At 73.8% G+C, this 45,003-nt stretch carries 41 protein-coding genes and 1 pseudogene; 30 read left to right on the top strand and 12 right to left on the bottom strand.

Annotation, left to right across the window (positions count from 1 at the left end; translation table 11 throughout):
* Positions 1–454, top strand: a 454-nt coding sequence (locus E1284_RS42415) for an alpha/beta fold hydrolase (protein WP_207923649.1), incomplete at its 5' end; no start/stop codon positions are given.
* Positions 455–481: 27 nt separating this feature from the next.
* Here the strand turns inward: E1284_RS42415 and E1284_RS42995 are convergent.
* The 3 genes from E1284_RS42995 to E1284_RS09140 all read right to left on the bottom strand — a co-directional run bounded on the left by E1284_RS42995 (position 482) and on the right by E1284_RS09140 (position 5,562).
* Entirely contained in the window at positions 482–1,999 is a 1,518-nt protein-coding gene (locus E1284_RS42995) for a serine/threonine-protein kinase (RefSeq protein WP_243714356.1), read from the bottom strand.
* Positions 1,996–4,026, bottom strand: a complete 2,031-nt coding sequence (locus tag E1284_RS09145) for a WD40 repeat domain-containing serine/threonine protein kinase (protein WP_165965186.1) — start codon at positions 4,024–4,026, stop codon at positions 1,996–1,998. The genes E1284_RS42995 and E1284_RS09145 overlap by 4 nt, the downstream gene beginning before the upstream one ends.
* A gap of 102 nt (positions 4,027–4,128) precedes the next feature.
* The gene (locus E1284_RS09140; protein WP_131938581.1) at positions 4,129–5,562 is read right to left on the bottom strand and encodes a PucR family transcriptional regulator; all 1,434 of its coding nucleotides are present in this window, start codon (positions 5,560–5,562) and stop codon (positions 4,129–4,131) included.
* Positions 5,563–5,658: 96 nt separating this feature from the next.
* Here E1284_RS09140 and uraD point away from each other — a divergent pair, with 96 nt between their 5' ends.
* The 11 genes from uraD to E1284_RS09085 all read left to right on the top strand — a co-directional run bounded on the left by uraD (position 5,659) and on the right by E1284_RS09085 (position 17,007).
* On the top strand, positions 5,659–6,126 hold the full coding sequence (gene uraD / locus E1284_RS09135) for a 2-oxo-4-hydroxy-4-carboxy-5-ureidoimidazoline decarboxylase (protein ID WP_243714355.1): 468 nt from the start codon (positions 5,659–5,661) through the stop codon (positions 6,124–6,126).
* Entirely contained in the window at positions 6,123–6,452 is a 330-nt protein-coding gene (gene uraH / locus E1284_RS09130; RefSeq protein WP_131938579.1) for a hydroxyisourate hydrolase, read from the top strand. The genes uraD and uraH overlap by 4 nt, the downstream gene beginning before the upstream one ends.
* Positions 6,453–6,457: 5 nt before the next feature.
* Positions 6,458–7,318: a factor-independent urate hydroxylase gene (pucL, locus tag E1284_RS09125; RefSeq protein ID WP_131938578.1), complete on the top strand. Its 861-nt coding sequence runs from the start codon at positions 6,458–6,460 to the stop codon at positions 7,316–7,318.
* A gap of 13 nt (positions 7,319–7,331) precedes the next feature.
* On the top strand, positions 7,332–8,210 hold the full coding sequence (locus E1284_RS09120; RefSeq protein WP_131938577.1) for an FAD binding domain-containing protein: 879 nt from the start codon (positions 7,332–7,334) through the stop codon (positions 8,208–8,210).
* Positions 8,210–8,692 carry a (2Fe-2S)-binding protein gene (locus tag E1284_RS09115; protein ID WP_131938576.1) on the top strand — a complete coding sequence of 161 codons (483 nt, stop codon included), beginning with the start codon at positions 8,210–8,212 and terminating at the stop codon, positions 8,690–8,692. The genes E1284_RS09120 and E1284_RS09115 overlap by 1 nt, the downstream gene beginning before the upstream one ends.
* The gene (locus E1284_RS09110) at positions 8,689–10,032 is read left to right on the top strand and encodes an 8-oxoguanine deaminase (protein ID WP_207923648.1); all 1,344 of its coding nucleotides are present in this window, start codon (positions 8,689–8,691) and stop codon (positions 10,030–10,032) included. The genes E1284_RS09115 and E1284_RS09110 overlap by 4 nt, the downstream gene beginning before the upstream one ends.
* Positions 10,032–12,362 (top strand): molybdopterin cofactor-binding domain-containing protein, encoded by a 2,331-nt coding sequence (locus E1284_RS09105; protein ID WP_207923647.1) that lies wholly within the window; start codon positions 10,032–10,034, stop codon positions 12,360–12,362. The genes E1284_RS09110 and E1284_RS09105 overlap by 1 nt, the downstream gene beginning before the upstream one ends.
* A complete protein-coding gene (locus E1284_RS09100; protein ID WP_131938575.1) occupies positions 12,359–13,162 on the top strand; it encodes a hydroxypyruvate isomerase family protein in 804 nt (267 codons plus the stop codon). Before E1284_RS09105 ends, E1284_RS09100 begins: the two co-directional genes overlap by 4 nt.
* Entirely contained in the window at positions 13,147–14,523 is a 1,377-nt protein-coding gene (locus E1284_RS09095; protein WP_131938574.1) for an amidohydrolase family protein, read from the top strand. The genes E1284_RS09100 and E1284_RS09095 overlap by 16 nt, the downstream gene beginning before the upstream one ends.
* Positions 14,520–15,521 carry an allantoicase gene (gene alc / locus E1284_RS09090; protein ID WP_131938573.1) on the top strand — a complete coding sequence of 334 codons (1,002 nt, stop codon included), beginning with the start codon at positions 14,520–14,522 and terminating at the stop codon, positions 15,519–15,521. Before E1284_RS09095 ends, alc begins: the two co-directional genes overlap by 4 nt.
* 142 nt (positions 15,522–15,663) lie before the next feature.
* Positions 15,664–17,007, top strand: a complete 1,344-nt coding sequence (locus tag E1284_RS09085) for an alpha/beta fold hydrolase (protein ID WP_131938572.1) — start codon at positions 15,664–15,666, stop codon at positions 17,005–17,007.
* 75 nt (positions 17,008–17,082) lie between these two features.
* On the opposite strand, the gene E1284_RS42410 is transcribed toward E1284_RS09085, so the two are convergent.
* Together E1284_RS42410 and E1284_RS09075 are read right to left on the bottom strand one after the other, a co-directional pair.
* Entirely contained in the window at positions 17,083–17,319 is a 237-nt protein-coding gene (locus E1284_RS42410; protein WP_067633630.1) for a DUF397 domain-containing protein, read from the bottom strand.
* Positions 17,320–17,406: 87 nt separating this feature from the next.
* Positions 17,407–18,054: a TetR family transcriptional regulator gene (locus tag E1284_RS09075; protein WP_424923478.1), complete on the bottom strand. Its 648-nt coding sequence runs from the start codon at positions 18,052–18,054 to the stop codon at positions 17,407–17,409.
* Between the two features lie 236 nt (positions 18,055–18,290).
* Between E1284_RS09075 and E1284_RS09070 the strand changes: the two genes are divergently transcribed.
* Genes E1284_RS09070 through E1284_RS09060 form a run of 3 tightly spaced genes read left to right on the top strand, consistent with a single transcriptional unit; the run spans position 18,291 to position 21,005 of the window.
* Positions 18,291–18,725 carry a hypothetical protein gene (locus tag E1284_RS09070; RefSeq protein WP_131938570.1) on the top strand — a complete coding sequence of 145 codons (435 nt, stop codon included), beginning with the start codon at positions 18,291–18,293 and terminating at the stop codon, positions 18,723–18,725.
* Complete coding sequence (locus tag E1284_RS09065) at positions 18,726–19,832, top strand: acyl-CoA dehydrogenase family protein (protein WP_131938569.1); 1,107 nt, start codon at positions 18,726–18,728, stop codon at positions 19,830–19,832.
* Entirely contained in the window at positions 19,833–21,005 is a 1,173-nt protein-coding gene (locus E1284_RS09060) for an acyl-CoA dehydrogenase family protein (RefSeq protein WP_131938568.1), read from the top strand. It begins immediately after the preceding gene.
* Positions 21,006–21,020: 15 nt separating this feature from the next.
* Here the strand turns inward: E1284_RS09060 and gad are convergent, their stop codons facing one another.
* Both gad and E1284_RS09050 read right to left on the bottom strand, forming a co-directional pair.
* The gene (gene gad, locus E1284_RS09055; protein ID WP_131938567.1) at positions 21,021–22,451 is read right to left on the bottom strand and encodes a glutamate decarboxylase; all 1,431 of its coding nucleotides are present in this window, start codon (positions 22,449–22,451) and stop codon (positions 21,021–21,023) included.
* Positions 22,452–22,500: 49 nt separating this feature from the next.
* Complete coding sequence (locus E1284_RS09050; RefSeq protein WP_131938566.1) at positions 22,501–23,181, bottom strand: TetR family transcriptional regulator; 681 nt, start codon at positions 23,179–23,181, stop codon at positions 22,501–22,503.
* Between the two features lie 177 nt (positions 23,182–23,358).
* Here E1284_RS09050 and E1284_RS09045 point away from each other — a divergent pair.
* Positions 23,359–24,967 (top strand): annotated as a pseudogene (locus E1284_RS09045) (MFS transporter); the annotation flags it as partial.
* A gap of 54 nt (positions 24,968–25,021) precedes the next feature.
* Entirely contained in the window at positions 25,022–25,696 is a 675-nt protein-coding gene (locus E1284_RS09040; protein ID WP_131938564.1) for a rhomboid-like protein, read from the top strand.
* A 7-nt stretch (positions 25,697–25,703) separates the two neighbouring features.
* On the opposite strand, the gene E1284_RS09035 is transcribed toward E1284_RS09040, so the two are convergent.
* Positions 25,704–26,954, bottom strand: a complete 1,251-nt coding sequence (locus E1284_RS09035) for an RNA polymerase sigma factor (protein WP_131938563.1) — start codon at positions 26,952–26,954, stop codon at positions 25,704–25,706.
* 273 nt (positions 26,955–27,227) lie between these two features.
* On the opposite strand from E1284_RS09035, the gene egtA reads away from it, so the two are divergent.
* The 4 genes from egtA to egtD are packed head-to-tail and all read left to right on the top strand — an operon-like array spanning position 27,228 to position 31,515.
* The gene (egtA, locus tag E1284_RS09030; RefSeq protein ID WP_131938562.1) at positions 27,228–28,436 is read left to right on the top strand and encodes an ergothioneine biosynthesis glutamate--cysteine ligase EgtA; all 1,209 of its coding nucleotides are present in this window, start codon (positions 27,228–27,230) and stop codon (positions 28,434–28,436) included.
* Positions 28,427–29,782 (top strand): ergothioneine biosynthesis protein EgtB, encoded by a 1,356-nt coding sequence (gene egtB, locus E1284_RS09025; protein ID WP_243714354.1) that lies wholly within the window; start codon positions 28,427–28,429, stop codon positions 29,780–29,782. Before egtA ends, egtB begins: the two co-directional genes overlap by 10 nt.
* Positions 29,783–30,532 carry an ergothioneine biosynthesis protein EgtC gene (egtC, locus tag E1284_RS09020; RefSeq protein WP_131938561.1) on the top strand — a complete coding sequence of 250 codons (750 nt, stop codon included), beginning with the start codon at positions 29,783–29,785 and terminating at the stop codon, positions 30,530–30,532. It abuts the gene before it with no gap.
* A gap of 29 nt (positions 30,533–30,561) precedes the next feature.
* On the top strand, positions 30,562–31,515 hold the full coding sequence (gene egtD, locus E1284_RS09015; RefSeq protein WP_131938560.1) for an L-histidine N(alpha)-methyltransferase: 954 nt from the start codon (positions 30,562–30,564) through the stop codon (positions 31,513–31,515).
* 27 nt (positions 31,516–31,542) lie between these two features.
* Here egtD and E1284_RS09010 read toward each other — a convergent pair whose 3' ends face one another.
* Positions 31,543–32,346 (bottom strand): SGNH/GDSL hydrolase family protein, encoded by an 804-nt coding sequence (locus E1284_RS09010; protein WP_131938559.1) that lies wholly within the window; start codon positions 32,344–32,346, stop codon positions 31,543–31,545.
* A 170-nt stretch (positions 32,347–32,516) separates the two neighbouring features.
* Here E1284_RS09010 and E1284_RS09005 point away from each other — a divergent pair, with 170 nt between their 5' ends.
* Positions 32,517–33,665, top strand: a complete 1,149-nt coding sequence (locus tag E1284_RS09005) for an acyltransferase family protein (protein ID WP_131938558.1) — start codon at positions 32,517–32,519, stop codon at positions 33,663–33,665.
* Positions 33,589–34,764, top strand: coding sequence for a hypothetical protein (locus E1284_RS09000; RefSeq protein WP_131938557.1), 1,176 nt, complete (start codon positions 33,589–33,591; stop codon positions 34,762–34,764). Before E1284_RS09005 ends, E1284_RS09000 begins: the two co-directional genes overlap by 77 nt.
* 160 nt (positions 34,765–34,924) lie before the next feature.
* On the opposite strand, the gene E1284_RS08995 is transcribed toward E1284_RS09000, so the two are convergent.
* The gene (locus tag E1284_RS08995; RefSeq protein WP_243714353.1) at positions 34,925–35,449 is read right to left on the bottom strand and encodes a cysteine dioxygenase; all 525 of its coding nucleotides are present in this window, start codon (positions 35,447–35,449) and stop codon (positions 34,925–34,927) included.
* A 171-nt stretch (positions 35,450–35,620) separates the two neighbouring features.
* Between E1284_RS08995 and E1284_RS08990 the strand changes: the two genes are divergently transcribed.
* On the top strand, positions 35,621–36,628 hold the full coding sequence (locus E1284_RS08990) for a LacI family DNA-binding transcriptional regulator (protein WP_131938555.1): 1,008 nt from the start codon (positions 35,621–35,623) through the stop codon (positions 36,626–36,628).
* 6 nt (positions 36,629–36,634) lie between these two features.
* Here the strand turns inward: E1284_RS08990 and E1284_RS08985 are convergent, their stop codons facing one another.
* Positions 36,635–38,098 carry an aromatic amino acid ammonia-lyase gene (locus E1284_RS08985; RefSeq protein WP_131938554.1) on the bottom strand — a complete coding sequence of 488 codons (1,464 nt, stop codon included), beginning with the start codon at positions 38,096–38,098 and terminating at the stop codon, positions 36,635–36,637.
* A 158-nt stretch (positions 38,099–38,256) separates the two neighbouring features.
* Between E1284_RS08985 and E1284_RS08980 the strand changes: the two genes are divergently transcribed.
* The 4 genes from E1284_RS08980 to E1284_RS08965 are packed head-to-tail and all read left to right on the top strand — an operon-like array spanning position 38,257 to position 41,690.
* Positions 38,257–39,417 carry an ABC transporter ATP-binding protein gene (locus E1284_RS08980; protein WP_131938553.1) on the top strand — a complete coding sequence of 387 codons (1,161 nt, stop codon included), beginning with the start codon at positions 38,257–38,259 and terminating at the stop codon, positions 39,415–39,417.
* On the top strand, positions 39,417–40,067 hold the full coding sequence (locus E1284_RS08975) for an ABC transporter permease (protein ID WP_131938552.1): 651 nt from the start codon (positions 39,417–39,419) through the stop codon (positions 40,065–40,067). The genes E1284_RS08980 and E1284_RS08975 overlap by 1 nt, the downstream gene beginning before the upstream one ends.
* Positions 40,064–40,750 (top strand): ABC transporter permease, encoded by a 687-nt coding sequence (locus E1284_RS08970; protein ID WP_131938551.1) that lies wholly within the window; start codon positions 40,064–40,066, stop codon positions 40,748–40,750. Before E1284_RS08975 ends, E1284_RS08970 begins: the two co-directional genes overlap by 4 nt.
* A 16-nt stretch (positions 40,751–40,766) precedes the next feature.
* Complete coding sequence (locus E1284_RS08965) at positions 40,767–41,690, top strand: ABC transporter substrate-binding protein (protein WP_131938550.1); 924 nt, start codon at positions 40,767–40,769, stop codon at positions 41,688–41,690.
* Between the two features lie 46 nt (positions 41,691–41,736).
* Here the strand turns inward: E1284_RS08965 and E1284_RS08960 are convergent, their stop codons facing one another.
* Positions 41,737–42,687, bottom strand: coding sequence for an Lrp/AsnC family transcriptional regulator (locus E1284_RS08960; protein ID WP_131938549.1), 951 nt, complete (start codon positions 42,685–42,687; stop codon positions 41,737–41,739).
* Between the two features lie 85 nt (positions 42,688–42,772).
* Between E1284_RS08960 and E1284_RS08955 the strand changes: the two genes are divergently transcribed.
* Both E1284_RS08955 and E1284_RS08950 read left to right on the top strand, forming a co-directional pair.
* A complete protein-coding gene (locus E1284_RS08955) occupies positions 42,773–43,648 on the top strand; it encodes a VOC family protein (RefSeq protein ID WP_131938548.1) in 876 nt (291 codons plus the stop codon).
* Positions 43,645–44,988 carry a carboxylesterase family protein gene (locus tag E1284_RS08950; protein WP_131938547.1) on the top strand — a complete coding sequence of 448 codons (1,344 nt, stop codon included), beginning with the start codon at positions 43,645–43,647 and terminating at the stop codon, positions 44,986–44,988. Before E1284_RS08955 ends, E1284_RS08950 begins: the two co-directional genes overlap by 4 nt.
* Positions 44,989–45,003 lie beyond the last annotated feature (15 nt).

The raw sequence follows: 45,003 nt of genomic DNA, 5'->3' as shown, positions 1-45,003 counted from the left end.
CCTCCCCGACCACGCGCCCGAGCTCATGGAGCACTTCATGAGCCCGCCGCGGGTGGACTGGACGGACCGCGAGTCCATCGTCGCGTTCCAGGTGGCCAACGCCCGGCACATGGGCGGCCGGGACTTCGACGAGGAGGAGGCGCGCGCGGACATCGAGCGCGTCCACGACCGCACCCGCCCGAGCGACGGCGCGACCCACCGCGTCGACCAGATGGGCGTCCAGTTCGCCGCCCTGGACTGCGGCCCCCGCTGGCGCGAACGCCTCCCCGCCCTCACCGCCACGACTCTCGTCGTCCACGGCGAGGACGACCCGTTCTTCCCCGTCGGCAATGCCGAGGCCCTGGCCGCCGAGATCCCCAAGGCCGAACTGCTGGTCCTGCCCCGCACGGGCGGCGGGCTTCCGCGCCGCACCTGGGACACGGTCGTCCCGGCCCTGCTCCGCCACACCTCCTGAGCGCGGCCACCGCCGCCGCCCGCCGCGTCACGGCACCTTGGAGGCCACCGATCGGGCCAGTTCCGCCGCCATCCAGCACACATCGGCCGTGCTGCCCGCCCGGCCGGTGGCGATCGTGCTCACCCGGGTGGCCGAGCCCTCGTTCTCCCACGTGACCTGGCAGGCGCTCTCGTCGTCGCTGCCGTACGCCCGCATGCCGGGGAGCCCGGTCAGCTTGTCGTGCTCGGCGTCGGTCAGCTCGGTCTGGAAGAGGCGCACGGGTTCCGGGGAGTACATCAGGGTCAGCCGGAAATCCGCGTCGGCGCCGTACTGGGCGGTCCGCCACTCGCAGGTGTCGACGTTCTCCGCGGCGTTCTCATAGCCGCCCCGCACGCCGGTGGAGATGAGCTGGTTCTCCCGGATGATGCTCTGGTCGATCACGTCGCAGGGGTCCTGCGACGCGCCGCCCGCCGCCGGCGTCCCCCCGGCGGCCCGGGCGCCCGGCTCGTTGTCGCCGGTCAGGGCGATCACTCCCCAGGTGAGGGCGGCGGTGAGGACCACGGTGCCGACGGCGGCGGGCAGGAGCACCCGGGGACGCGCCCACCCGGACGCCCGGGACACGACGGGACGGGTCTCGACGCGCGTGGGGCCGGTGGCCGGGTACGGCGGAGCGGGCGTCCACGGCCCCGGCCGGTCGCCGGACGGCGGCACGGCGGCCTTCCGCTCGGTGATCATCGCGCTGACCCGCTCCGGCAGCCAGTGCCCCTCGTCGGCGGCCGGCGCGAAGCGCGCCAGGACGTCGCCGACCGGGGGACGCGCGGCCGGGTCCTTGGACAGGCACGCGGCGACGACCGGCCGGAGCTGCTCGGGCAGCCGGGACAGGTCCGGCTCCTCGTGGATGATCCGGTAGACGACGACCGCGGGCCGCCCCCGCCCGTAGGGGCCCTCCCCGGTGGCGGCGTAGGCGAGCACGCAGCCGAGCGAGAAGACGTCGGACTCCGGCCCGGCCGCGCGGCCCCGCGCCTGCTCGGGCGACATGAACCCGGGCGTGCCGATCACCGCGGTGGACTTCTGCGCGGCGTCCAGCGCGCGGGCGATGCCGAAGTCGATGACGCGGGGCCCGTCGTCGGCGAGCAGGACGTTGCCGGGTTTGAGGTCGCGGTGCACCAGCCCGGCGCGGTGGACGGCCAGCAGCCCCTCGGCGAGCCCGGACCCGAGGACCTGGACCGCCTGGTACGGCAGCGGCCCGTGCTCGGCGACCGCCTGCTGCAGCGACGGGCCCGGGATGTAGGCGGTGACCAGCCAGGGGCGGTCGGCGCCCGGATCGGCGTCGACGACCTGCGCGGTGTAGAAGCCGCCGACCCTGCTCGCCGCCTCGACCTCCTCGACGAACCGGCGCCGGAAGTCGTCGTCGGACGCGAGGTCGGGGGCCACGACCTTGACGGCGACGAGCCGGCCGCCGGGGGAGCGGCCGAGGAAGACCTCGCCCATGCCGCCGCGGCCGAGCCGGCCGAGCAGCCGGTAGGGGCCGGCCTGCGGGACGTCTCCGGGGCCGAGGGGCTTCACCGGGCGAGCTTCCAGATCTTGACGACGTCGTTCAACTGGGCGTCGTCGGTGGCGGTGGCGATCGTGCGGCCGTCCGGGGCGAAGGCGACGCCGCCCACGCCGGAGCGTCCCATGGACACCGACAGGAGCCGCCGCCCGGAGGGCACGTCCCACACGGTGACCGCGCCGCCGCCCTCGCGGGCGCCGCGTCCTGCGGCCAGGGTCCGCCCGTCCGGGCTGAGGGCCATCGACTGGAAACCGGAGTCGTAGCCGGCGAGGGACGCGGTCGTCTTCTTGGCCGCCACGTCCCAGACACCGACGCCGCCGAAGGACCCGGTGAGGGTTCCGCCGTCCGGGGTGAAGCCGAGACCGGAGACGCCGAAGGCGTCGGCCTTGTCGAGCGGCAGGGTGCCGGCGGGGGAGCGGGACGCGACGTCGAACAGGGCGACGCCGCCGCCGAGGTTCCCGTCCCCGTACCCGGCGGCGAGGGTCTTGCCGTCCGGGCCGAAGGCGACGCTGTGGACGGCGGCGGTGCTGCCGGCCCCGGACGCATCGACGACGAAGGTGTGCAGCAGCTTCTCCGTCCTGACGTCCCACAGGGGCACCTTCCCGGCGCCCTCCCCTTTACCGGACCCGGAGCCCGCCAGGTAGCGGCCGTCGGGGCTGAACGCCAGCCCGTCCATGACGAAGAGGTCGGTGCGCTCGGACGATTTGAACGTGACGTCGGCGACCGTGCGGCCCGACCGCAGGTCCCAGACCTTGGCTCCGCCGCGGCCCGTTTCGAGGCCGTCCGACGTCATCTGCATCGGCACCATGTATCCCATGGCGACCAGGCCGTCCCGGCTGACGGCGACGCTCTTCGGGAGGACGCCCTTGCCCGCGGACAGGGTGGTCACCGGTGCGTGGGTCTTCGCGTCCCACACCCTGAGGTCCTCCCGGAACACGCCCACGAGGTAGGCGCCGTCGGGGCTGTAGACGACGTCCCGCAGGCTCTCCGCGGTGCCCGTCTCGATGCTCGCCACCGGGTCGAGCCGGGCGGCGCTCTTCGGGCCGCCGCCCGCGGCCGCGGCCGGGCCGTCGCCCGAGCCGGACGTGAGCACGACCGCGGTCACCGCCGCGACCGCCACCACGGCCGCCGCGCCGGCGGCCGCCAGCAGGCCCCGGCGCCGCCACGGCCGCGCCCCGCCGCCGGCGGCGAGCGGGTGCTCGCGCTGCTCGGCCATGGCCGCGACGGCGGGCGGGAGCCACGGGCCCGGCGCGGGCGCCGCCCCGAGGAGGGCGGCCGGCGCCGGCCGCGCGGCGGGGTCCTTGGCCAGGCAGGCCCGGATCACGCCGGCGAGCGGCTCGGGGACGCCGCCGAGGTCGGGCTCCCCGTGCGCCATGCGGTGGACGACCTCGTCGGGCGGCCCCGCCCCGAAGGGGTGGCGTCCGGTGGCCGCGTAGGCGAGGACGCAGCCGAGGGAGAACACGTCGGAGGCGGGGACGGGCTCGTCGCCGCGGATCTGCTCCGGCGCGGTGAAGCCGGGGTCGCCGATCCGCACGGACGCCAGGGTGCCGGCGTCCTCGACCGCCCGGGCGATGCCGAAGTCGACGAGGTGCGGGCCGCCGGACGCCAGCAGGACGTTGCCCGGCTTGACGTCGGCGTGCACCAGGCCGGCGCGGTGCACCGCCGACAGCCCCTCGGCGAGCCCGGCGCACAGGGCGTGGACCGTCCCGGCGGGCAGCGGGCCGTGCGCGGACACCGCCTCCCGCAGAGACGGGCCGGGGATGTAGGCGGTGGCCAGCCAGGGCCGGTCGGCGTCGAGATCGGCGTCCACCACCGGGGACGTGTGCAGCCCCTGCACGCGGCGGGCGGCGTCGACCTCCGCGCGGAAGCGGCGCCGGAACGTCTCGTCTGCGGCCGGTCCGGGCAGGACGACCTTGACCGCGACCGGCCGGCCGCCGGGGGAGCGGCCGAGGAACACCTCCCCCACGGTGCCCCGCCCCAGCCGTGCCGTGATCCGGAAGGGCCCGATCTGCCGGGGGTCATCCGCGCCCAAGGGCTCCACGCCGCTCCTCGCCTTCTCGCACCGATCGTGACGGAGAGGTCCGTCTCCGTGCACAGCATTACATAGACATGATCGTGCAGTGGAGAATTCGGCGCGAACCCGTCAGCTTCCGGCCAGGCGGAGCGCGAGGAAGAAGTCGACCCGGTCCTCCAGCCGGGACAGGTCGCGGCCGGTCAGGTCCTCGATGCGCTGGATCCGGTACCGGACGGAGTTGACGTGCAGGTGCAGCTGCTCGGCGCACCGCGTCCAGGAGCCGGAGTTCCGCAGGAACGTCTCCAGGGTGCGGACGAGGCCGGCGCCGTGGATCCTGTCGTAGTCGTGCAGCGGGTCCAGGAGCCGCACCTGGAAGATCCGGCGGACGTCCTCGGGGACGCTCGCCAGCAGGAGCACGTGGGTGGCCAGTTCGTCGTGCCGGACGACGCACACGGGTGCGGGGCGGGTGGCGGCGAGGCGGCGGGCATGGCGGGCCTCTTCGACGGCGCCGCGCAGCTCGGCGCTCTCGGCCGCGTCGCTGACGCCGACCGCGAGACCGCCGTCCGCCAGGCCGGGGGCGAGGAGGCCGAGGGCCTCCTGGAGGTCGGCGGCGACGTCGCGCCCGGCGGCCGGGACGAGCCCGAGCACCTCGTCGTCCAGCAGGGCGTCCACCCGGAGCGGGAGGATCTCGGCGAGGACCGTCCGCACCTCGCCCGGCCGGAGCCCGCCCCGGCCGGACGCCGCCACCGCGACGTGCGGCCGATCGGGCAGGCCGAGCCGCCCGGCGTCCCCGCCGACCAGCAGCCCGGCGTCTGCGGCGGCCGGCGCGTCGCGGCGGGCCCGCTCCAGCGCGACGATCGCGGTGAGCTCGGCGGTGAGCGCGCGGCGCTCGGCGGGCCAGTCGGCGGCGTCGCCCTCGAAGGCGATGAACCAGTCCGCGACGCGGGGCGTGCCGCCGCCGGCGACCGGGAACAGCGACGCGCCGAGCGCGGGCTCGTGGTGCGGCAGCCGGGGCGCGGTGAGGAAGGCGCGGGCGAGGGCGGCCGGATCGGCCGGGGCCGGGCCCGCGACGACGCGCCCGGTCGGGGCGAGCACGTGGCAGTGCCCGACCAGGTCCAGCACGGCGCCGAGCCCGGTGCCCTCGACGAGGCGGCGGTGCCGGTCCAGCACGGCGGCCAGGTCGGCGGCGCGCGCGCCGGACAGGTACCGGACGACCTCCTCGGTGACGGTCGCGAACGCCACGTCCTCCGGCACCTTGAACAGCGGGAGCCGGTGCCGCCGGCAGGCGTCGACGAGGTCGTCCGGGATGGCGCCGAGCGTGAGGTCCCAGGCGGCGAGGCCCGAGACGCCCGCCTCGGCGAGGGCCCGCACGAACGCCTCGGAGTCGGCGGGGCCGGTCCGCCAGACGAGCCCGGTCAGCACGAGCTCCCGTCCGCGCAGGTATCGGCCCGGATCCAGCAGATCGGTCGTGACCACCCAGCGGATCGTGCGGTCCAGCTCGTCCGCGCCGGTCACGACCTCCAGCCGCAGCTCCGGCATCGCGAGCAGGGAACGCAGCCTCATATGGAGAAAGCTACAAAAGGACGTGCGTGACCGGGATCACAGTTCGGACGTCCTGTGGCTCGACCCGCTCGCCGTGGCGTGTGTGTACTGGCAGATGTGGAGCTGAGCGAGGCCGATCTCCTGGCGTGCTGCGCGTCCCGCCGCTGGGCCGCGGCCGTCTCCGGGCACGGCGACCCCGACGCGCTGCGGGCCGCGTCGAGGCGCGTGCTGGACGAACTGGACTGGCCCGACGTCGAGGAGGCGCTCGCGGCGCACCCGCGCATCGGCGAGCGGGCCCGGGGGGAGGGCCGGGAGGCCGGCTGGTCGCGGGGCGAGCAGTCCGGGATGGACGGCGCGGCGACGGAGCTGAGGGACGCGCTCGCCGCGGGCAACCGGGCTTACGGGGAGCGTTTCGGGCATGTGTTCCTGATCTGCGCGTCCGGCCGGTCGGGCCTGGAGATGCTCGCGGATCTTCGGGAGCGGCTGGGGAATGACGTGGAGACCGAACGGGACGTCGTCCGGAGGGAGCTGGCCGCGATCGTCGACCTGCGGCTGGCGAGACTGGCGAGGGAGAACGGCGGATGAGCCTGTCGACGCACGTGCTGGACGCGGCGAAGGGGCTGCCGGCCGCGGGCGTGGCCGTCCGGCTGGACCGGCGCGGCGGCGCCGGAGGCGGGGACGGCGACGGCTGGACGACGCTGGCCGAGGCCCGGACCGACGCCGACGGCCGGATCAGGGAGTGGGGCGCGGAACCCGGAAGGGGCGTGCACCGGCTGACGTTCGAGACGGCCGGCCTGTCGGACTTCTACCCCGAGGTCACCGTGGCCTTCACGATCGACGATCCCGGACGCCACTACCACGTCCCGCTGCTGATCAGCCCGTTCGCGTACTCGACCTACCGGGGGAGCTAGCGGCGATGGCCATCGTGCTCGGACCCAACCGCTACGGGAAGGCGGAGACCCGCGTCGTCCGGGTGACCCGCGACGGCGGCACGCACCGGCTCAAGGACGTCAACGTCAGCGTCTCCCTCTCCGGCGCGATGCACGACGTGCACCTGACCGGCGACAACGCGGCCGTCCTGCCGACCGACAGCCAGAAGAACACCGTGTTCGCGTTCGCCAAGAAGCACGGCATCGGCGCGATCGAGGACTTCGGGCTGCTGCTCGCCCGGCACTTCGTCGCCGCGCAGCCCGCGGTCACCCACGCCCGCGTCGAGATCCACGAGTACGGCTGGAGCCGGATCACGGGCGGGCACTCGTTCGTCCGGGACGGCGGCGAGGTCAGGACGGCGCTGGTCCACGGCGGCGCGGAGGGGGAGACGGTCGTGTCCGGCCTCACCGACCTGGTCGTCCTGAACTCGACCGGCAGCGAGTTCCACGGCTTCGCGCAGGACGAGTACACGACGCTCGAACCGACCGACGACCGCATCCTCGCGACGGCCGTGACCGCTCAATGGCGGCACAGAACGACGGAAGCGCCTTGGGACGACTCGTACCGCGCCGCCCGCGACGCCCTCCTCAGGGCGTTCGCCGAGACGCACAGCCTGTCGCTCCAGCAGACGCTCTTCCAGATGGGACGCCGCGTCCTGGCCGAACGCGGCGAGATCTGCGAGGTCAGGCTGTCGATGCCCAACAAGCACCACTTCCTGGTCGATCTGGAGCCGTTCGGCCTGAAGAACGACGACGAGGTCTACTTCGCGGCGGACCGCCCGTACGGGCTGATCGAGGGCACCGTCCGCACCGACGACGCGCCGGACGCACCGTCCGCCTGGAACTGAGGACTCTGCAGACATGGACTTCCTCCGACCCGCGAGCTGGCAGGACGCGCTCGGCGCCAAGGCGGAGCGGCCGGGCGCGCGGCCCGTCCAGGGCGGCACCGACGTCATGGTCGAGATGAACTTCGACCGGGACCGGCCCGAGGCGCTGCTCGACCTCACCGGGATCGCCGCGCTCGCCGAATGGGACATGGCGGACGGGCGCCTCCGCGTCGGCGCCGGCGTCCCCTACGCGCGCCTCATCACCGAGCTGGGCGAGCAGCTGCCGGGCCTCGCGCAGGCGTCCCGGACGGTCGGCTCGCCGCAGATCCGCAACCGGGGCACGGTCGGCGGCAACCTCGGCGCCGCGTCGCCCGCCGGGGACGCCCACCCGCCGCTGCTGGCCGGGGACGCGGTCATCGAGGCCGAGTCGGCCGCGCGCGGCGTGCGGATGATCCGGGCCGCCGACTTCTTCACCGGCGTCAAGAAGAACGCGCTCGCGCCGGACGAGCTGATCCGCGCGTTCTGGACGGTCCCCGCGACCGGCCCCCAGTACTTCTCCAAGATCGGCACCAGGAACGCGATGGTGATCGCCGTCTGCTCGTTCGCGCTCGCGCTCCACCCGGAGGAGCGCCGCGTCGGCACGGGCCTCGGCTCCGCCGCGCCGACCCCGCGCCGCGCGGCGGAGGCCGAGACGTTCATCTCCCACGAACTCGACTGGGACGGCCGCGGCCCGCTCGCCGACACCGCCGTCCGGCGCTTCGCGGACCTGGTCGGGGAGGCCGCGTCCCCGATCGACGACGTCCGGGGAACGGGCGGCTACCGCAGGCACGCGCTGTCGGTGATGGCGCGCCGCACGCTGGCCTGGGCATGGGACGACTACAGGACCGGAACGTCCGGAAGGAGGGCGTCCTGATGCGCGTGAACGTGACCGTGAACGGTTCCGCCGAAGCCGTGGACGACGTGTGGGAGGGCGAGAGCCTCCTCTACATGCTGCGTGAGCGGATGGGCCTCCCCGGCTCCAAGAACGCCTGCGAACAGGGCGAATGCGGGTCGTGCACCGTCTACCTGGACGGCGTTCCGGTGTGCGCGTGCCTGGTCGCGGCGGGCCAGGCCGAGGGCCGGGACGTCGTCACCGTCGAGGGCCTCGCCGAGGGGCCGCCCGGTGCGGAGCGGCTCGATCCCGTCCAGGAGGCGTTCGTGGAGGCGGGCGCCGTCCAGTGCGGGTTCTGCACGCCCGGCCTGATCGTCCAGTCGCACGACCTGCTCGCCCGGAACCCGGCGCCGGCGGACGCCGAGATCCGCGAGGCGCTCGCCGGCAACCTGTGCCGCTGCACCGGCTACGAGAAGATCCTGGACGCGGTGCGCCTCGCCGCCCGCCGGAGGGCCGCCACATGATCATCGAGAACGCGCACGTCGTCACCGTCGCCGGGGACGAGTACCCCGGCGGCCACATCGTCGTCGACGGCGACCGCATCACGGCCGTCGGCCCCGGCCCCGCCCCCGCGGGCGACCCCGAACGTGTCGACGCCCGCGGCTGCCTCGCGACCCCCGGCCTGGTCAACACCCACCACCACCTGTACCAGTGGGCCAGCCAGGGCATGGTCACCGACGGCACCCTCTTCGAATGGCTGAGCACCCTCTACAAGCCGTGGGCGAAGATGGACGCCGAGGTGGTCGCGGGCGCGGCGACCGCCGGCCTGGGCTGGCTCGCCAAGTCGGGCTGCACGACGTCCACCGACCACCACTACCTGTTCCCGAGCGGGCGCGGCGACCTGTTCGCGGCGGAGATCGAGGCGGCGCGCGAGATCGGCGTCCGCTTCCACCCGTGCCGGGGCTCGATGGACCGCGGCGAGTCGCAGGGCGGCCTCCCGCCGGACGAGGTCGTCGAGGACCTCGACACGATCCTCGCCGCGACCGCGGACGCGATCGACCGGTACCACGACCCCTCGCCCGGCTCGATGCTGCGCGTCGCCGTCGCGCCCTGCTCGCCGTTCTCCGTCACCCGCGACCTGCTGGTGGAGTCGGCGCGGCTGGCGCGCGACAAGGGCGTCCGGCTGCACACCCATCTCGCGGAGACGCTGGACGAGGAGGAGCACACCCGCGAGCAGTTCGGGATGACGCCGGCCGAGTACATGGACTCGATCGGCTGGCTCGGCCCGGACGTGTGGCTCGCGCACTGCGTCCACCTCCACGACACCGACGTCAAGCGGCTGGCCGAGACCCGCACCGGCACCGCGCACTGCCCGAGTTCGAACGCGCGCCTCGGCGCCGGGATCGCCCGCGTGTCGGACCTGCTCGCGGAGGGCGCGCCGGTCGGCCTCGGGGTGGACGGGTCGGCGTCCGCGGAACTCGTCCCGCTCGCCGGGGAGTTGCGGCAGGCCCTCTACATGCAGCGCGCCCGCTACGGCCCGGCGTCGCTCAGCGCCCGGCAGGCGCTGGAGATGGCGACGCTCGGCGGCGCCCGCTGCCTCGGCCGCGAGGACGAGATCGGCTCCCTCGAACCCGGCAAGCTCGCCGACATCGCGCTGTGGCGGATGGACGGCTTCCAGGCGGCGATCGACGACCCCGTCGTCGCGTTCGCGTTCGGCCCGGTGCCGCCGCTGGAGCGCCTCCTCGTCGGCGGGCGCACCGTCGTGGACGGCGACGCGCTCGTCACCGTCCCGCAGGACGAGGCCGCGCGGCGCGGCGCCGCCGCCCACCGCCGCCTCATGCGGCTCGCGGAGGAGGTGCTCTGATGGCAGCGCCGCTGGACCGGGCGTCGCCGGTGAAGAGCCCCGGTCATGTCGCCGCGCCCGGCATCGGCGGGGTCGGGGAGAGCCCGCTGCGCCCGGACGGGACGCTCAAGGTCGCGGGCGAGTTCGCGTACGCGTCCGACCTGTGGATGGACGGGATGCTGTGGGGCGCGACGCTCCGCAGCCCGCACCCCCGGGCGCTGATCCGGTCGATCGACATCGGGCCTGCGCTGGCACTGCCCGGCGTCCGCGCCGTTCTCACCCACGAGGACGTGCCGGGCCGCAAGGTGTTCGGCATCGACCACACCGAGGACCAGCCCGTCCTCGCGATCGACCAGGTCCGGCACCAGGGCGAGCCGGTCGCGCTGGTCGCCGCCGACCACCCGGAGACGGCGCGCCGCGCGATGGAGCGGATCGCCGTCGGCTACGAGGTCCTCGAACCGATCACCGACCCGCGCGCCGTGATCGCCGACCCGGAGCGGCTGAAGGTCCAGGACCGGGGCGGCATCACCCGGTACCAGCCCGTCCGGGTCGGGGACGTGGACGCCGCGAAGGCCGCCGCCGACGTGGTCGTCTCGGGGGAGTACGAGGTCGGCATCCAGGACCAGGCGTTCCTCGGGCCCGAGGCGGGGCTGGCCGTCCCGTCCGAGGACGGCGGCATCGACCTCTACGTCTCGACGCAGTGGATCCACAACGACCTCAAGCAGATCGCGCCCTGCCTGGGCCTCACCGAGGACCGGGTGCACATGACGCTCGCGGGCGTCGGCGGCGCGTTCGGCGGGCGCGAGGACCTGTCGATGCAGATCCACGCGGGCATGCTCGCGCTGCACACCGGCCGGCCGGTGAAGATGTCGTACAACCGGTACGAGTCGTTCTTCGGGCACGTCCACCGGCATCCCGCCCAGATGCGGTACGAGTACGGCGCCACGTCGGACGGCCGCCTCCTCTACGCCGACGTCGAGATCATCCTGGACGGCGGCGCGTACACCTCGTCCACCATGAACGTGGTCGGCAACGCGGCGTCGCTCGGCGTCGGGCCGTACGAGATCCCCAACATCAGGATCGACGGGTACGGCGTCTACACCAACAACCCGCCGTGCGGGGCGATGCGCGGGTTCGGCGCCGTGCAAGCGTGCTTCGCCTACGAGTCGATGATGGACGAGCTGGGCGAAGCGTGCGGTCTCGGCCCGGTCGAGATCCGCCGCCGCAACGCCGTCTCGCAGGGATCGAAGCTCGCGACGGGCCAGGTCATCGAGTCGCCGGCGCCGCTCGCCGCGATGCTGGCGCGGCTGGAGGCGATGCCGATGCCCGCCGGCCCCGACACGACCGACCTCCGCAACCTGCCGGGCGGGGTGTCGCAGACGACGCACGGGGAGGGCGTCGTGCGCGGCGTCGGCTACGGCGTCGGCATCAAGAACATCTGCTTCTCCGAGGGCTTCGACGACCTGTCCACGGCCCGGGTCCGGCTGGAGGTCATCGGCGGCGAGGCGACCGCGCTCGTCCACACGGCGGCGGCCGAGGTCGGGCAGGGGCTCGTCACCGTCCAGGCGCAGGTCGCGCGGACGGAGCTCGGCGTCCAGAAGGTCGTGATCGCCCCGGCGGACAACGGGGTCGGCGACGCGGGCTCGTCCAGCGCGTCCCGCCAGACGTACATGACGGGCGGCGCGGTGAAGGCCGCCTGCGAGGCGGTGCGCGCCGAGCTCCTCGCGCTCGCGGAGCGCAGCCTGCGACGACACGACCTGAACGTGGCCGGCGGCAAGATCGTCTCGCGGGGGGACGGCGTGCTCGGCACCATCGAGGACGTCCTCGGCTCCGAGGTGATCGAGGAGACCCGCGAGTACCACCACCGGCCCACCGCCCGCATGGACCCGGCCACCGGGCAGGGCCGCAGCCACACCCAGCTCGCGCTGTGCGTCCACCGGGCCGTCGTCGACGTGGACGTGGACCTCGGCCTCGTCAAGGTCGTCGAGCTGGCCGCCGTCCAGGACGTCGGCAGGATCATCAACCGCCTGTCGCTGGAGGGCCAGATCCACGGCGGCTCCGCGCAGGGGCTCGGCCTCGCCGTGATGGAGGAGATCGTGGTGGCGGACGGGCTCGTCCGGAACCCGTCGTTCACCGACTACCTGATCCCTACCATCCTGGACATGCCGCCCATGCGACTGGACATCCTGGAGAACCCCGACCCGGAGGCGCCGTACGGCCTGCGCGGCGCGGGCGAACCGCCGACCCTGTCGTCCACGCCCGCCATCGTGGCCGCCATCCGGAACGCGACGGGGCGCCCCCTCACCCGCGTCCCGGTCCGGCCCGAGCACATCGTCCGGGACGTCCCGTGACCCGGCGGTTCGCGGTCAACTGCTCGATCCTGTTCACCGAGTTCCCGCCGCTGGAGCGCCCGGCGGCGGCGCGGGCGGCCGGGTTCGGGGAGGTGGAGTTCTGGTGGCCGTGGAACGGCGAGCCGGTGCCGTCCGGGTCCGGCGTGGACGCGTTCTGCCGGGCGGTCGAGGACGCCGGCGTGCGGCTCATCGCGCTCAACCTGTACGCGGGGGACATGGCGGCGGGGGAGCGGGGCGTGCTGTCCGACCCGTCCCGCATCGAGGAGTTCCGCCGCGGCCTCGACGTGCTGGTCCGGATCGCCGAGCGGCTGGGCACCCGGTCGTTCAACGCGCTCTACGGGCAGCGGCTGGACGGCGCCGACCCGGCCGAGCAGGACCGGGTCGCGACCGCGAACCTCGTCCACGCCGCCGGGCGGGTCGGCGAGCTGGGCGGCACGCTGCTGGTCGAGCCGCTGGCGCGCGGCCTCAACGGCGCCTACCCGCTGGAGACCGCGGCCGACGCCGCCGAGGTGCTGGGACGCGTCCGGGCGGCGGGAGCCGAGAACGTCCGGTTCCTGTTCGACACGTTCCACCTGGCGACCAACGGCGACGACCTGGAGAAGGCCGCGCGGGAGCACGCCGCCGACATCGGCCACGTCCAGATCGCGGACGCGCCCGGCCGCGGGCGTCCCGGCACGGGCGCCATCGACTTCGACCGCGTCTTCGCCGTCCTCGACGAGATCGGCTACGGCGGCCGGATCTCCCTCGAATACGTCCCGCAGGGCCCGTCGGCGGAGGAGTTCGGGTGGACGACCTCCTGATCAGATCGCGCCGGACCGTGCTGCCGGACGGCGAGCACCCCGCCGCCGTCTCCATCCGGGACGGACGCATCACCGCGATCTCCGGCTACTCCGATGACAGGCCCGCGACCGCCTCGGTCGACCTCGGCGACGTGGCGCTGCTCCCCGGCCTCGTCGACACCCACGTCCACATCAACGAGCCCGGCCGCACCGAATGGGAGGGCTTCGCCACCGCGACCCGCGCCGCCGCGGCGGGCGGCGTGACCACGCTCATCGACATGCCGCTCAACTCCCTGCCCCCGACCGTCGGCCCGGCCGCGCTGGCCGCCAAGCGGGAGGCCGCCGAGGGCGCGTGCGCCGTCGACGTCGGCTTCTGGGGCGGGGCGGTCCCCGGCAACCGGGCCGAGCTGCGCCCGCTGCACGACCTCGGCGTCTTCGGGTTCAAGTGCTTCACGTCCGACTCCGGTGTCCCGGAGTTCCCGCCGCTGCCCTACGGCGAGATGAGGGAGGCGTTCCGGGAGATCGCCTCGTTCGGCGGGCTGGTCATCGTGCACGCCGAGGACCCGGCCGCGCTGAGCGCGCCCACCGGCGGCGGGTACCCGGAGTTCCTCGCGTCGCGGCCCCCGTCCGCCGAGCGCCGCGCCGTCGAGCAGGTCGTCCGGCTGGCGGAGGAAACGGGCGTGCGCGCCCACATCCTGCACCTGTCCGCCGCCGACTGCCTGGACGTCCTCGCGAAGGCCCAGGCGGACGGCCTCCCCATCACCGCCGAAACATGCCCCCACTACCTGACCCTCAGCGCCGAAGATGCCAGCGGTGCTTATCTGGGGGGCGACCCCCAGATCCCCGGGGTGCGGTCGCCGGAGCCGCTTGCTTCGCTGCGCTCACCGGCGACCGCGTTCAAATGCTGCCCGCCCATTCGTGACGCGGCCAACCGCGACCGGCTCTGGGAGGGGCTCGCCTCCGGCGTGATCTCGTGCGTCGTCACCGATCACTCGCCCTGCACACCCGAACTGAAGCGCGGCGACTTCGCGACCGCGTGGGGCGGCATCTCGTCACTCCAACTGGGGCTGCCGGTGGTGTGGACGGCCGCGCGTGAACGCGGGCACGGCCTGGACGACGTCGTCCGGTGGATGTCCGAGGCGCCCGCCGCCCTGGCCGGCGTCCCCGGCAAGGGCGGCATCGTCGTCGGCAACGACGCCGACCTGGTCGCCTTCGCCCCGGACGCGACCCTGACCGTCGACCCGGCGGCCCTCCACCACCGGCATCCCGTCACGCCCTACGCGGGCCGGACGCTGGCGGGGGCGGTCGAGACCACGTGGCTGCGCGGCGTCCCCGCCGGGGAGCGGCCCGCCGGACGGCTCCTCGCGCGGGAGGCGAGATGACCGAGTTCACGTCCCTGCCCGACCTGGCCGTCCGCACCCTCGGCGGCTCGGTCATCGCCGCGAGCGACGAGTCCTTCGCCGAGAAGGAGAACCTCATCAACCCGTGGGCGCCGGCGTTCGCGCCGGGGACCTTCGGGCCGAAGGGCCAGGTGTACGACGGCTGGGAGACCGCCCGGCGCCGCGCCGGCGGCCACGACTGGGCGCTGGTCAGGCTCGGCCTGCCCGGCGTCGTCCGCGGCGTCGTGATCGACACCGCCTGGTTCAAGGGGAACTACCCGCCCCGCGCGTCCGTCGAGGCCTGCGCAGTGGACGGCTACCCGTCCGACCTCTCCGGCGCCGACTGGGTGGAGATCGTCCCGGAAAGCCCGTTGAGGGGCGATACGGCGCATCTCTTCCCGACCCGGGCGGAACGCCGGTTCACCCACGTCCGGCTGAACATGGTCCCGGACGGCGGCATCGCCCGGCTCCGCGTCCACGGCGAGGTGGTCCCCGACCCGCGCGTCCTGGCCGGCCTGACGGTCGACCTGGCCGCCCTGGAGAACGGCGCCCGCGTCATCGAGTGCTCGGACATGTTCTACTCCTCGCCCGACAACATGCTGTTCCCCGGCCTCGCCCGCAACCAGGCCGAAGGCTGGGAGACGGCCCGCCGCCGCGACGGCGGCCACGACTGGGCGGTGATCCGGCTGGCCGCCCCCGGCGTGATCCGGCTCGCCGAGATCGACACCGCGAACCTGAAGTTCAACGCGCCCGCCGCCGCGGCGCTGCAGGGCCTCGACGCCCGCACCGCCCCGCTCGACGCCTGGCGCCCCCTCCTGCCGCGCACCGGCCTCCTGCCCGACACCCGGCACCGGTTCCGCCTGACGACGCCCGAGGTGACCCACGTCCGGCTGGACATCCACCCGGACGGCGGCATCGCCCGCCTCCGCCTCCTGGGCGACATGACCCCGGACGGCGCCAAGGAACTGGCCGCCCGCTACACCGCCCTCACCCAACATTAGGCAGAGTATTGACCGTCGCCAGAAACCTGCCTACATTCTGAGCACTCCGCCCATCCCGAGGCGCATCGGCAGGCCGCAATGCTCGACAAAATCCTGACGCCCGTGACTTGTGCATTCTGAAATCCGGCCCGGGAGGACCCCCATGACACGACTCCAGGCAGGTATCCTCGCCGCCGTCCTGGCGGCGCCATTGGCTCTCGCACCCGCCACCGCCCACGCGTCCGCGGATCCCGCGCACTACACCGGGACGCTCCCCGACGGCGCGACCTGGATCGCGGACGTCCCCGCCCGCTGGAACGGCACGCTCATCCTGTTCAGCCACGGGTTCGGACCGCTCAGCCCCGCGAACCGCCCGAGCGACGCCGCCGGGAAGGCCCTGCTCGACCGCGGCTACGCGCTCGCCGGCTCGTCCTACGACCCGGACGGCTCCCTCTGGGCGCTCGGCAGCGCCGTCCGCGACCAGATCGGCACCGGCGCGGCCGTCTCGCGGATCATCGGCCGGCCCCGCCGCACCCTCGCGCTCGGCCAGTCCATGGGCGGCCTCGTCAGCGCCAAACTCGCCGAGACCCGCGCCGTGGACGGCGCCCTCACCACCTGCGGCATCGTCGGCGGCGGCGCCGACCTGAACAACTACCAGCTCAACGCGGGCCACGCCATCGCGACCCTGCTCGCCCCGTCCCAGGACATCAAGCTCACCGACTACACCTCGCCCGTCGAAGGCGCGGTCGCCGGCGCCCAGCTCACCCTGGCCGTGCAGGACGCCCAGGCCACCCCCGCCGGCCGCGCCCGCATCGCGCTCGCCTCCGCCTTCCTCAACCAGTCCTCCTGGTTCGACGGCGACACCGCACCGCCCCGCCACGACTACGCCGCCCAGGAGGTGCAGCAGTACCGGTGGCTGACCTCCGGCGTCCTCGGCTTCATCTTCGGCGGCCGGTACTCCATCGACCAGGCCGCCGGCGGCGACAGCGCGTGGAACAGGGGCCTGGACTACTCGCGCCTGCTCCGGACGTCCGCCAACCTGCGCCAGGTCAACGCCCTCTACGAGGACGCGGGCCTGAGCCTGAAGGCCGACCTATCCACGCTCACCGCGACGGCCGCGAAGCAGGTCGAACCGGGCCCCCTCGCCTGGATGACGCGCACCTCCGAGCCCACCGGGCGCCTCGCCGTCCCGACCCTGACCGTCCACACGGTCTCCGACCAGCTCGTCCCGGTCGAGCACGAGAACGAGTACGCCAGGTCCGTCCGCGCCGCCGGACGCACCCGCCTCCTGCGCCAGTCCTATGTGCACCGCACCGGCCACTGCAACTTCACGGCGTCCGAGTACGTGGCGTCCCTCCAGGCCCTGGAGAAGCGCGTCGAGACCGGCCACTGGCCCGGCACGAGCGCCGAGTCCCTGAATAGGGCCGCCGCGTCCCTCTCCCTGGACGCCTCGGCCTTCATCCGCTACCGGCCGGGCCGCCTGGTGGTGCAGCCGTCCCATCCGTGACCGCAAGGGCCCCGGCCTGCCGCCGTGGCACGAGAACGCCCCCGGTGGGAGGCCGGGGGCGTTCTCGTGCACGGGTCAGGGGGCCTCGGTCGGGTCCTCTTCCAGGAGGTCGTCGAACTCGCCGTCCTTGACGCCCGCGATGAAGGCGTCCCACTCGGCCTCGGTGAAGTAGAGGATCGGGCCCTCGGGGTTCTTCGCGTCGCGCATCACGACGGCCCGCTCACCGAAGTCCTTGTGCTGGACGGGGACGTCCTTGCCATCGATGAACTCGATGATGACCCCGTCGCTCAGGATCGGTTCCTGCTCGGTCACTGGCACACCTTCTTCTCGCCGGCTCCTGTCGGGGTCCAAGGCTAGTGGGGAACGGGGCCGCGACACAGGGGAACGGTCCGGCGACGGTCAGGGATCGATGAGCAGGCGGGCGGCGGTGACCTCCAGCCGGGACTGGATCTCCTCGGCGGTGGCGTTGCCGCGCAGCATCTCGATCATCTCCATGGTCCAGATGCCGGACAGCGCGCGGGCCGCGAGGCGGCGCGGGTCGCCGGCGGGGATGTCCTCCGGCGGGCCGGACGCGGCGCGCAGCAGCAGCTCGCTCATCCGCTCGCCGAAGTCGGTCTTGACGTCCGACAGCAGCAGCGAGCGGATCAGCGCCTCGGCCAGCTCGGGCTCGCGCATGAGGCCGCGGGTGGCGCGCATCAGCACCTCGACCGCGCGCTCGGGGGCGGCGCCGCCGCGGGGCGGGCGTCGCTCGATGCTGCCTTCGAGGAGGTCGATCTCCTCGCTGACGACGGCGACGACCAGGTCCATCTTGGACGGGAAGTAGCGGTAGAGCGTGCCGAGCGCGACCCCGGCCCGTTCGGAGACGGTGCGCATCTGCATCGCCTCGATCCCGCCGCGCGACGCGAGCGCCGCGGCCGCCTGGACGATACGCTTGCGCCGCTGGTGCTGGCTGCGGGAGCGCACGCCCTGCCCGCTCGCGGGGCCGGCCGCCTGTCCCGCCGGCTGACCCCGGGTTCCGTCCCCGGTCACTGTCGGCTCTGCGGTCACGGTCGTCATCCCTTCTGTGCGGGCTCGGTCGCCCGACGCGTCGCCCTCCAGCGTACAGCCTCGCGAGAACGTGTTATCTGATCGGCCGACTGCGGCCGTGCGCGTGCGGTCCCCGGTTCGCTCGATCCGCCGTGCCCCAGCAGGGTAAGGACCAGGTGGATCACAACGATCAGGCCTCTGGACACAGACTAGAATCTGTTCTACTTTTTCGCCGTGGGCGCGTCCGGGAGGTGGTCATGCTGAGCGTCGCGGCACTGCTGGAGGCGCGGGCCGGGGACGACCGGCCGGGGCTGCGCTCCGCCGACGACGGCCGCGCCTGGACGTGGCGCGAGGTCGTCGCCGAATGCGCCGTCCGCGCCGCCTGGATGGCGGACCGGAGGGGCGCGGAACGGCCCGTCCACGTGGGCGTCCTCCTCGACAACCTGCCGGAGCCGGTCTTCCTGCTCGGGGCCCCGCTGCCGGACACCTCGGCGATCGGGCCCGCCGCGCTGCTGATGCTGATCTTCCTCAAGCGCCGGCTGGCCAAGGACGGCCGGCGCACCGAAGACCCGGTGTGGTGGCGGCCGGGACGCGACCTCGCCTACCGCCGGATGACCGCCGAGGACGCCGCCCGCCTGCGGGCCGAGTTAGAGCGGTGCGGCCGGCTGCACCTCCTGGAAGGGAGCGGATGAGTGGACTTCAACCTCGACGAGACCCAGCAAGAGATCAAGGGCCTCGCCGCCGGAGTGCTCGCGCGCGAGGCCGCGCAGGAGCGGCTGGAGGCGTTCGAGAAGAGCGGCGCCCCCTATGACGACGTGGCGTGGAAGGCGCTCGCGCAGGCGGGCCTGCTCGGCATCGTCCTGCCCGAGGACGCCGGCGGCGCCGGGCTCGGCCCGGTCGAGCTGGCGGTGATCCTGCGCGAGGTCGGGCGGCACGCCGCGCCCGTCCCGGTGTACGCCTCGCTCGCGCTCGCGGCCGTCGCGATCGGCGCGCACGGCACGCCGGAGCAGCGCGCCCTGCTCGCCCCGCTCACCGAGGGCGCGACGATCCTGACCGGCGCCTACCGCGAGGTCGGCCCCGCAGGCGAGGTCGCCGCGACGGCCCGCCGGGACGGCGGCGGCTACGTCCTCGACGGCGTGAAGACGTTCGTCCCGTACGCGCGCGAGGCGTCGCTGATCCTCGTCCCCGCGCGGGTCGAGGGCGAGGGCGTCGGGGTCTTCCTCGTCGAGCCCGGCGCCGCGGCGATCACCGGGCAGCCGTCGGCGACGAGCGAGCCGCTGTCGCGCGTCGCGCTGGACGGCACGCGGGTCGGCGCCGGCGCGCTCCTCGGCGGGACCGCCGACGGCGCCGCCTGGGACACCCTCCGCCGCTCGGCCGTCGCCGGCGCCGTCGCGATCTCCTCCGGCGTCATCGAGGGCGCGCTGGAGCTGACGAAGGAGTACACCAAGACCCGCGAGCAGTTCGACCGGGCGCTCGCGCAGTTCCAGGCCGTCACGATGCAGATCGGCGACGTCTACATCGCCAAGCGCGCGCTGGACGTCGCCGTCTGGGCGGGCGTGTGGCGGCTCGCGCAGGGCGCGGACGACGCCGAGGAGGTCCTCACCGTCGCGTCCTACAACGCGTGCGGCCCCGTCATCCAGGCCCTCTACACCTGCCAGCACCTGCACGGCGGCATCGGCCTGGACGTCACCTACCCGCTGCACCGGTACTTCGCCTGGGGCAAGCACTGCGGCCACCTGCTCGGCGGCGCGGAAGACCGGCTCGACGCGCTCGGCGCGCTCATCGCCCAGGAGGCCTGAATGTTCATCGACCTGACCGGCGAGCAGAAGAGGCTCCGCGCCGAGCTGCGCGAGTACTTCGAGAACTGCCTGACCGCCGACCAGCGCGCCGCGATCGCCGCCGACCCGTTCGGCACCGCCTACATGGAGCACTGCCGGCGGCTCGGCCGCGACGGGATGCTCGGCGTCGCGCTGCCGAAGGAGTACGGCGGCCGCGGCTACGGCCCGGTCGAGCAGACGATCTTCGCGAACGAGATCGCCCGCGCCGAGGTCACCTACCCGCTGATCACGCTGAACTCGGTCGCGCCGACGATCCTGCAGTACGGGTCGGACGCGCACAAGGAGTTCTTCATCCCGCGCATCCTCGCGGGGGAGTGCCACTTCGCGATCGGCTACAGCGAGCCCGGCGCCGGCACCGACCTCGCGGCGCTGCGCACGACCGCGGTGAAGGACGGCGACCACTACGTCGTGAACGGCCAGAAGATCTTCACGTCCGGCGCGCACTACGCCGACTACGTGTGGCTCGCGGCGCGCACCGACCCGTCCGCGAAGAAGCACAAGGGCATCTCGATGTTCATCGTCGACTGCGAGGACCCGGGCTTCTCCTGGACGCCGATCATCACGATGGACGGCGCGCACCACACCAACTCGACCTACTTCCAGGACGTCCGCGTCCCGGCGGACATGCTCATCGGCGAGGAGAACAAGGGCTGGGACCTCATCGTCAACCAGCTCAACCACGAGCGGGTCACGCTCGGCCCGGCCGGCAACATCGGGCACACCCGCATCCGGTTCGAGCGCTGGGCGCGCGAGACCCCCGGACGCGACGGGCGCCCGCTCATCGAGGAGCCCGCCGTCCGCCGCGCGCTCGCCCAGGTGCACGCCTACCTGCGCGTCAACGAGATCCTCAACTGGCAGGTCGCCGCGAACCAGGACCTCGGCTGGCTCGGCGCCGCCGACGCGTCCGCCACGAAGATCTACTCCTCGGAGCGGATGCAGGAGGTCGGCCGCATCGTCGGCGACGTCCTCGCCCGCTACGGCGACCCCGGCGACCCGGAGACCGCCGACTTCATCGCCTCGCTCGACCGGCTCGCCAAGGGCGCGCTCGTGCTCACGTTCGGCGGCGGCGTCAACGAGATCCAGCGCGAGCTGATCGCGATGATCGGCCTCGGCCTGCCCCGCGCGCCCCGCTGACCCCGGGGCCGCCCCTCAGGACAGCTTCGCCGCCGGCGTCCCCTTGGGTTCGGCGCCGTGCGCGAAACCGGTCGTGCCGTCCGCGCCCCGCCTCGGCTCCCGCTGGGCCTCCAGCCGGGGCAGGGCGCGGCGGAGGTCGTCCAGGAACAGGTCGGCGAGGTCGTGCCCGAACCCGTTGCGCACCACCACGCGCAGGACGGCGAGGTCGGTGCGGTTCTCGGGGAAGGTGTAGGCGGGTACGAGCCAGCCCGCCTCGCGCAGCGCCGCCGACACGTCGAACACCGTGAAGGCGCGGACGTCCTCCCGCACCCGGAACGCGAACACCGGGATGTCGCCGCCGTCGGTGAGCGGCTCGAACGGGCCGAGCCGGCCGATCTCGGACGCCAGCCCCGTCGCGACGTCCCGGCACGTCCGCTGGACGCGGCGGAACCCGTCGAAGCCGAGCCGCAGGAAGTTGTAGTACTGGGCGACGACCTGCGCGCCGGGGCGGGAGAAGTTCAGCGCGAACGTCGGCATGTCGCCGCCGAGGTAGTTCACCCGGAAGACCAGGTCCTCGGGCAGGGCCTCCTCGTCCCGCCACAGCGCCCACCCCACGCCCGGCATGACCAGCCCGTACTTGTGCCCGGAGGTGTTGATGGACGCGACGCGCGGCAACTGGAAGTCCCAGACGAGGTCCGGGTCGAGGAACGGCGCCACCATCGCGCCGGACGCGCCGTCCACGTGGACCGGCACGTCCAGGCCGGTGCGCCGCTCCAGGTCGTCGAGCGCGGCGGCGATCTCCGCGACCGGCTCGTAGCTCCCGTCGAACGTCGACCCGAGGACGGCGACGACCCCGATGGTGTTCTCGTCGCACAGCTCGACGGCCTCCCGCGCGCCGAGGTGGAAGCGGTCGCCCTCCATCGGCACGTAGCGGGGCTCGACCTCGAAGTAGTTCGCGAACTTCTCCCAGCAGATCTGCACGTTGACGCCCATGACGATGTTCGGCCGGTCCGCCGGCCCGCCCGCGGCGCGCCGCCGCCGCTGCCAGCGCCGCTTGAGCGCCAGCCCGCCGAGCATCGCCGCCTCGCTGGACCCGGTGGTCGAGCAGCCGACCGCGCGGCGCGGGTCCGGGGCGTGCCACAGCCGGGCGAGCATGTGCACGCAGCGCATCTCCAGTTCGGCGGTGCGCGGGTACTCGTCCTTGTCGATCATGTTCTTGTCGGCGGACTCGGCCATCAGCAGGGCCGCCTCCGGCTCGGCCCACGTCGACACGAACGTGGCGAGGTTGAGCCGCGCGTTCCCGTCCAGCATCAGCTCGTCGTGGACGACCTGGTAGGCGGTGCCCGGGTCCAGCTCCCCGGCGGGCAGCTCGTCGCGGGGGATCGTCAGCGGCTCGCGGCTGAAGATCGGGTTGACGTCCAGGTCGCGGCGGCCGCTCCCGGTGCCGTGCGGATGCTTCAGGGCCATGCGGCGCACGTACCCCCGCCGCCCGGCACCACACGCGGCGCGGGGACGGCTACCCGGCCGGGTCCACCGGGTCGTTGAGGCCGTTCTCCAGGATGGCGAACGCCTGGTCGACCGCCTCGGAGAGCGTGGTGAACGTCCGGTCCATGACGCGGGCGGCGTCGGTGGCGGCCTGGAAGCCGCAGTGCGCGGCGGCTGCGACGACGTGCGGGCGCAGGTCGGTGGCGGGGTCGAGGCCCATCCGCCGCGCGACGATGTCGGTCAGCAGCGCCTGCTTGCGCTGCGCGTGCTCCAGGCTGCCCGCCATCAGGGTGGGGCTGTCCTTCACCAGCGTCAGCATGCACTCGAAGCGCCCCGGATCGAAGCCGAGCTCGCCCGCCTCGCAGGCGCGGGCGATCTCCACCACGGTGCGCCGCAGCGCGGTCATGATCGGTTCGCCGGCGGGACGCGCGGCCAGCGCCGCCGCCACGGCCTGGACCTGCTCCTCCTGGAAGGTGAGCGCCACGTCCTCCTTCGAGGCGAAGTAGCGGAAGAACGTGCGGGACGAGACGTCCACGGCGTCGGCGATCTCCTCGACGGTGGTGGCGTCGAACCCCTTCTCGGCGAAGAGGGCGAACGCGGCGTCGATGAGCGCCTCGCGGGTGCGCTGCTTCTTGCGCTCGCGCCTGCCCGGGGGCCGGGATCCGAGGCAGGGCGGGTTCCCGGGGCTGGTCTCGGGGGCGGTCGCGGTCATGGGCGCAGTGTAACCAGCGGGTGAACGCACGCCAAGTGGCGGACGACGAATTCTGTCGTAAGCTGAATCCTGTCCTTATATGACCTCAGGCAGTTGACGACAAGTGTCATGCTATGACACTTTGAACCCCTACCAAGCCGGAGGTCGCAGATGACTCATTCGCAAGGCGCCGACATCCTGGAGAACGGCGCCGCCGACGTCCCGCCGCGCGACGGGGTGCGCGCCCGACCATCGAGGCGCGGGCACGGGCATCCATGGCTCACCCTCGCCGCCGTCGCGCTCGGGGTGATGATGGTCGGCCTGGACGCGACCGTCGTGTCCATCGCCAACCCCGCGATCGCCAGGGACCTCGACGCGAGCCTGTCCGGCCTGCAGTGGGTGACCAACGCCTACCTGCTGGCGCTCGCCGTCACGCTGATCCCCGCCGGGAAGATCGCCGACCGGTTCGGGCGCAAGCGGACGTTCCTCGCCGGGGTGGTCGGGTTCGCCGTCTCCTCGCTGCTGATCGGGCTGTCCGGCGGGCTCGGCATGGTGATCTTCTGGCGCGTCGTGCAGGGCTTCGCGGGCGCGCTGCTGCAGCCCGCCAGCCTCGCCATCCTGCGCAACACCTTCCCCGCCGAGCGGCTCAACGCCGCGATCGGCATCTGGGGCGGCACGCTCGGCGTGTCCATCGCGGGCGGTCCGATCGTCGCCGGCCTGCTGGTCGAGAACGTCAACTGGGAGTCGGTGTTCTTCCTCAACGGCCCGCTCGGGCTGGTCGCGCTGCTGGTCGGCCTCTGGGTGATCCGCGAGTCGCGGGACGAGCGGGCCGCCGGCTCGTTCGACCTGCCCGGCGTCGCGCTGCTCAGCGGCGCGCTGTTCGCCCTCGTCTGGGGCCTGATCAAGGCCGGTGAGCACGGGTTCGGCGACGCCGTCCCGCTGGTCTCCTTCGCCGTGTCCGCCGTGCTGTTCGCCGTGTTCGTCTGGAACGAGCAGCGGGCGGAGAGCCCGCTGCTGCCGCTCGGCCTGTTCCGCTCGGTATCGCTGTCGGCGGCGACCGGCCTCATCGTCCTCGGCTTCTTCGCGATGTTCGGGACGATCTTCTTCCTCACCCTCTACCTGCAGCAGGTGCACGGCATGAGCCCGGTGGACGCCGGCGTCCGGCTGCTGCCGATGACCGCCGTGTTCATCGTCGCCTCCCCGATCGCGGGCGCGCTGACCAGCAGGTTCGGGCCGCGGCTGCCGCTCGTCCTCGGGATGGCGTTCACCGCGACGGCGATGTTCGGCCTGTCCCGCATCGGGGTGGACGCCGCCTACGTGCAGCTCTGGCCGTGGTTCACCCTCATCGGGCTGGCGTTCGGGATGGTCCTCGTCGCCGGGACCGAGGCCATCGTCGGCAACGCGCCCGCCCACCTCGCGGGCGTCGCGGGCGGCCTGCAGCAGACCGCCTCGCAGGTCGGCGGCGTCCTCGGCACGTCCGTGCTCGGGGTGCTGCTGTCCACCAAGGTCGGCGACGTGCTGTTCGGGCGGCTGACCGACGCGGGCGTCCCGGCGCCGGCGGCGCAGCAGCTGGAGGGCGCGGGCGGGCTCGTGTCGCAGGGCGTCGCGCCCGTTCCGCCCGGCACACCAGATCGGGCCGCCGACGCCATCACCACCGGAAGCCACCTCGCGTTCATGGACGGCTTCCAGGAGTCGCTGAGCGTCGCGGCGGCGGTCGCGCTCGCCGCCGTCCTCGCGGCACTGCTCGTGCGGCGCGGCAACACCCCGGTCGACGGCGCCGCGGCCGTCTGAGCGGGCGGGGTTAGGCTGCCGGTGTGAAGGGTGCGGGTGTGTGATGGGTGCGGGCGTGAAGGCTGCCGGCGTGAAGCGTGCGGGTGTGATGGCCGCGTTCGCGAGGCGGTACGCGATGCCGCTGGCGTTCCTCGGGCTGTTCGCCGCGGTGTGGACGGTGCAGGCCCTCGTCCTGCCGCCGGACGCCCGGCACGCGCTGATCGCCTGGGCCAGCACCAACCTGTCCAACCTCGCGGTCAACCCGGTCGGGACGATGGTCGCGTCGGCGTTCGTCGCCGAGGGGGCGCAGGGCGTGCTGATGGTGGTGGCGGCGATCGGGCTGTTCCCCCTCACCCGCCGGTTCGGGAACCTGCGGGCCGTGGTGCTCGTCGCCGCCTCGCACGTCCTCGGCACACTGGTCAGCCAGGGCATCGCGCTCGTGCGGCTGGAGGCCGGCCTGCTGTCGGACTCGGTCCGCACGATCCCGGACGTCGGCCCGTCCTACGTGCTGTGCGCGGCGCTCGTCGCGGCGTTCCTGTACGGGCGCGGGCGGGTGCGGCGGCTGCTGGCGCTGGCCGGCTGGTGCGCGCTCGTGCCCGTCCTGCTGGACGGCCTGCTCGCGCTGCAGGTCGCCGCGGTCGGGCACCTGACCGCGATGCTCGCCGGCGCGCTGATCGGCGGGCTGCTCCTGCTGCTGGAACGCCGCCGCACCGCGGTGCCCGCGGCCGCCGGCATCGCCCGGCCCGGACGGGTCGCGGGCGCGTGAGCTCCGGTCAGCCCTGCCCCGGCTCCGGGGCGGGGTTGGCGGTCGGGCTCGGGCTCGCCGTGCCGGAGCCGTCCGAGGGCGGGGCCGACGGGGTGTCCGTCGGCGGCGTGGCGGGCGGCGTCGAACCGTCGTCCGGCGGCGTCGCCGGGTCGGTGGACGGCGGTGTGGCCGCCGGGGGAGTGGTCGCCGGGTCGTCCGGCGTGGCGGACGGCTTCTCCGGCCGCGACGGCGTGTCCGAGACGGGCTTCTTGCCCGGGGACGGCGTGCCGGAAGGCGAGGTCGGCGCGGGGGCCGTCCCGCCCGGGGTACCGCCCGCCTGCCGCGGCGGGTCGTCGTAGGCGCTGGTCACCGGGTTCCCGGACGCGCTCGGCCCGACGCCCGCCGACCGCTCGGACCCGGTGGTGCCGGGCAGCGGGTTCTGCGGCACGCCGCTGGTCTGCGCGGACGCCGGGTGCGTCTGCCCCTTGCTCGCCGACGGCACCATGGAGGCGGTGCCGCCCCCGCCCTTGGCCGTCGGCCAGGAGGCGAGGAGGCCGATCACGGCGGCGGCCGACGCGGCGACGCCGGCGGCGGCGCCGAGGCCCTTGGAGATGCCGCCCGAGAGGCCGCGCTTCGGGCGCTCCCTCCGCTCCCCGCCGATGACGACGAGCGGGCTCGGCGCGGCGACGCTCGGCAGCGGCCGGGCGGCCTCCTCCTCGCAGGCGGCGAGGACGCGGTCGCGCAGCCAGCCGGGCGCGTGCGCCGGGGCGCGGCGGGCCAGCAGCCGCGGCAGCCGGCCCTTCTCGAACGCGGTGATCAGGTCGTGCTGAGGCTGGGCGGTGCCGCGCATCAGGGTGTCGAGGACGGCCCGCTCCAGCCGCGTCCGCGCGGCGGCGAGCAGCTGCAGCACGGTGTCGGGGGCGATGCCGAGGACGCGGGCGATGTCGTGGGGTTCGAGCCATTCGCCCGCCCACAGCAGCAGGACCTCGCGGTGGTCGGAGCGCAGCCCGGCGGCGGCGCGCAGCAGCGGGTCGGGGTCGGCGAACAGCATGCCGCCCCGGACGGCGAGCTCTCCGGTGAAGGCGCCGCGCTCGGCGCAGGCCGTCCGGGACAGCGAGTACAGCCAGAGCACGCTGTCGCCGCGCGGCGGCTGGTGCACGGCCGCGCTGAACGTGTCGCCGACGGCCGCCGCCGCCAGCTGGTCGCCGACGAGCGACCAGCAGTAGGCGTACAGGCGGTCGGCGTGCGCGTCGTAGAGCGAGCCAAGGTCCCCGCGCATGTGCCCTCCCGTTCCCGTCCGCCTCGTCCGGCCATCCGACTGATCAGCTGACAAATGGTTCATACAGCAGATCAACGGGACTCTAGCGTCTCGGGTCCATGAGTGAGAAGTCCGAGATCGGACGGTATGTCGAATAGCACGGAAGGTAGTCGAGTCCCCTGCGGACGGTGATGTTCACGGAGATTTAAGGAAGTTCCCGAAATTCGGCGGATTCCTGATCCGGTTCAGCAGGGAAGATTCGAACCCGTTATCGATTTACCGGAGGAGTCAACGGTGACGCGCCTGACGGTTGATGGTGTCTACCGGCACATTCGCGGTGTCTGCTTCAAGACCGGCCCGCCCGGGACGGTGGGCGCCGAGACCGAGTGGTTCGTGGTCGACGCCGCCGACACGGCCGCGCACGTCCCCGCCGGACGGGTGCGCGGGCTCGTCGACCGCGCCGGCCCGCCGGCCGGCGGAAGCAAGATCACCTACGAGCCGGGCGGGCAGCTCGAACTCAGCTCCGCGCCGTTCCGCGGCCTCGGCGCCCTGCACGGAGCCCTCGGCCGCGACATCGCGCACGTGCGGGACGCGCTCGCCGCCGACGGGCTGGCGCTCGCCGGGCACGGCGTGGACCCCGTGCGGCGGCCCCGCTTCCAGGCCGACCACCCGCGCTACGCGTGCATGCGCGACTACTTCCGCGCCGGCGGCTTCCCCGACGCGGGCCTGGCGATGATGTGCTCGACCGCGTCCGTCCAGGTGAACCTGGACATCGGCGCCGACGACCCGGACGCGTCCCGCCGCTGGCGGCTCGCGCACGCGCTCGGGCCGGTGCTCGTCGCCGCGTTCGCCAACTCGCCGCTGCGGGCGGGCCGCCGCACCGGGATGCGCTCGTCCCGGCAGGGCATCTGGACCGAGCTCGACCCCTGCCGCACCCTGCCCGTCCTGCGGGACGGCGCGGACGGCGACCCCGCCGAGGCGTGGACGCGGTACGCGCTCGACGCCCGGGTCATGCTCGTCCACACCGCCGAGGGCGAGTGGGTGTCCGACCCCGGCATGTCGTTCCTGGAGTGGCTCGCCAAGGGCGAGCCGGGCGAGGACGACCTGGCCTACCACCTGTCCACGCTGTTCCCGCCGGTCCGGCCGCGCGGCTGGCTGGAGCTGCGGATGATCGACGCGCCGCCCGGCCGGTACTGGGCCGTCCCCGTCGCCGTCGCGACCGCGCTGCTGGACGACCCGGCCGCCTCCCGCGCCGCCGAGGCCGCCGTCGAACCGGTCGCCGCGCGGTGGGCGGAGGCGGCCCGGTGCGGGCTGTCCGACGCGCCGCTCGCCGCCGCCGCGCGGGCCTGCTTCACCGCCGCCCTCGACGCGCTGCCGCGGCTCGGCGCGTCCGGGCTCGTCCCGCTGGTGGAGGAGTACGCCCGCCGCTACGTCGACCGGGGGCGCAGCCCCGCCGACGACGCACCGTCACCCCTGCCCGAGGAGGAGCAGACATGGCCCTGACGAACTCCCCGGTCCCCATCGGCATGCACGACGAGGACGCGCTCAAGGAACTCATCGCCGACGAACTCGGCGCGGTGCGGGACCGCAGCTTCGGCCTCACCACCGACGTCCTCGCCGGGGATGACCTCACCGCGCAGGTGTCGCCGCTGATGTCGCCGCTCGTGTGGGACCTCGCCCACGTCGGCAACTACGAGGAACTGTGGCTGCTGCGCGCGGCGGCGGGCCAGGAGGCGATGCGGCCGGAGATCGACGACCTGTACGACGCGTTCGAGCACCCGCGCGCGGAACGGCCGACCCTGCCGCTCCTGTCACCGGAGGAGGCCCGCTCCTACATCGGCACGGTCCGCGCCAAGGTCCTCGACTCGCTGCCGTCCGCGCGGTTCGACACGGCGAACCCGCTCACGTCGGGCGGGTTCGTCTACGGGATGGTCGTCCAGCACGAGCACATGCACGACGAGACCATGCTCGCCACCCATCAGCTCCGGAAGGGCGCCCCCGCGCTGCTCGACCCGTTGGCCGAGCCGCTGCAGAAGCCGGCCGAGGCTGCGGTGGCGGACGAGGTGCTCATCGAGGCCGGCCCGTTCCTGATGGGCACCTCGGACGACCCGTGGGCGTACGACAACGAACGTCCCGTGCACCTCGTCGACCTGCCCGCGTACTACATCGACGTGGAGCCGGTGTCCAACGCCGCCTATATCGCGTTCATGGAGGCGGGCGGTTACGACGACCCGCGCTGGTGGGACCCCGCCGGATGGGACTGGCGCAACAGCAGCGGGAAACGCGCCCCCGCCTTCTGGACGCGGGAAGGAGGGCAGTGGGTGCGGCGCCGGTTCGGACGGACGGAACCCGTCCCGCCCGGCGAATCCGTCCAGCACGTGTGCTGGTACGAGGCCGACGCCTACGCGCGGTGGGCGGGCAAGCGCCTGCCGACCGAGGCCGAGTGGGAGAAGGCCGCCCGCTGGGACCCCGCCGCGCATCACTCACGGCGCTACCCCTGGGGCGAGGTGTACGAGGAGGGGCGCGCCAACCTCGGGCAGCGCGCGCTGCACCCGTCCGAGACCGGCTCCTACGCGTCGGGTGCCTCGGCCTACGGCGTGAGGCGCCTCCTAGGGGACGTGTGGGAGTGGACGTCGTCCGACTTCCACGGCTACCCGGGCTTCCGCTCGTTCCCCTACAAGGAGTACTCGGAGGTCTTCTTCGGCCCCGACTACAAGGTGCTGAGGGGCGGCTCGTGGGCGACGCACCCGCTCGCCGTGCGGGGGTCGTTCCGCAACTGGGACTACCCCGTCCGGCGCCAGATCTTCTCCGGTTTCCGCTGCGCCCGCACCCCGGGGGAGGCCCGCTGAATGTGCCGCCATCTCGGCTACATCGGGCCTGAGCGGACCCTGCACTCGCTCGTCTACGAGGGCGAGCACTCGCTGGAGACCCAGGCGTACGCGCCGCGCATGACGCAGGGCAACCTGCTGAACGCCGACGGGTTCGGCGTGGGCTGGTACCAGGACGGCGCGCCCGTCCGGTTCCGCCGCGCCCAGCCCCTGTGGACCGACCAGTCGTTCCGCGAGGTCGCCGGAGCCGTCCGGGCGTCGTGCGCGGTCGCGGCGATCCGGTCGGCGACGGCCGGGTTCCCCGTGGACGAGTCGTGCGCCCAGCCGTTCCGCGCCGGGCGCTGGCTGTTCAGCCACAACGGCATCGTCGAGGGCTACGGCGGCGTCGAGGCCAAGCTCCGCGAGCTGGCAGGCGACGTCGCCCAGTCGTTCGGCGACGGGGTCTCCGACGCCCGCGCCCCGGTCGACTCGGCGCCGCTGTTCGCGCTCGCCGTCCGGCACTGGCGGGACGGCCTGCCGCTCGGCGACGGTCTCGCCGCCGCCGTCACCGCGATCACCGCGCTGGCTCCCGGCCGCTACAACCTGCTCGCCTCCGACGGCACGTCGCTGGCCGCAACGACCTGGGGCGACTCCCTGTTCGTCCGGGAGGACGCGGACGCGGTCATGATCGCCTCCGAGCCGCTCGACGGCGACCCCGGCTGGCGGCAGGTGCCCGACCGCTCCCTCGTCACCGCCGGTCCCGGCACCGGCGTCCGCATCGACTCCCTGTGACATCGACTCCCTGTGAAGGAGAACCACTCGTGGATCGGTTCCTGACCGCCGACGACCTCGCCAAGACGCTCCGCCGGGACGTCCGGGAGGGGCTCACCGGCACGCCGAAGACCCTGCCGCCCAAGTGGTTCTACGACGAGCGCGGCAGCGCGCTCTTCGAGGAGATCACCGAACTGGAGGAGTACTACCCGACCCGGCGCGAGCGGGAGATCCTCGTCGCGCGCGCGCCCGACATCGCCGCGGCCACCGGAGCCGAGACGCTGCTGGAACTCGGCGCCGGATCGGGGGAGAAGACGCGCCTGCTGCTCGACGCGCTCTCCGGCACGCTCCGCTCCTACGTGCCGGTGGACGTGAGCGGCGAGTTCCTCGACGAGGCCGCCGCCGGGATCGCCGCCGACCACCCGGACCTCACCGTCCGGGCGGTCGTCGCCGACTACGAGCAGCACCTGCCGCTGCTGCCCGGCGGCGAGCGGCGGCTCGTCGCCTTCCTCGGCGGGACGATCGGCAACATGCCGCCCGCGGAGCGGATCGGTTTCCTCGGCGGGGTCCGCGCCACCATGGACGGCGGCGACTTCCTGCTGCTCGGCGCCGACCTCGTCAAGGACGAGGGGCGCCTCGTCCGCGCCTACGACGACGCGGCCGGCGTCACCGCCGAGTTCAACCGCAACGTCCTCTACGTCATCAACCGGGAACTGGACGCCGACTTCGACCCGGAGGCGTTCGAGCACGTCGCCGTCTGGAACGCGGCGGAGGAGTGGATCGAGATGCGGCTGCGGTCCACCCGCGACCAGGACGTCCGCGTCGGCGGACTCGACCTCGGCGTGTCGTTCGCGGCGGGGGAGGAGATGCGCACCGAGATCTCCGCCAAGTTCCGCCGCGACCGCCTCGCGGCCGAACTCGGCGCGGCCGGCCTGGAGATCGCCGAGTTCTGGACGGACGGGAGCGGCGACTTCTCCCTCACCCTCGCCCGTCCGGCCGGCTGAGCGCCGGCCCTCCCGACCGGGTGGGCGTCAGCCCTTCCGGACCGGGTGGGCGAGGCCCAGCCGCTTGATGTCCGCGGCCAGGCGGGTCGCCACGTACCGGTGGCCCGCCGGGGTCGGGTGGGTGCGGTCGGCCTTGATGAAGTACGCCGCGTTGCCGGTGCCCGCCGGCCGGTCACCGGTGATCCACTGCTCGCCGATCGGGTCGATGAACGGGATGCCGAGCCGCCCGGCGAGGCCCTTCAGCGCGTCCCGGACCGCGACCACGCCCGGCACCGGGGAGCCCGTCCCCCACAGCGGCCCGAGCAGCACCAGGCGCGTGCCCGGCCAGCGCTGCCGGGCGCGTTCGAGCAGCAGCTGCGCCGCCGCCGCGACCTGCGGCGCCGGGACCCGCCAGTCGTTGTGGCCGCCGGACACGATCAGCATGTCCGGCGCGGGCCGCCAGCCGAGCTGGCTCTCGAACAGGCTGAGGAACGCCTGCGTCCCGCGCCCCTTCACGACGTACCCGGTGCCGGAGCGGCCGCCGACGACGACCTGCCAGCCGAACAGCCGCGCGGTCGCGGACGCGTACGTCGACTCCGGCTGGACGCCCCGGTCGCCGACCGTGTAGCTGTCGCCGAGGAACATCACCACGGGCGGGGCCGTGCGGGCCCCGCCGTCCTTCGCGGCGCCCTTCACCGGGCCCGCCGCGGGCCCTTTCCCCGGGCCGTCGGCCGCGGCCGGCTTGTGCACCGAACCCGCGAGCACGGAGCAGCCGGCGACCGACAGGACCGCCACCAGGCAGAGGCACAGCACCGAAGTCGCCGTGCCGCGTCGGGCGCGGCGAGAAGTCATGGAGGACCACCCAAACGTTCCAGGGGATGCACTCCGCATCTTACTGATCCGCCGCCCCCGCCGGGGCTCGTCGCGCCTCACCGGCCGCGCGCCGCGATCTCCACCGTGCGTTCACCGCGGGCTCATCTCGCGGATCGCGGCGGGAAACCCGGGGGCGGGACGGTGCCGCGGTGACGGTGACCCGGCGGGAACGGCTGAGCGAACTCGACCTGCTGCGCTTCGCGGCGGCGCTGGCGGTGGTGCTGTACCACTTCACGGGCTTCGGCGGGGCCGGGCCCTGGCCGGCGCCCGCGCGCGAGGTGTTCCCCGACGTCGCGGCGGTCACCCGGTTCGGGTACCTCGGCGTCGACCTGTTCTTCGTGATCAGCGGGTTCGTGATCCTGATGAGCGCGTGGGGGCGCGGACCGGGCGAGTTCGGGGTGTCGCGGCTCGTCCGGCTGATGCCCGCCTACTGGGTGAGCGTCCTGCTCGGCGCCGTCGTGTACGCGGTGTTCCGGCAGGGGAACGGTGTGCCGGGCCTCGTCCTGCCGAACCTGACCATGCTGCAGGGCGGGCTCGGCCTGAAGAACGTGGACGCCGTGTACTGGACGCTCTGGGTCGAGCTCCACTTCTACGTGCTCATCGCCGTGCTCGCGAGCATCGGCATCACCTACCGGTCGTGCCTCGTCTTCATGGCCGTGTGGCTGTTCGCCGGGGTGTACGCCGATGAGGCCGACAACGACCTGCTCCAGGTGATGCTGATCCCGACCTGGAGCTGCTACTTCATCGCGGGCATGGCGCTCTACATGATCCACCGGTTCGGGCCGACGCTGCTGCTGTGGGGATACGTCGCCGTGTCCTACCTGATCGCGCTGCACTGGGGCGCCTGGCGGGCGGAGCACGTCTTCCGGGGAGCGGACGAGACCGCGGTCAGCGGCGTCATCACCGGGATCTTCGCGGTGATGATCCTGGTGGCGACCGGACGGCTGCGGCGGCTGCGGTGGTCCCGGCTGACGCTCCTCGGGGCGCTCACGTATCCGCTCTACCTCGTCCACTCGCAGCTCGCGCTGCCGCTGCTGGACGCGCTGTACCCGGCCGCCGGCAGATGGACGGCGCTTGGCCTGGTGGTCGCCGCGTCGCTGCTGGGCGCCTACGCCGTCCACCGGCTGGTCGAGCGCCCGGGAGCGGCCTGGATGCGCGCCCGCCTGCGCGCATCGCTGGAGCCCATGCGGCGCCCGGCGGAACCGTCTAGATTTGCCGATCATGATGGATGGCGCGGTCCTGATCTCAACACTGATCAGCCTCGCAGCCGCACCCCGCTGGACGCGGCGCACAGATGAACCCGGGGCGGGGCGCCGGCGCCGCCGCTGGGCCCGTCCGGAAACGTTCCTGGGCCTGGTCGTCGGGCTTGTGTACGTCAACCAGGTGCTCTTCACCGTCTACATGCTGCGCGTCCACGACGGGGACGCGTCCTTCATCGCGAAGTACCTGCCGGAGGGGTACTTCGCTCTCGCGGACGGCTCGGCCATGCGCGGCCTGGCCGAGCACTTCCCGAATCCAGAACTGCTGGCGCCGTCCCTGCTGCGGGTGCAGGCGTTCCTTGAACTACCGTTCGCCCTCCTCGCCTACGTGACGGTTCTCCGCTGGCTGGATCGCGGCCTGTACCGGCGCCTGGTGAGTTCATGGCTGGTGTGGGCGGCGTCGTTCTCCTACACGTTCGTCTTCTGCGTGGTGGAGTGGGACCTGCACAACCCCTACACGATCGACGACATCGTGATCCGGGTGTGCTCCGCCGTACTCACCCCCGTCCTTCTCCAGTGGCTGGCCAGGCAGGAGGGGGATGGCTCCGAGCGTGCTTCGTTCGCACAGATGCTTCTCTTCGCCGTGTCCACCTGGGCTTTGGGGCACCTCGTCCTGTTCGTGTACGAGACCGCTCTGCTCTACAACCTGGGCCATGTGGGCGGACGTCTGCCGAGCGCGCTCGTCACGCTGTGCGTTCTCGCGGGTGCGCGTGTGGCCTCGTCCCGCCTTCCGGACGGTGAGGCCGGTGTCGCGCTGTCGTCCGTCGCCGCCGGGTTGCGGTGGGCGCTGCTGCTCTTCTTCGTCCCGGCCTTGGCCGTCCGGTACGGCGTCAACTTCGGCACTCCGCTCATCGCGGCGGCAGCGGGCCTCGCCGTCTGCCTGGCCGCCGCGATATTCGCCCTGCGGGAAACGCTCTCGGGCACCGGTACGACCCGAACCGCCGTGTGGGCGGCGCAGACGGCGGTCGCGCTCCTCGCCGGGGCCGCGGCCGGGTACGCCGCCCTCCAGTTGGTGACGGACGCCTATTACGAAGCGGGCCTACTCAGGGCGGCCGGCGCCGCCTTCGCCGCCGCCGTCGCCGTGTGCGCGGTGACCGACCGGTGGCTCGCCCGCCGCCGGGCGGTCACGCCGGTGTGACGTTTCCCGGATGTCCGACGCTGAACGAGATGTGAGCGTCCGGCCGATGTGAGCGGGCGTCGGCCGGACGCCTTCCTCCGACGGGCCCGCATCCCCCGGTCGGGCCCGCCGGAGGCACCGGTCGGCCCCACCAGGTCTGGAACGGTCCCGCCGGAACGGGTCAGGCGGGGTCGTCCGGCGGCCGCAGCTCGTCGGTGTAGCTCACCGACAGGCGCCGCATCACGCCCGACTCGTCGACCGAGTACTGGCCGAGGCGCCACAGCGGCGGCGAGTAGGCGTGGATCGACACGCTCGCGTCCTCCACGCCGGTGAGCCGGTGGATGTGGTCGGGGCCGAACGCGAACGACTCGCCCTCCTTGACCACCGTCCGCCGCGGCTCGCCGCCCATGCGCGGGTTGTTCTCCTCGATGGCCCCGGCGACGACGCGGACGGCGCCGGAGGAGACGTCGTGGTCGTGCCATCCCGTGTCGTTCTCCGGCGTCCAGCAGAGCAGCCAGACGTCGACGTGCTCGTCCCGGTGGAGGGACGCGTAGTGGCGGCGCCCCTCGGGGAAGGCGACGTGCTGCCGCCACAGGCCGGGCCGCCCGGCCAGGTCGTCGACCAGCTCCCGCAGTTCGCGCTCGTCGAGGGGGCGGCCGGGCAGGTTCTCCAAGCCGGCGGCGCGGGGCAGGACCTCCGAAGACACGGTTGCGTTCCTTTCCGTTTCTGTTGCCGGACGCGGTTCCGGGCGCGGCGAAGCCGCAGCGCAGGGGGGACTGAACCGCATCAGTAAACCGTTTCAGTGAACCGCTTCAGTGCTCGCGCCGTCAAGGGCGGGGCCGTTGCTCTGTCGGCGGCGGCCTCTAGGGTTGGAGGGATGTCGGAGAAGCGCAAGCGCGCGACCATCCGGGAAGTGGCGCAGGCGACCGGTTTGTCGCCTGCCGCGGTGTCGTACGCGCTGCGCGGCATCCAGACCTCGGAGGAGACGCAGGAGCGGGTCCGCGCCGCGGCGGACGAGCTCGGCTACGAGGCCCACCCGATCGCGCGCGCCCTCGCCAGCGGCCGCACCGGCCAGGTCGGGCTGCTGTGCGGCTCCCTGGAGGACTACTGGCAGCAGTCCCTCGCGGTCGGCATCGGCCGCGCGCTGCTCGCCCGCGACCGCTACGCCCTCATCGTGGACGCGGGCGGCGACCCCGAGCGGGAGCTCGCCCTCGCCCGCCGGCTCCGCGACCAGCGGGTGGACGGCCTGATCGTGCAGCCGCTCGACCCGTCCGCCGCGCTCTGGCCGGAGCTGGCGGAGACGGTCCCGGTCGTGTCCATCGGCGACGCGCTGCACGGCGGGCAGGCGCAGGGCGAGGTCGTCTTCGACAACCGGCGCGGCGTCACGCTCGCGCTGGAGCACCTGCGCGGCCTCGGGCACCAGCGCGTCACCGTGTTCACCCCGACGCAGGCGAGCACCCCCGACCGACCCGCCGACGTGCACGTCAACGCCGAGGCCGAGCGGCTGGGGCTCCGGGTCGACGTCGTCGTCGTCCCGCAGGCCCTCGGCGAGGCCACCGAGGTCGCGCTGCGGGTGCTCGGCGGGCCGGGCCGCCCGTCCGCGGTGTTCTGCTTCGCCGACTCCATCGCCTACGGCGTCTATGCCGCGACGCGCGAGCTGGGGCTGGACGTGCCCGGCGACGTCGCGGTCTGCGGGTACGACAACCATCCGATGTCGGCGCTGCTCACCCCGCCGCTCACCACCGTCGACTGGGACATCGACGGCATCGTCCACTCCGCCGTCCGGCTGATCGTCGACGTCATCGACGGCAAGCCGCGCAAGCGCCGCGTGGTGCGCGAGCCGTCGCTGCGCGTCCGCGCGTCCACGGGCGGCGCGCCGGGGTAGGGGGCGTCACGGATGCAGCCGGGCCAGCCGGGGCAGGAGGTCGGCCGCCGCCGCGATGTCGGTGTCGAGCGGGCGGTCCTCGACGCGCGGATCGAGGACGGTGCCGGCCAGGTCGACCGCCGCGCGCAGCGGCCCGCCGGACGGCGCGCGCCCCTGCATCCGCAGCGCCCGGACGGCGGCGACCAGCTCGCAGCCGAGCCCGAGCCGGTAGGCGGCGACGGCGTCGGTCGTCGCGCGCGCCGACTGGGTGGAGAAGCCCGCGTGCTCCTCGACGCCCCGCGACAGGACCGCGCTGCCGAGCGCCGCCGGGGTCGCCAGGCGCCGGACGTCGGCGAGGCACGAGTGCGCCACGTACTCCAGGATCATGATCCCGGACGACGCCTCCGTGGCGCCCTGGAAAGGGTAGAGGCCGGTGAACGACGGCTCGGCGAGCGTCCCGAGGCGGGCGGCGGCCAGCGCCATCGTCTGGAACAGCGCGGCGCGCGCCGAGTCCAGGGCGAGGCCGACGTAGGCGGTGTGGAAGTTGCCGTTGTGCCAGACCGTCAGGCCGGGGGCGTCGACCAGCGGGTTCTCGGCGGCGGCGTTGATCTCGCGGGTGACGACCTCCTCGGCGTAGCGGGCCGCCTCCAGCGCCGGCCCGTGCACCTGCGGGAACGCCCGGTACCCGTACGGGTCCTGGATGCGCATCGGCGCGGGCTGGTCGAAGGCGAGCAGCGCCCGCATCGCCGCCGCCGCGTCCTGCTGGCCGGGGTGCGGGCACGCGTCCTGCACCGGCTGCGCGTACGGCTCGCCCGACCCCCGCACGGCGAAGTGCGACAGCGCCGCGACGACCGTGGACGCGCGCAGCATCTCCCGCAGGTCGGCGACCGCGAGCGCCGCCTCGCCGAGCGTCGCGGCGTTGGAGCTGATGAACGCGAGCGCGTCGGCGGACTGCAGCCGGTAGCCGGGCCCGCGCGGCGGCGCCTCCTCCGGGTCGGCCAGCCACGGCCGCTCGCCGAGCAGGCACAGCGCGGTCGACGCGAGCGCCGTCAGGTCGCCGGTGCCGATCGCCCCGTACACCGGCACCGGAGGAAGGAGACCCAGGTTGAGGACGTCCGCGAGGGCCTGCAGCGCGCCCGGCTCCACCCCCGACCCGCCCGCCGCGATCTGGTTCAGCCGGACCGTCAGCATCGCCCGGACGATCTCCGGCGCGACCAGCGGCCCGGCGCCGGCCGCGTGGCTGCGCAGCAGGCGCAGGCCGTGCGCGTCGGCGTCCTCCCACTCCACGTCCACGACGCGGTTGGCGCCGACGCCGGTGGTCCGCCCGTACACCGGCTGCGCCGCGGCGATCTCGCGGGCGGCGCGCCAGGCGGCGCGGGCGCGTTCAGTGCCGTCCGGAGATATGGCAACTGTCACATCCTCGCGGGCGGCGCGGACGACGTGGGCGCAGGTGAGCGCGGTTCCGTCGATAACGATTCGGCTGTTCTCCACGCGGCTGCGCTACTTTCCCCGGTTTACCGGTAGTTATCCTCGACATCTCATGTTTGGACAAGCTGGGACATCGAGGCGACCGTACCCATTGGTTACGGTTGGGTCGTAGGCCGAAATCGATCATCGGCGTCACGGGCGCCCAACGAGGACGTGAATCGTTGATCACCTTTGAGGGCGTCACCAAGCGCTACCCCGGCGGCACCGTCGCCCTGGACGATGTCAGCCTCGAATGCCCCACGGGCCGCATCACCGTGTTCGTCGGCACGTCCGGCGGCGGCAAGACCACGGCGCTGCGGACCATCAACCGGATGGTCGACCCGACCTCCGGCAGGGTCCTCATCGACGGACAGGACGTCCGCGAGCGCAAGCCCGCCGAGCTGCGGCGCGGCATCGGCTACGTCATCCAGCACGCGGGGCTGTTCCCGCACCGCACCGTCCAGGACAACATCGCCACCGTCCCGTACCTGGTCGGGTGGAACAAGAAGAAGGCGCGGGAGCGGGCGCTGGAGCTGATGGAGCGGGTCGGGCTGGAGCCGTCGATGGCCAGGCGCTACCCGTTCCAGCTGTCCGGCGGCCAGCAGCAGCGCGTCGGCGTCGCGCGGGCGCTCGCCGCCGACCCGCCGATCATGCTGATGGACGAGCCGTTCAGCGCCGTCGACCCCGTCGTCCGCGGCGAGCTGCAGGACGAGTTCCTCCGCCTCCAGGACGAGCTGCACAAGACGATCGTGTTCGTCACCCACGACGTCGACGAGGCCATCAAGCTCGGCGACCGGATCGCGGTGTTCCAGACCGGCGGGAAACTCGTCCAGATCGACAGCCCCGAAGACCTGCTGGCCCGCCCCGCGAACGACTTCGTCGCCGGCTTCATCGGGCACGACCGCGGCATCCGGCGGCTGTCGTTCGTCCCGTCCTCGGCGGTGCCGCTGAACGAGCGGGACGTCCTGCCGTCCGACACGCCCGTGTCGGAGGCGCCGTCCGGCGGCTGGGTCCTGGTCGTGGACGGCGACCGGCGCCCGCTCGGCTGGGCCTCGGCGGACGTCCTGCCCTCGTCCGGCGTGCTGGGCGACGCGCGGCTCGCGCCGATCGGGCACACCTTCGACACCGAGTCCGACTCCGTCCGGGCCGCGCTCGACGCCGCGATCCTGTCGCCGTCCGGCCGCGCCGTGAGCGTCGACGCCGCCGGGCGGCTCGTGGGCGTCGCCGACCAGCACGACCTGAGCGCCGCCATCGCCCGCTCCGGCCGCGGCGTCGAACCCGGCGCCGCCGGCGGCACGGCCGGCGACGCGGGCGCGCCGTCCCTCGCGAAGGAGGGCGGCTGATGGACATCGACTGGGGCTGGATCGGCGAGCACACCGACTCGCTCGGCGAGCACGCCGTCCTGCACCTGCGGCTCGCCCTGCTGCCGGTGCTGTTCGGGCTGCTCATCTCGCTGCCGCTCGGCGTGGCGTGCCGCCGCTGGGGCTGGCTGTACCCGCCGGCGCTGACGCTCGCGAACATCATGTACGCGATCCCGTCGCTCGCGCTGTTCATGCTGTTCATCGACTACACGGGCCTCAACCCGTCCACGGTGATGATCCCGCTGACCCTCTACAGCCTGTCGGTGCTCGTCCCGAACGTGGTGGACGGGCTGGCGTCGGTGTCCGAACCCGTCCGGCAGGCGGCCACCGCGATGGGCTTCGGGCCGCTGCGCCGGCTCCTGCAGGTCGAGCTGCCGATCGCGGTGCCGATCGTCATCGCCGGGACGCGCGTCGCGGCCGTCTCCTCCATCAGCCTCGTCGCCGTCGGCCAGCTGATCGGGCAGGGCGGGCTCGGCGCCGACATCATCCGCGGCTACCAGCTGCAGTTCCAGACGCAGATCGTCGCGGCGACCGCCCTGATCATCCTGCTGGCCCTCGCCACGGACGCGATCCTCGTCCTGGTCCAGCGCGTGCTCACCCCGTGGGCCCGAGCCCGGGGAGCGTCCGCATGAACGGCCTGTGGAACCAGATCGACCTGTTCTGGAGCTGGCTGACCGCCTCGTCCCAGTGGCACGGCGCCGACGGCATCCCGCACCGGCTGGTCCAGCACCTCTACTACAGCGGCGTGTCGCTGCTGGCCGCCGCCGTGATCGGGCTGGCGCTCGGCCTGCTCATCGGGCACACCGGCCGGGGCGGCTTCCTCGCGATCACCCTCGCGAACTTCGCCCGCGCCATCCCCACCTTCGGGCTCATCCTGTTCATCGTCGTGATCGAGTACAGCATCACGCCGGTGCTGATCGCGCTGGTGGCGCTGGCCGTCCCGCCGATCCTGGTGAACACCTACGAGGGCGTCCGCGGCGTCGACGCCGACGCGAAGGACGCGGCCCGCGGCATGGGCATGACCGGCTGGGGCGTCCTGTGGCACGCGGAGCTGCCGATGGCGCTGCCGCTGATCCTGCTCGGGCTCCGCACGTCCGCGATCCAGGTCGTCGCCACCGCCACCATCGCCGCCTACCCCGGCTTCGGCGGCCTCGGCCGCTACATCATCGACGGGCTCGCCCGCAACGACTACCAGCTCGTCATCGGCGGGACCGTGCTCGTCGTGCTGCTCGCACTGATCGTCCAGTTCGTCTTCGCGGCGCTGCGCCGCGTCGTGATCTCGCCGGGCCTGCTCGGCTCCGCCCGTTCCTCCTGACCGAAGGACAACGACCATGAAGAAACTCATCCGTGGCGCGGCGATCGGCCTCGTGGCCGCCCTGGCGCTGTCGGCGTGCGGCGGCGGGGACTCCGGCGACGACAAGAACCCGCTCGCCGGCGGCGGCAAGAGCGGCACGATCACCGTCGGCGGCGCCAACTTCCCCGAGAGCAACCTGCTCGCCGAGATCTACGCCCAGGCCCTTGAGTCCAAGGACATCAAGGTCACCCGCAAGTTCGACATCGGCGCCCGCGAGATCTACTACGACCAGGTCGTCAAGGGCGGCATCAGCGTGATGCCCGAGTACAACGGCGCCCTGCTGACCACGTCGGTCGACAAGAACAGCACGGCCGCGACCACCGAGGAGATCAACGCCGCCCTCAAGGCGAAGCTGCCGCCGTCGGTCGAGATCCTGGACTCGGCCGCGGCCGAGGACAAGGACTCCGTCACCGTCAACCCGCAGACGGCCGCCAAGTACAACCTGAAGTCCATCGCCGACCTGAAGCCGGTCGCCAAGGACCTCACCATCGCCGGCCCCTCGGAGTTCAAGACCCGCCAGCAGGGCCTCGTCGGCCTGCAGAAGGTCTACGGCCTGGAGTTCAAGAAGTTCCAGCCGTTCGACGCCGGCGCGCAGGCCACCCTGGTGAAGCTCCTCACCGAGAACAAGATCCAGGCCGCCGACCTGTTCACCACCGACCCGACCATCCAGCAGAACAAGCTGGTCGTCCTCGAAGACCCCGAGAACGTCTTCAGCGCCCAGAACGTCACGCCGCTGGTCAACAAGGAGGCGGTGAACGACCAGGCGAAGGCGGCCCTGAACGCCGTCTCCGCCAAGCTCACCACCCAGGACCTCCTGGACATGATGAAGCGCATCGCCATCGACAAGGACGACCAGGAGAAGGTCGCCGAAGACTGGCTGAAGAAGTCCGGCCTCGCCTGACACCCCGCTCCGGAAAGGCCCGCCGCGCACCTCGCGGCGGGCCTTTCTAGGCCGCGGGGGCGACGCGTTTGGCGTAGGAGGTGATCGGGGCGGTCTCCACCCGCTCGACGCCGTCCAGGGAGCCGATCCGGTCGCTGAGGTAGGTGTAGAGGGCGTCCTCGTCCCGGCAGACCGCGATCGCCAGGAGGTTGTGCGGTCCGGTCGTCGCGCCGACGAACGCCGCCTCCGCGTCGGCGGCGAGGGCGCGGGCGGTCGCGGCGAGGCGGGACGGGACGACCGTCAGCCAGAGCAGGCACTGGGTCGGGAAGCCGAGCAGCGCCGGATCCACCTCCACGTCGAAGCGGAGCGTGCCCGAGCGGCACAGGTCCGCCAGCCGGCGGCGGACCGCCGACTCCGACCAGCCGACGCGGCGCGCAAGGTCCGGGTAGGCGGCCCGCCCGTCGGCGGCCAGGGCGGGCAGCAGCCGGCGGTCGAGATCGGTCAGCGCGACCGGGGCGGCGCCGCCGGGGGCCGGTGGCCGGAGCGCGGAGACCTGCTCGCCGGTCAGCGCCGACGTCCGGCCGATCCAGCGGCGCTCCATCAGGTGGCGCAGCAGCCGGTGCGCCTGCACATCGAGGACGTGCGGATGGCGGGCCAGCGCCGCGAGCGGCGCGGGCCGCCCGCCGGGTGCGCGCATGATGCAGACGATCTCGGTGCCGCTGGACAGTACGGTCACCCAGGCGGTGTCGGGCCGCCGCGCCAGCGCCCGGGCCAGCGCGCCGGCGCCCGCGGGCGCCGCCCGCAGGCGCACCAGCCATTCGCCGTCGCCGACGCCGCGGCTGTCGACCACGGCCGTGACGCGGGCCGCGCCGGCGGCGCGCAGCCGCGCGAAGCGGCGGGCCGCCGTCCGGTCGGAGACGCCGAGGACGCCGGCGATCCGGCTGAAGGGGGCGCGCCCGTCGAGATGGAGCGCGTGCAGCAGCCCCAAGTCGACCGGGTCGAGCATGACCGAATCCACCCGCCAATGGTAGTTCCGTGTCGGATCACGGCGTGTGCTCCGCTCCCCGGGGACGGGGCCGCGGCCGCCGGTGCAGCATCGCCGCATGACGCACGACATTCACGGCTTCCACCACACCGGCATCGTGACCCGCGACCTGGACGCGCTGGAGCGCACCTACCTCTCGTTCGGGTTCACCCTGAGCCCCCGTTCGCGGCACCTGCTGAACGAGCGTCCCGGAGAGCCGCCGGTGCCGGGGTGCACGGCCAACCGGTGCGCCCTGTTCGGCGGCGCCTACATCGAACTGCTGGGCATCGTGGACGAGTCGGCCCCCGACCCCTGGCGCACGAAGGCCATGGTCGACGAGTACGAGGGGTTCCGGCTGCTCAACTTCGACACCGGCGACGCCGAGGCCGTCGACCGGCGGCTGACCGCCGCCGGGCTGCGCACCTCCGGCGTCCTGGACCTGGAACGCGACGTCGACACCGGGGACGGGACCCGCACCATGCGGGCCCGCGCCCTGCACCTCGACCCCCGCACGACCCCCGAGGCGTATGTGGGCATCGCGCAGCACCTCACCCGCGAGTACGTCCACCAGCCGCGCTACCTGCGCCACCGCAACGGCGCGCGGGCCCTGGAGGCCGTGCTGCTCGTGGTCGCCGACGCCGATGCCGAGGCGGTCACCGCCCGGTACGCCCGCATCCTGCGGACCGAACCCCGGCGGCATGGGCCGCGCACGGTGCTGGAGCTCGCGGCCGGACGCCTGGAGATCGTCCGGGCCTCGGACGCGGACGAGGTCCTGCCCGGCGAGCCCGCGCCGGCCGCGTCCTACCCCGCCGCCATGACCGTCGCGGTCGACGACGTCGCCGCGGCGCGCGCCATCGTCGAGGAGGGCGGCACCGCGACCCGCGCCGTCGACGGCGGCTTCCTCGTCTCCGCCCGCGACGCCTGCGGCGCCGCCCTGCTCTTCACCGCCCGATGATCGCCGAAACGGGCGCGGGCCGGTTCCGCGGCGTCCCCGCCGGCCCGGTCACCGCCTTCCGCGGCGTCCCCTACGCCCTCGCCGACCGGTTCGCCGCGCCCCGGCCGGTGCCGCCCCGGCCCGGCGTCCGGGACGCCGCCGCGCCCGGCCCGGCCGCACCGCAGCACCCCTCCCGGCTGGAGCGCGTCATGGGCGCCTTCCAGACGCCGCAGGCCGAGCAATGCCTCTACCTGAACGTGTGGGCACCGCCCGGCGAGGGCCATCCGGTCCTGGTGTTCGTGCACGGCGGCGGCTTCATGAGCGGCTCCGGCGGACTGGACTGGTACGACGGGGCGGAACTGGCCGCGAGCGGCGACATGGTGGTGGTGACCCTCAACTACCGTCTCGGCGCGCTCGGGTTCCTCCGCCTGCCCGGAGTGAGCGACGGCAATCTGGGGCTGCTCGACCAGCTGGCCGCGCTGCACTGGATCCGCGACAACATCGCGGCCTTCGGCGGCGACCCCGGCGACGTCACGGTGTCCGGGCAGTCCGCGGGCGCCCAGTCCATCCTGGCGCTGCTCTCCGGCGGGCGGGCGCGCGGGCTGTTCCGCCGCGCGATCCTGCAGAGCGCGCCCGCCGGCATGCTCCCCGCACCGCCGGACGTGGCCGAGCGCACCGGCCGCCTGCTGCTGGACGAACTCGGCATCGAGCCGGGCGGCGCCGCCCGCCTCGCAGGCGTCCCGGTCGCCGGCCTGCTGGCCGCCCAGGGCGCCGTCGCCCGCCGCACCGCCGTCCCGCTCAGCGCCGTCCCGCCGTTCCAGCTCGTCGCCGACGGGGATCTGGTGGCGGCGGACCCGGTCCGCGAGGTCGGTACGCGCGCCGCCGGCGGCGTCGAACTGCTGATGGGCACCACCCGCGACGAGGCGGCGGCGTTCTTCGCGCGCGACGACCAGGTGGCGGCACTAGCTCCGGACGTACTGGCGGGCATCGCCGCCGACTGGTTCGGCGACCCGGGGCGTGCGGCACCGGGCGGCCGGACCACGGCGCGGATCGCCATCGACATGGCCACCGACCAGATGTTCCGCGAACCGATGCTGCGCCTGGCGCGATCGCTCACCGACGGCGGGGCCGCGCCGTGGCTGTACCGCTTCGACTGGCACCCGCCGCGCAGCGCCTACGGCGCCTGCCACTGCATCGAACTGCCGTTCACGCTGGGCACCGCGGCCGCCTGGCGCGACGCGCCCATGCTCGACGGCGCCGCGCCCGCCGACCTGGTCCGCCGGGTACGCCGCGCTTGGAGCGGCTTCGTCCGGCGGGGCGATCCGGGCTGGAACACGGGCACCACCCACCACTTCGCCTGATGCTCGGGGGGGGGG

This window comes from Actinomadura bangladeshensis (assembly GCF_004348335.1).
Taxonomy (GTDB): Bacteria; Actinomycetota; Actinomycetes; order Streptosporangiales; family Streptosporangiaceae; genus Spirillospora; species Spirillospora bangladeshensis.
Note: the sequence above shows the minus strand (reverse complement) of the source record. Positions and strands in the feature narration are given on the sequence as shown.

Excerpts from the sequence above, each read along its gene's own strand:
- E1284_RS09140 (WP_131938581.1), bottom strand. The coding sequence starts at position 5,562 with ATGAGGCTGCGTTCCCTGCTCGCGATGCCGGAGCTGCGGCTGGAGGTC.
- uraH (WP_131938579.1), top strand. The coding sequence starts at position 6,123 with ATGAGCCTGTCGACGCACGTGCTGGACGCGGCGAAGGGGCTGCCGGCC.
- pucL (WP_131938578.1), top strand. The coding sequence starts at position 6,458 with ATGGCCATCGTGCTCGGACCCAACCGCTACGGGAAGGCGGAGACCCGC.
- E1284_RS09120 (WP_131938577.1), top strand. The coding sequence starts at position 7,332 with ATGGACTTCCTCCGACCCGCGAGCTGGCAGGACGCGCTCGGCGCCAAG.
- E1284_RS09115 (WP_131938576.1), top strand. The coding sequence starts at position 8,210 with ATGCGCGTGAACGTGACCGTGAACGGTTCCGCCGAAGCCGTGGACGAC.
- E1284_RS09110 (WP_207923648.1), top strand. The coding sequence starts at position 8,689 with ATGATCATCGAGAACGCGCACGTCGTCACCGTCGCCGGGGACGAGTAC.
- E1284_RS09105 (WP_207923647.1), top strand. The coding sequence starts at position 10,032 with ATGGCAGCGCCGCTGGACCGGGCGTCGCCGGTGAAGAGCCCCGGTCAT.
- alc (WP_131938573.1), top strand. The coding sequence starts at position 14,520 with ATGACCGAGTTCACGTCCCTGCCCGACCTGGCCGTCCGCACCCTCGGC.
- E1284_RS09085 (WP_131938572.1), top strand. The coding sequence starts at position 15,664 with ATGACACGACTCCAGGCAGGTATCCTCGCCGCCGTCCTGGCGGCGCCA.
- E1284_RS09070 (WP_131938570.1), top strand. The coding sequence starts at position 18,291 with ATGCTGAGCGTCGCGGCACTGCTGGAGGCGCGGGCCGGGGACGACCGG.
- E1284_RS09060 (WP_131938568.1), top strand. The coding sequence starts at position 19,833 with ATGTTCATCGACCTGACCGGCGAGCAGAAGAGGCTCCGCGCCGAGCTG.
- gad (WP_131938567.1), bottom strand. The coding sequence starts at position 22,451 with ATGGCCCTGAAGCATCCGCACGGCACCGGGAGCGGCCGCCGCGACCTG.
- E1284_RS09050 (WP_131938566.1), bottom strand. The coding sequence starts at position 23,181 with ATGACCGCGACCGCCCCCGAGACCAGCCCCGGGAACCCGCCCTGCCTC.
- E1284_RS09035 (WP_131938563.1), bottom strand. The coding sequence starts at position 26,954 with ATGCGCGGGGACCTTGGCTCGCTCTACGACGCGCACGCCGACCGCCTG.
- egtB (WP_243714354.1), top strand. The coding sequence starts at position 28,427 with ATGGCCCTGACGAACTCCCCGGTCCCCATCGGCATGCACGACGAGGAC.
- egtC (WP_131938561.1), top strand. The coding sequence starts at position 29,783 with ATGTGCCGCCATCTCGGCTACATCGGGCCTGAGCGGACCCTGCACTCG.
- E1284_RS09010 (WP_131938559.1), bottom strand. The coding sequence starts at position 32,346 with ATGACTTCTCGCCGCGCCCGACGCGGCACGGCGACTTCGGTGCTGTGC.
- E1284_RS09000 (WP_131938557.1), top strand. The coding sequence starts at position 33,589 with ATGATGGATGGCGCGGTCCTGATCTCAACACTGATCAGCCTCGCAGCC.
- E1284_RS08990 (WP_131938555.1), top strand. The coding sequence starts at position 35,621 with ATGTCGGAGAAGCGCAAGCGCGCGACCATCCGGGAAGTGGCGCAGGCG.
- E1284_RS08975 (WP_131938552.1), top strand. The coding sequence starts at position 39,417 with ATGGACATCGACTGGGGCTGGATCGGCGAGCACACCGACTCGCTCGGC.
- E1284_RS08970 (WP_131938551.1), top strand. The coding sequence starts at position 40,064 with ATGAACGGCCTGTGGAACCAGATCGACCTGTTCTGGAGCTGGCTGACC.
- E1284_RS08965 (WP_131938550.1), top strand. The coding sequence starts at position 40,767 with ATGAAGAAACTCATCCGTGGCGCGGCGATCGGCCTCGTGGCCGCCCTG.
- E1284_RS08955 (WP_131938548.1), top strand. The coding sequence starts at position 42,773 with ATGACGCACGACATTCACGGCTTCCACCACACCGGCATCGTGACCCGC.
- E1284_RS08950 (WP_131938547.1), top strand. The coding sequence starts at position 43,645 with ATGATCGCCGAAACGGGCGCGGGCCGGTTCCGCGGCGTCCCCGCCGGC.